This window comes from Sulfolobus acidocaldarius DSM 639, from assembly GCF_000012285.1.
Taxonomy (GTDB): Archaea; Thermoproteota; Thermoprotei_A; order Sulfolobales; family Sulfolobaceae; genus Sulfolobus; species Sulfolobus acidocaldarius.
This window is the reverse complement of sequence record NC_007181.1, coordinates 1,542,958-1,600,628: the sequence shown is the minus strand read 5'-3', so window position 1 is coordinate 1,600,628 and position 57,671 is coordinate 1,542,958. Positions and strand designations below refer to the sequence as shown.

Sequence of the window (57,671 nt, the reverse complement as noted above, 5' to 3'; positions counted from 1 at the left end):
AACGAAAATCACTAAACCTGCAGCGGTAGTTATCATCAATGGTTTTCTCCCTATCCTGTCAGCCAGATAACCGAACAGGAATATGGCTATAGTTTGAATTATGTAACCTATGACCAGTATTAGTGACACCTCTTTGGTAGGTACTCCGATAACATTCTCTAAGTAACTGGAGGCGAAAACTCCTGTTGCATAAGTCATTGTAGTTCCTCCCACTATGAAACCTAGTCCCAGAAGTATCTTTTTCCAGTGGTGTCTAAATGCTTCTGCCAAGGGTATTTTAGATATCTTACCTGTCTCTCTGACCTTCTTAAAAACAGGGGACTCTGATATCTTAAGCCTTATTATCACTCCTATAACTGCTATTAATGCTCCTATCACGAATAATATTCTCCATCCTATGGAATTGTACTCTTGAGTTGACATAAATGAGCTGAACAAGAAAATCAGTCCCGTAGCTAACAGTGGACCAGTACCTTGAGCCATTTGAGCAATACCTACATAAAAAGCTCTCTTCGATGGCTCAGCAAACTCTGCTGAAAGTGTGATACCTCCACCAAATTCTCCACCTAAAGAAACTCCCTGTAATATCCTCAACGTGGTTAAGAGTAGAGGAGCTAATATGCCTATAGAGGCATACCCGGGGAGGAGTCCTGTGAACAATGACGAGAGCCCCATTAATGTCATTGTAAGTATCAACGTATACTTTCTCCCGATCTTGTCACCAAGATGCCCAAAGATAATCGCACCAATTGGTCTTCCTGCAAATCCTGTTGCGAATACTGCAAGAGTATCCAAAAGAGATACTAATGAGTTAGTTGATGGAAAGAAAAGCTTTGCCAAGATGCCGCTAATGAATCCGAATATTAAAAAATCATAGAATTCAAATGCTATGCCAATGGACGCCGCTATGGACGCCCTTGTTTCATCTTTCATAACACTATATACTTTATTTAGGCTTATAAGAATTTTTAATATTATGGATTGTAAATAATATAAACAGACGAATATTGTGATTGCAAAATTTATAATTTATATAAACGTGTTAATTCTATGATTAAAATTTATTAAAGGGGATATATCGACTAATCATATAAAACGAGAGTCTGAGACCATGAGGTCAACTAGACTCATGGAGATCTGAAAACAGCTCAGACTTAATGATGTCGACACTCCCAAAACTAAAGGATTCTCAGCTTATTAGGAAAGTAGTGGAACTATAAGTGTGTGTTAAAATGTCGATGGATTAAATAGTTTATAAATTTAGGCAAAATTTTATAAAACATGAAGACCACGAGAAATTTATGGCTAAGATCTTATTTGTCGTAATGAATGACCCTACAAACCTAGCAGATTCAATTAAGGCAGCACATGTTCTTCATTATGCAGTGGAACTAAAAGAAAAGGGAAACGATGTCTACGTCTATTTCGACGGACTAGGTACTAAAATACCAATAACTGAAAGTCCATATAAAGGCTTAAAGCCTGCTTACGAGAAGGCGATGAAGGAGGGTTTAATTCTAGGTGCATGTGGATACTGTGCCTCTCCACCACACTTAAACATAAGGGATAAGTTACCTAACACCATAAAGCTGATAGGAGACGAAGACCACCACTATGCGTTAACAGATCTTGTGGATAAAGGATATCAAATTGTCGTATCATAATAAAGGCTAAACGTTGTTAAAAAAGGAGAAGAGAATACTCCACTAAGTATTTATTTTCTTCTTTAACTCATCAGAGATATATAGTAGATTTCTCTTTTGGACAATGGGAGAGAATTTTTCGTCCACCCTTATTTCCTTTTTGGAAAAAATACAAAACTCGCTCATAGGTGCCATGGCTAGCTGTTTTCTCCATAGATTACCTTGTATGTCTTTAATCTCCGTATAGAAAACGTCATATGAGACTCCTACGGGCTTAGATATCCATACTGCATGAGGAAAGGAAGGCGATAAAGGATCCCCGTTAATAAGCTTATAAAGTCCTCCCTTACCATTTCTAGCCATCCTAGCAATCTTGTCATGTATCTCTTTTGTTTCCTTATTACTAGTTATTGAATCATTTAAAAGATCCAGCGACTTTGAGCTTTCAATGAAGTACCAATCTTCATAAGCGTCATTATTAGACCATGGAACCTTATACACCTTTACTACCATAGAGCCTAAATAACCCTCGATTCTAACTTCACGGTTATAATATGTATGAAACTCTAATAGGGCTTTGTTATATTCATCCTCTTCGAACTCTTCTCCCTTTTCATGCCAAAATATATACGCTAACATTTGGTAATTATTCAGATATTTAAATATAAAAATGCTGTATAGTATAATGAATGTCTGTAAGTATTGAGTTCGAAACTAAGAAAGGATTACGGGAAGATTTGGAAGCCTTCGAGAGGATTCTTAATGCTCTTGAAAAGTACGAAACCATTCCTATAGTGAAATTTGGACTTTACTCCCTTGTATTTCAACTAGCAATGAACGTGTTCCTAGATGTTTCCTCCTATTGCGAAAGGTGTGGTGGAAAATGTTGCGACTATGGTTTTGGAATACCAGTGTATGAATTCGATTATAAAGAGATTGTGAACAAGTTGGGAGGAGCAAAAGGCATATCAGATAAAAGGGATAGTGTGAATTTCAGGATACTTGAAAGACCTTGCCCTTATAAAAGAGGATGGGCTTGTGGAATTCACTCCTTCAAACCATATGCATGTCTTTCCTTTCCCTTTTCAACTGAGGATGAACAAAAAGAAGTAATGGATACTTATAATGGTGAGGGTATTCCTGAGTTCAAGCTACCTGAGTACTGCATAGCAGGTAAGAAAGTGAGAGAAATAGTCAAAAAAATTATTGATGATCTTACAAAGAGACTAGGTAGACAACCCTCACCCAGAGAACTGTATGAAGAGTTGAAATCAAGGTTTAGCTACAAGCTAATAACATAATTATCTAGACTAAGATGTCTGGAAAGACGTATAAAGTTAAAGAAGTCCTTCCTTCTTTTTTCCTTTCCTTTTTCCCTCTTATATGATGAGGAAAGCCTCACCTTTAGGGTGGGGACGAAGTTAGCTTGTTTTAAATTCCATGTACGTCCACCGGATACAGGAGGACCAACCGAGCACTTCTCCACACATGGGGGAAGAGGTATCTACGCTCAACTACATCAAGGAATACTCCACATATAGAAGCAAAATGACACTACCCCTATTTCTCCAGTACACCTCTTCGTTTTAGCTCTCTCACTAACAACTCTCCTAACCTCGTTAGACCATAGTATTTATGGTGAGTCCTTGTTTCCTTCTTCGGCTTAGCTCTCCTCTCCCTGAATTTTATGACCTTGCTGTTCTTTTCCTCCATCAAACCCATCCTTTCTAATTCCTCTATCTTTGGAGTGATCTCTTCCAGGGGTTTCCTAAGCAATTTAGAGTAAGTTAATGCGTGGTCGCTGTGTAGTTCCTCAGCGTAATATAATAATTTCAGCCCTACTTCGTCATCCTTTACAATCTCCGCATAAGCATCTATTATATCCTTCTCGTCCAGTCTTCTCAATAGATGGTCTCCGTCTCGGGTTAACCTATAGTAGGTATGGTGTTTATGTACTTCTTGACTCAACTTAAATTTAGCCTCGGTGTTTTTCAGAGTCGCTCCAGTTACTCTCTCTATTAAACCTAGACTTTCGAGTTTATCCAAAACGTCTAGGACTTCGGTTAAAGGTATCTTAGTGTTTAACATTATTGACTTACCATAGTCCACATTAGCTCTTTTGAGATGTCTCAAGACTTCTAAGAGTCTCTTATCCTTCAATACTTCCTTTAGGAGATCATCCATGGAGATCCCTTAATGAATTTCGTAACAATATCATTAAACGTGGTAGGATCGTCGAGATAACATGCGTGGTTATTCCCTATCTGAACAAAGTGGGTAGTTTTGACGCTGTTCATAATTAGCTTGTAATTCTCCTCACTGGAAATTCTGTCTTTTTTGCCCCATATTAAAAGTATAGGGACTCCCTCTAAGTTGGTCAGTAATTTCTCATATTTTTTGACTCCAACTGCGCCGACCAGAATGAGTCCTTTAATGTCTTTTGGATGATAAACTGAATAGGATAATACCGCCTCCCCTCCCATTGAAGCACCTAACAAAAATGGTTTGTTTAAGGACAACGAAAAAATAAAGTCATATATAAAGTCAGAGAGCGAAGTAAACTTACCCCTTTCAGACTTACCATATCCTGGAAAGTCTACAGATATAGCCCTAAAACCAGCCTTTGCTACTGAGTCAAGTGTATTGGTCTCCTTCCAGGTATAGGCATTAAATCTTGAGCCATGAAATAAGATAACTGGATCCCCAGATCCTGATTGAATGTAGTGTATTTTACTACCATTAATCTCAATAAATTTATCGTCTATTTGATCCTTGCTCACTAGTTTTTAGTTTCATTTAACAGTTATAAAACTTTTCCAAAATAATATCAATTTAACTTTGTAAACTACCGTATGTCACCAATGTATTCCTTCAGCCAATCTATTTCCCGGTGAGGAGATACATGTTTCAGCTTTTGGCTCTCACCCTATTTCAACTCTCTAGTATGGATGTAGTAAACGAATCATCTAAAAAGATTTATAAGACTCCACGAATGGGAAGATGTGGATGAATTAACAGATTTAATGAAAAAGATCCTGATTCATATCTACAAGTATGGTCCAGACAACTCTTGGTATATGGCTAGGAGATTATTGGGAGAAAGTGGTTATACACCTAAATTTGATGAGGATGAAATTGAAATTAATTGTAAAAAATTGAAAGAAATGGGTCTCTTGACAGTATACAATGGCTCTCTAAAGAGATCTGTTACGTCTTCTGTTAAGCCTTGGTTAAAGGTGAAGGCAAAAGAGACTGGGGCTAAGCCAAAGGGTGTCTACTATGATTTAACTAAGAAGGGAAGGAAGATAGCTTCACAATTATATAAAGAATTCAGAGGTTAATACTTTTATTTTTGATTGTGTGTATGCCTAGATCTCATATTTAAATGGAGAAGAAAATCAAGGTGTATTCAGAGATATCTGGTTAGGGTATATTTTATTTAGTTAGGTGAAGTTGTTAAAGATATTCATGGTTTATAAATCATCATTTATCCAGAAATTATAATAAGTCTTAAGTATTACCCTAGACAAAATGATTATATGAGAGCTAAAAAGGAGATTAGCGATGACTCTAAACAGAAACTAACTTTTGTCGATCTCTTCTTTATTTCCTTTGGCGGACAAGCCCCTTTTATCTCATTGTTAACTTTCGGCACAGTTATGATTGCTCTTGTAGGTACAGCAGGAGTTTTCGCTATGATCATAGCTACCCTTGTGGTACTCTTTAACGGTTTAGTTGTATACTATCTCTCCAAGAGATTTAAAAGAGGAGGAGGATATTACACATATGCCGTCTACTCCCTCACAACTAGACTTGGTCTAGAAACGGGCTGGAGTTACATTTTATACGCAATATCATATGGTGGAACGCTAGTTACGGGTGGTGCTTACGTTCTGTACTATATTACAGGATGGAATCAGACGATTTTAGCATTAATAGTTTCTGTAGTAGCCTCTGCTATAGTATTATCAGGTGTTAGAGTTTCAGCTAAATATGCCATGATCATGTCACTCATTGAAATGGGGGCAATTGTAATTTTATCCATTTACTTTCTATACAGTTCTGGTTGGCACTTTTACAACCCGGTGAATTTTCCCTCTAAACTAGCTAGTGCAGTCCTCTTTGGCTTAGGCATACCTACAGGGTATGGATCCATTGCTCCTCTGGGAGAGGAGGCAGACACTAGAAAGTCTATTGGAAAAGCAGCTATACTGGTACTCATCTTTGGTGGTGGTCTAGCATCATTATTCTTCTATTCACTTGGGGCAATAAACTTCACAGGAAATTTGGTTGATTACTTATTAGCGAGTTTTAGCATAATAGGAACTGTATTTCTTTCCTTTTTAGCTCTAAATGACGGAATCTTGGGTGGAGTTTCTTACATACTAGCAAACTCACGAACTGTAAAAGCAATGTCTGAAGATCTGATATTTCCTAAGTTTTTGAGTAAATCTGTGAAGAACAGACCCCTTATATCTGAAATATTTATCGCCATAGTATTTATTACGATACTTACCTTGGCTGTTCATTACATAGGACTCTATGACACATTTGTGACCTTAGGTGCACTAGCAGGACTTGGAAATATCTTCATACACACTTCAGCTAATATATCTCTAATAAGGCTAGCGTCCAGGAGACCGAGAAAACACATTGATGAGTTAATGGTAGGTATCATAGCCACAATCATATCATTATGGGTCCTAGTCTCCTCTCTTTTCAGTGTAAACCCTTATGTCACCAACATCTTCTTAGGGTGGCTAATATTTGGATTCCTTTACGCAGAAGCATTGGATATTGTAAGGGGAAATGTGGAGGAAAAGGAAGAGAGAAGGTAAGTGATCCTGCAATTCACTGCTCTACTCTGATCAGAGTTTCAGTTATCATGGCTTCAGCCTCACATACCAACCCTTAGTTCTGCTACCAATTCTATCCTCGTTATACACTATTCCTCTCATTAACGTACATTATAGTCATTAGGTAGTCCCTTAACTCACGTGTAATTAGGAAATTCCTTCTCACGTGTTCCCTTGCATTAGTTCCCATGGTATGCCTTACCTTAGCGTTTCTAGTTAAATATATGGTATAATGCGCAGCACCCTGGGGACTGTTCACCAGGAACCCAGTAACCCCATTAATAACCTGGAGTGGTATTCCTCCAGTATTTCCACCTATCACTGGTTTATTTTTCCACATAGCTTCACTGACAGTTAACCCAAATCCTTCCTTAATAGACTTCTGCATTACTACAGTTGAAGCAGATTGGAAGGCGTTTATTTCCAGATCACTGTATGGAGGTAACATAAGTATATGGATATCCTTGTCGTCCCTAGACTCTCTTATAACCTCATTGTACACTTTTTCTCCCTCAGGGTCATCTGTAGCTGGACTTCCCACATAGGCTAACTGAAGATCTACGTGCCTCTTAGCTAACTTGTATGCCTTAATGACACCTAATGGGTCTTTGGCGTAATCAAACCTAGATATCTGGGTTACTAACGGTTTATCTTCCGATATCCCGAACTTACTCATTATCCTGAGTTTTGTCGTCTCCGAAATGTGCTTATTCTTCTCACTTAGTGGATCAATTGATGGAGGTATTATAAATTGAGGTATGTCTATGTCATCCCTGCCAAAAGATGGGACCGATATTATTGACGCATTATACTCAGACACGTATTTCTTCAGAAAATCCCACACAGGTGGATACGGGTTTGAGATATCTATGTGGCACCTCCATATCCATCTATTATTACCTTTTTTGAATTTAATTAGACCCGCGGGCTGAGGATCATGGATGAACATAACGTCATAGTCTAATGGTATCTCAGATAAATTCAACTCCTGCCATTTATCATAGATCCTGAAGTGCTCCTCGGTAATGTTACCTATACCGTTCTGCAGGGAGTTATGAAAAGACTTTGTCACGTTGAAGAACTCGTTGTCTCCCTTTATAACCCTCCAGTCAACATTAAGTCCTAGCTCCTTCATTAGAGGCACCATTCTGTTTAAAATCTCAGCTACTCCTCCTCCGGCTTTAGTAGAATTAACGTGAAGTATAGATAAGTCCTTTATTCTCTCTGCTATTTTGAACAAGGAATCGAGCTCGTGTTCACCAATAAATTTCTCATATTTCTCTATCATTTCAACAACCACCTCTCTAACGTTTTAATTATATCGCTTCTCAGTACTTCTTCATCAACATAAGTCTGTGGATCGATCTTACTTAATTCCTCTGCTACCTCACTCAACCCGAAATTAGTCTCTAACCAACTGGAGAAATCATTCCTATTAGTGTAACCTAATACTCTCCTAGTTACAAAGTGCCACACCAGAGATCTTCCAGGGATCTCAGATAAACAGTCTAGAAACTCACCCAAAGTGTTTGCAACATAATTTGTTTTATAAGTTATAACCCTACAGGAGACAAATACAAACGGCGATAGAGCAACCCTACCATTAGACCTAAGGCTTAAGACATTTATCAGATCACTTCTAATGTTATCCACTGTCCTAGGCTCTGCCCCAGGAATATCAGATACTAGCTCAGCCAATTCCTTATCTCCCAAACTTTCTGATATCCAGTGTGCAAAGTCGTTTGAGTACTCCTCAGGTATTAGATGTGAACTGAACACAGGGTGAAATATGTGATAAAATAAAGAGTAATTGTCACACTTCTTTACCCCCTCCATCAGTTCTCGTATATTATTAGCCTTAAGCTTAGAGTATATTGGAGGATAGTAGGCTGCGTAAAACTGAAACTGTATTCCTTTTCCCTTTGAGTCTAGGTCTATCATAAAGAATCATTTGTCTCCATTAATAATAAATGTTGTTTAGACATTATCACACTTTTAGATGCGTTTTGAAAGTGTTTCTAATTACCCTCATATGGACTTTTACTCTAGCTTTCACCCATAAAAACCTTGTAGTCATTCACGTCGTTATAAAGAAAAGAAGTTTTAGTTAGAGACAAAAACCATAGAACCTAAAAATTGAAAGGTCACGTAATAACTTTCGCTGTTACAGATGGACTGATCATAATAGTTCCATTAGCACTTATGGTATGAGGTATAGTTATCAATAGGGACTCTGAGGAGCCTCCGCTCAAGAATACACCACCAACAATATGGATCTTGAATACCGAACTAGGTAATATAACTGAAACATTTACAGTCCCTATACTCGCCTCTACAGACGAGACCTGGATGAATATCTCGTTATACTCACCTGGAGGTAATTTAGCTGAGGCTAAGAATGTCATGTTGTAAGTGAGCAAAACTGTCATAGTCCTATTGGAAATAGTTATCCATGCAGTACTATTAGAAGTCGAATTTGCTTTATGGATCATAATGGATGAGATTGTAAGGTATATTTTCAATGTAGAGGTCACCGGAGGGTCTTGTACGTAAATATTTAGATTACCCGAAGTGTAGTAGTTATAAACATAATAAGCTACAGCTGCAACTATGATTATAACTGCTAAAACTATGCCTAGCAATACCAGCCTATTCATCTCTACTACAATTTATATTTCATTTTTAAAAAACTTACTCTTTTTATTTAAATAAGACTAGACAAGAAATGAGAGAAATCCTGAGTTCTAACTGCCTATAGTCTAGTATAGGCTCGATTCGAGGTTTATTTAACAAAGTTTATAAACGATCCTGAAAAATCATCTATGTCATTTTGACGACTCGTATTTATATCTAAACTCTAGTAGAGGAGAGAATTTCAAATGTAATTTAGATCTCTACTGACTATTAGCAGTGGATTTACGTCACTCCTTTGTTACTTTATCGATTTCTTCACTTATTTTTCTCTTAGCGTCTTCAACAAGGCTATTGAGATTGATAACCTCATACTTAACTCTCTTTGCGACTATTGCGTCTCTAATTTTCCTTTCTCTTTCGGTTAGTGCTGAACTTTTTCCAGTCTTAATTTCAAAGAATATTATCTCGGGTTCCGATTCATCAGAAAGACCCTTAAATGCTACGAAATCTACAGGAGAACCTAAATGTCGAAAATCTTTCGGACTGATGCTGTATTTCTGAGCTATAAAGATTGGAGCAAACTCTTCACTTATCTTTCCCAATAAAGTGTTTATTGATTTTGTTACAGCATCCTTTCGTATTTCGCTCTCTTTTTGGATAGTCCACTGCTCCAACATTGCCTTATATTTCATCTCTACTGACTGTTCAATTTGAGTTCTTAACTCATTGGAATGTTGTTGAGTCCATTGAGAGAACATCTCTTGAGCCTGTCTCTTGGACTCCTCCTGAATTTTATTTATTCTCCTTGAGTAGGATATTATAATGAGGACAATTATTATCATGAGAAATATTGAGAGTATTAGACCAATTCCCATATATGTTATAGCTGACTAGACATTTATAATCATATCTATCAGAGTCAATAAATTGTTCCTCCATAAACAGATTACACGGGAAAACTCAACAAAAATCTTTTTAACTAAATATAGTAAAAATGAAATTATGAGTTGGTCTGATGAAGACACTGAGTTAGAAATGCTATTGAATCGAAAGTTAGTAAACGTTTTAAGATCTAACACGGAGAAGAATATAACCAAATTTCCAGGAGGTAAAATTCACCACTTAACGGACAAAAACTTTAACGAATTTCTCAGTAGCTTCAAGGTTTCAGTAGTGGATTTTTGGGCTGAATGGTGTCCTCCCTGTCACTTACTATCGCCAATAATTGAGGAACTGTCTAAGGATTACAAAGGAGTTGGCTTTGGTAAATTAAATGTTGACCAATACCCTGAGATAGCAACTAGTTACGGTGTAATAAGTTTACCCACAGTATTGTTATTTCATGAAGGTAAACCTGTGGATTATGTACTTGGTGCAGTACCTAGGGAAGTCATTGAGCATAAGTTAAGGAAATTTATTGGGACTTGATGAGATAATTAAATGAATTCTACCGTATTTGACTTCACTCATTTCATTTCTATGCAAATCTCACCGTCTTTATTTACCACCCTGTAAACTTCCAAGTTTAATGTGTCCTTCCATTTTCCGTAACCGTCCCTATAAGGTATGTATACAGCATTACCGGTATCTAAGTTGTATATGTAACCGTGTAAGTGACACTTTATTTGGTTCCCACCAATGAAGTCTCCATAAGCCAGATCTCCTCCCTTGTGAGGACACCACCTAGAAAAACACTTGAGCTCACCTCTAATGTTAACAATAAGTAAATCCTTTCCGTCTATTTCTATTTTCTTAGTTTCCCCTTCTTTCACGTTATTTAACCCAGTACACCTTATCATATTCTTCAGTAATTTAGAGTTAATCTTAACTAAAATATATTTCTATTTAGTATCACGGTGATGAGACGCCTCTTCAATAGTTATTTCCGACTATGTTTGAGATGACACTTCTAATTAAGAATAACTCTTAATTAGAAAGTTTTTTAAACTACTAGTCTAGTATGATATTGGGAGAGAAAAAAGATGAGTCAAAACAAAAACAATCCAAGCCAAAATGAAATTAAACCTGTTGGAGTGGAAATATTGGAAAAATCTGGTTTAGACGTCAAAAAACTGATAGACAAACTAGTAAAGGCAACAGCGGCTGAGTTCACCACTTATTACTACTATACAATACTTAGGATGCACTTGACCGGTTTAGATGGAGAGGGACTAAAGGAAATTGCAGAGGATGCCAGACTTGAGGATAGGTTACACTTTGAGTTGATGACACAGAGGATATATGAACTAGGAGGTTCACTGCCTAGAGATATTAGAGAAGTTGCTGATATATCTGCTTGTGCAGATGCATACTTGCCACAGAACTGGAAAGACCCCAAGGAGATATTGAAAGTTTTACTTGAAGCTGAGCAGTGTGCAATTAGGACATGGAAAGAAGTGTGTGATTTAACATACGGCAAAGATCCAAGGACTTATGACTTAGCACAGAGGATCCTACAGGAAGAGATTGAGCACGAAGCCTGGTTCATAGAGCTACTGTACGCCAGACCATCAGGTCACTTCAGGAGATCCTTCCCAGGCGAAGGTCCACTATCTAAGAAGTCCATAGAGTAAAAAAGAAAAGTATTTTTACTTCTTTTCACTCTTATAATTAGATATATCTTTTATCATTTTTTATAATTACAAATATTGGAAAGGGGTTAACTGATGAGCAGGAGAGAAATGATGCAACTATTCGGACCAGCATGGATAGCACTCTTAGCTGATGCTGACGCAGCCAGTATTATAGGGGGGTTTATAACTGGTCAACAATATGGTCTAGGGCTCACATGGTTCGTATTATTGTTAGCACTACCCCTATTCGTTGTTCAGGAGACTGCGGGAAGGATATCTGCAGTTACTGGAAAAGGTCTAGGAGAGATAATCAGGACTTATTACTCAAGAAAACTTGCAATAGTCGCAACCCTTCCCATATTTTCCATTGATGTCTTCACTTATATAAGCGAATACGTTGGAATAGCAATAGGTAGCTACTTAATCGGTATACCCCCTACACTTGGTCTCTTATCATTCTTCTTATTTCACCTCTTGGTGATATTAACAAGAAAATATGAGAAGACAGAGAGGGCATTAATCATAGTCTCATTCATCTTAGTCCTGTCCTCTATTATCGTGACCATACCTAAAGCTTCTAATTTAGATCTATCACCCTACTTTTCCACCTCAAATGACTTCCTTACCTATCTTGCAATAAATATAGGTGCAGTTGTCACACCTCCATGCATGCTAATCTACCAAGCCTCTGCAACCTCTGTTAAGTACAATAAACTAGATATTTCGACTAAAGACAAGCTATCCTGGGTCACTAAAGAGACAATACTGGGTGCACTGACTACGGAACTAATAATAGTTTTCGCAGAGGTTGTAGGGACAGGTCTGGGTAAAGTGGACCCAACAAATACAATTCAACTTTCCTCAGTCTTGAGCTCGTTCTCGAGCATCTTGCCATTTGTGTTTGGAGTTCTGATCATGAGTGCAGGCTTTTTAGCACTTGTCGTTGTGTCATTAAGTAGTGCCTGGGGTGTCCTTGAAGCCTTAGGTAGGGGTAGCAGTAAAGACAACAAGTATAACATGAGAGACGTGTTAACGATTTACGGATTAGAGTCCTTACCGGCTTTACTTATTGTTTACCTATCAAGCCAAAATTATGCAGAAATACTACAGTTTGCCACCACACTCTTAGCCTTAGCCCCTATTGTGTTCACCTTTACCGCATCTCTCCTAGGGATGATAATTTCTAGCAGAAGAATCATGGGTAACTATGCATACTCAAAGTTCAGGGTATTTATATACTTCCTCACTGTATCATTGATATTCATAGGAGGGGTCATTGGAGTCCTGAGCATGGTTGGACACTGAGAGGAATTAATCTCTCCTTCTGAACGCGAAGAACAGGGAAATCAAAGTTAATACCCCTCCAACGATTTCCTCTAGGCTAGGTACTTGGGAAAATAATATGAAGGCTAACAGTGTTGCCACAACAGGCTCAATCAGTTCTGCCGACGTTACTAAGCTTATTGGAACCTTATTCGCGGAGTAAATTACTGATCCATGACCTATGATAGTGGGTATAAATACGAGTCCCAGAATAGCCATGAGGGTTTCAAGGTTAAAATTTCCCATCGAGAAAAACGGTAAGACAGGCACCATAAACGCTGATGAGATAATATAGATTCTTGGGGTCACTGTGAAGAAGTCGTACTGGATCTTTGACAGGAAGTAGGTATATAGGGCAAATGATAGAGCTGAAATAACCGCCATGAGATTCCCTACGATACTGCCGAAAGGGGAATTCAGGTTCATAATTACTATGCCCAGGATAGCTAGTATCACAAACAAATCCACTCTCCTCTTAAAGATCATAGCGAATATGGGACTGGTGGAGACGAGAATAGTTGAGGCTGCTATTGTAGTTAAGAAAACACTGAAGACAAAGAGTACCATATGAAGGGATAGGAATAGTGATGGTAAGACAAGTTTTCTCAGGCTGATTGGGTTGTTATGACTATTTTTGTTGTTCCCCTGCTTTCTGATAGCCCTACCTATTAGTAGTAATACTAATCCTGCAAATAGAAATCTAAATAATGTAATGTACGGTGGAGTTATACTGCAAAACTTCACAAAGATCGCCGCTGTCCCAAAGGCAACCCCACCAAAAAACAGAAGTGCTCTCTCCCTCATATCTAACAGTTTTATACATTTCCAGTTTTAATTCTTATTATGACAATCAAAAATAGGTCTGAGGTATTCAAAATAGCTTTTTCAGCCTTCTTTGCTGACCTAGGATATCAATCAGCCGTAGCGTCTTTCCCAATAGTCTTTGTTCTCATATTTGGAGCCCCCTTTTATATGTACGGTATAGCTGAGGCACTAAACTACGGTCTGGGAACGTTAATGTCATACATTGGGGGAATAGCTGGAGATAAGTACGGAAGGAAGAGGATTGTAATTCTGGGTAATTCCCTTATCATCTTAGTCTCCCTCATGGGTTTCGCAAGGGATTACATCCAAGCTCTGCTGTTTTTCATGTTAGGATGGTGGTTTAGAAATTTCAGGTCTCCTCCAAGAAGGGCTATGATGGCTGAGGTAACAAGTCCTGATGAGCGGGCAGAGGCTTTTGGAATTCTTCACTCAATAGACATAGCTGGAGCATTACTGTCGATTACCATACTTACACTTGTGCTATATTTCCGCTTATCCTTACTATCATATCTTCCCTTTACTGCTCTTCCCCTAGTAATATCTACAATATTAGTATCTATCGTGAAAGCTGGTCATCTTCAAAATAATGGTTCCAGTAAAGCCAAGGTCACAGTGACAAACAAGAGGGTCTTTTGGGGCATTATCATTTCCACTTTCTTCTTTGGGTATAGCCAATACAGTTTTGGTTTCCCTATACTGACAACTACTGAGATCACAGGGAAGGAGTATTTGGGAATAATCTCTTACGGTATATTTCTGGCAGGTTCGTCATTGTTCGGATACTTGTTTGGTATATCGAAATTCAGGGAACTCAGAGCCCTAGCCTTTCTTGGATATCTGCTTTCAGCTTTTGTCTCATTGGGTTTTGCATTTATCTCAGGTTATGGTATAACCTCGCTTTACACACTGTCATTTCTCATGGGGATAGCTGTAGCCTCTGCAGAGACCTTTGAACCCACAGTAATATCGAAGTTGACAAACGAGCAGGCTTATGGTTCAGCTATGGGGTATTTGTCTGCAGGAAGGAGTGTAGGAATATTCTTGGGCAATACAATAATGGGATTTCTTTATCAACTTAGTTATAGCTATGCGTATGTGTTCGCCTTTTTCACGTCTCTCATAGCATTTCTAATAATATTGGTTGTCACAAGGAAGTAGAGAGTGAGTAGTATATGTACAGATGTATATCGTCTTTATCTGAAAGCTACCACGAATTGCTTCTGACTGGGTTTAAAAACACACATGCATCATTCCATGTGTTCAATAGGACTAAAGAGAGTATGTGACAAGCCTGAAGTTTAATAGGTGGTAAAAGTGAAGTTTTAGTGCTCTATAATTGATAATTTTAAATTACTAAAAACGTAAATTATATAAAAAGTTTTATATGAAGTTATTTGAATATGAAAGGTATAAATACACTTTGTTTAAAATGGGTCATTTAATTCAGCTATTCAACTAAAATATAATTACTTAATCTTATAAATAATTTTTTAAAGGGATACAAACGCTTTATCTCCTTTATTAATCATGAGGTGTTGAAGAACTACAGTTTTATAACTAGGTAATTTACTCCTAGGTATATTACAAAGAACAAGGGCAAGAACACCTCATCGATATCAACTAGTGCTTCTGCAACGAAAAGGGTAGCAAGCCCAAAGAGTAAAGCTGATAACACGAATTTTAAATGTGGAACGCGTATCTTCATTATTTGAGACCTAAGTGCAATTGTTAGGGCAATTACAATTATCACCGCTATCCCAGTTCCTAACAGAGCTGAGGAAAAGCTTTGAGGGATTAGGGCTAATATTACAAGTCCTGCTTCCAGGGCTTCAGTAGCTGAAACAACAAAGACGGTCATTATTCCCTCTTCCTTTTCCTCATGTTTCTTCTTAGAGCCCTTAAAACTCCTTCTTGCACTACGTAATAACTTATAACCGAAGTAAGCTAAGATAACTGCAGCTACTAGTAACACGTAATTTATGGGAAGTAGAACTATGTACTGACCAAGGGTGAAAACAGGGACTAGAACTATAAGTATTCCAGCAATGGCGTATAGGAATGGCTTACTGTTCTTGTATATCCCCTGAAATATGACAGCTACTGCACTTGCCTCAGACAGTTCTAAAATGCTTATACCAAGGGAAGCCAAAAGAACTGAAAAATCCATGATTAAATTTTAACTGCTCTTTGATAATAAGTCTATCGAAACTTTATATTTAATTGAAAGTGATACAACGTTTGGTTTTTGTTTCTTTCCTCACATGTAACACTAACGTAAATTTCTGTAAGGAGAAAAAATACATAGTCTAAAATTTCCAGCATAAAATAATGCTGTCCCCTAGTCAGTAGTATACTTGATTGGTGAAAGTTAAGGATGTGTGTAACTTGTTATCGTCAGATTTTTCTCGTCGTCAAGATGAATATCTCCTCTTCCGACTCCTTAATTTTTAATATATTATAATTAATTATGTTAGGTATGAAACCTCTAGGATTTATCGGGAATGGATTAACATCTGCCCTTGTTGACAATGGATCCATTGTGTGGCTCACATTCCCTAGATTCGATTCACCGTCTGTATTTGGAAAATTGTTAGACGATAATGCTGGAGAGTTCTCTATTAGACCCGTAGAGGATAAATTCAAAGTTTCTCAAAGTTATCTTGTCCCTAATGTCCTTTCGACTACTTTCAAGAGCAGTAACGGCAAGGCTGAAATCGTAGATCTTATGCCCATAGGGGAAAAGGCTATTATCAGAAAAGTAAGGACCGAAATCCCTCTATCTTTTAAGATAATCCCCATGTTTAATTACGGGCTGTATAGACCCATCATAAGACGGAAAGACGATGGTATACAGTTTCTTAATCCCGTTTCCAGAGAGTGTTTATCACTGTTAAGTGATGTACCTACTGACGAGATTAAACCACCTGGGACAACACTATACCTAGTCTATAGTTCTGACTGTGCGTATGGTCCCTTAGATAAGGGAAAACAACTGGAGAATGATCTGGAGAATTCCTTTAACCTCACCATCGATTACTGGAAAGATAAAATAAGATCAAATGATGAGGTATGGAGAACAAGTGTAGGAGTTCTCTTAGGCTTAATTTACTCCCCTTCAGGCTCAAGTATAGCTGCTGCTACAACATCATTACCTGAAGCTGTCGGTGATAGTAGAAATTGGGATTACAGATTTGTATGGGTCAGAGACTCCTCCATGATATCTGAAGCCCTATTATATTCAGGCTATGTTGTAGAGGCAAGAAGGATACTGAACTTCATGCTTGCTTTAGTTAATTTCACCGCAAAACCATTACTACACCCATTATATGCAGTGGATGGCTCTGATCCTCCCCCAGAAATCGAAATACCGTGGCTCTCAGGATACATGAACTCAAGACCGGTCAGAGTAGGTAATGCTGCAGCATCACAAATACAACTGGACATTGAGGGATTCCTGGTAGATGCAATCTATAAATACTATAAGTACACTAGTGATAGAGTGTTCGTTGAAGAGAATTGGGATAAAATAAAGTACATCGGAGACTGGGTTTCCAAGAACTGGATGTTAAAAGATGCTGGAATGTGGGAGGACAGAGGAGACCCCAAACATTACACTCACTCTAAAGTCATGATGTGGGTCGCGTTAGACAGGATAGAGAAGATTATGAATGTGAAGATTCATGAAAAGGATGAGATAAAGGAATGGGTCATGAGAAATTGCGTTAAGGACGGAAGCTTTGTGAGAAGTTCAGACTCGAATGACGTTGACGCAAACTTGTTAACCCTACCATTGTACGATTTCATAGATGTTAAAGACCCAATATTTCTTAAAACGCTGAAGAGAATTGAAGATGAGTTGTATGTGGACGGTTTCGTAAAGAGGTATTCTCAAGACTTTATGGGGGAAGCTAAGCACCCATTTGCACTTGCAACGATTTGGCTGGCTAGAGTGTATATAAGACTAGGAAGGAAAGAGAGGGCAATGGAGTTATTGGACAAGGTATTGAAACCATCTGGGACGTTGTACCTAATCGGTGAACATATTGATGTAGAGAACATGGAGTATACTGGTAATTACCCTCAGGCTTTTGTACATGCTCAGTTGTTACTAGCTCTGAAGGAAGTAAAAGGTCTAAGTACATGATGTTACAGACCCTAAGATTACCTACCAAATACCAGTTCACGAAATGAGGAAAGCCTTACAATCTGTGGCGAGAAGGAAGTCAGAAGATAAGACCTCCCTACACTCAAGGGAGATTTGAGTGAATAACCTGGGGAACCGTCATATGTTAAATAATCAGTGCTTTTTCCTTTTGAGAAAGACGCGGAGTATTTAAGATTTAAAATCATGTCCCTTTTATTTGGAAAAGCATAAATTTCTGCTTTGCCTACATAACTCATGAAAAGAGTTCTGAGAATCCCTAGGTTCATGAAAGAAGGGAAGACGAAAACTCTGGAATTATTTGTCGATTCACCTACGACTAATGATAAGGGGTTTCCTCAAGAGGCTAAGTTCCTTATAGTAATAGACGACGGAAATAACAGGGTTGCTTTTCAGTTAAATCAGTCAGAAGCAGCCTTACTTTACCATAGACTAAACTATGTGTTGAACGAGACCTCAAAGGAGTACATAGAGTTGGAGGAGAAGAATAGGAAGACGTACGAAGGAAAGAAGACTAAGCCCTCAAGACCTCAGGAAAGCGAGGATGACGTCTTCTTAGATGAAGAGGAGTGAAACAAGTTCTGAACCGCCATGACTATACTTTATTCCTCGGATCACTAAGTGTTTTTCGTTAGAGTGCAGATAGATAACGACACCCATTTTAATTTTTATGTTAAGACGTGTTAATCTATTAATATGAGCTCTGAAAGCAAGTATCAAAAAGGTCTTGAGTTAAGGAAACAGGTTGTTGGAGAGAAGTATGTCAACAGAGCACTATCAACCGCAACCGATTTCAGTAAACCATTGCAAGACCTTATTACTGAGCATGTTTGGGGAAATATATGGTCTAGACCCGTACTGGATAGGAAGACAAGAAGTTTAATAACTGTAGCCATGCTGATAGCACTGAACAGACCAAATGAACTGAGAATACATATTAAGGGTGCTCTTAGGAATGGATGTTCTAAAGAGGAGATCAGGGAACTGCTAATTCATTCTACAGTGTACTGTGGTTTTCCTGCTGCCGTGGACGCATTTAAGATCGCTGAGGAAGTAATAGAAGAGTGGGAGAAAGGAAATAGGGACTAGAACCTCTCGTACTTAAAGTGGGAAATTGGTCTTATATATTTTTTATTTCTTTTTAGGTGCTGTCCTAAATCAAGTATTATCCTGAAATACAAAAGGGGATCAACTGTAAATGACGCGTAAACTGACTTCCCTCACATCAATGGCAAGGGTTTCCTCGTTTTGTGATTGTTCTTGTCTCTACGGTCATTGGTCAACGAATCCGTATCTGGTAAGAAGTTCCTTTGTACTCGTAGCAGTTACGTACTTTGATGCCCTATCTCTCAACACCTTATCATCCGTTACTAACATGAGGTTCTTATTTATGGCAACTAGCAAATAAGAGGCATCATAGATTGTCAAATCCTCCTTCAATGCTAAATCAAATACTTCCTCTTCTGATCCACTGATGGAATTTACGGGTATTATGCTCATCACCTTTATTATCGCTCTTATGTATTTTCCCGCTAAATCCCTACTAATTACTTTTAGTTTACGATATTCCTTCCATATGGCACTTATGCACTCATATAGTGCTAAGTTTAACGTCTCTCCGTTAGTTAATGGCGAGACGATGCCCCTTTTTATAAGGTTTACGATTGAACTTGCGTCAAAGAGGTACTCGGTCAACGACTTTCCCTATCTTCACGTATTAGTCTTGCAACATCCTCATCTGATATTTGTGATTTTTCTTTCAAGTCCTTCAGTTCCTTTTCTAACTCTTGAATCGCTCTCCTTCTCACTTCCTCCTCTAAAGCCTTTCTAATTACCGGACCAGGTTTTATACCATATTTGTCCATCAATTCCTTTAACTCACGAGGTACTTTAGCAGATATAGTAACATATCCACTGCTATCCATAAAATAATTTATATGGGTAGACTTATATAAGGTTTACCCGATATAAAGGACTAATTACACTAAAGTTGGTTGTGTTTTTTATGACTCCAAGTAGAACCCAGGGTTTTACTTTAATCTCATAAGTTATTACGAGGTTACAGAAAGATGAAAATTTGAGAGAAGTCGTAAAAAAGTAGAGCATAACCCTCTGAAGCTTCAAAAATTTTTTAGTGAAGTAGAGAAGACCATAACGCAAACTAGTTATTTCCAGCAAAAATTGGTGAGAAATCTAATTCTCACGTGTTTAAGGTCTGTATATTTTTGATATTAACTATTTTTAACAGATTAATGGAGAAGAAGTCTATGCTCTGATGTATTTTTGAATACATTTTTCGCTTCTCCTAATATTTGTATTTTAGTTCCACTTTATTTTATAATTCAAAGGTGTTTTTATTGATTATACTTTTTTGATGGTATTATCATAAGAAATGAACATTTTTCAATATGACCGATGAGAAAATGAAAAATTTCTAACTAACAACCTAATATAGCCTACGTATTACTATATAGTTTACGACAATTTATATTTACTATATGGGAAAAGTTTATTTTTAATACTATTTATATATAATCGACTAAAATGTCATTTAACGGAATAGGATTTTATACCAATAAACCAGGAGAAATTCCGGTTGAAGTTATAGCTGCTTACTTTATTATAGCCTTAGTTGTAGTCTTCATTTTTGGTAAAAGGACAGGTGGATTGAAGGCGTTCAAAACTATTGACTGGGTATACATAGGAATAGGGGCTGCAGCTGCATACATTTGGCAATTCATTATAGGTGCTGTTGCAGGAGGAGCAATACCATCAGGACTTACAAATTTCATTCAAATACCGTTTTGGGGAAGGATATTCATAATATTCATTGTTGCAGGACTAGTTAGGAAAGTTGGCGTAGGAATGATATCCCTATTTTTATTTGACCTCCTATCTAGCCTCTTCCATTACGGATTCAGTGGAGAACCTATGTTCTTCATTTATGAAGCTTTAACATATGGTCTATTTATTGACCTCATGATAGCTTTTACAGGAGGAAAGATATTTGGACTAGGATTAACCAAAGGTCCGACATACGTATACGCTATATCAGCAGTGGAAGGAGCAATCCTTGGGGTTTTATGGTCTATACCTGACCCGATATTCTTCTATGGCTTCTTTGACCCATTTATTTATGGGGCTATAGTGAACTGGTCGAGGATTCTCTTTATCTTAGTAACTTCTATTCCGGGAGATGTAGTTGTTGGATTATTGGCTGGACTATCAGCAAATAGAGTAGGCAAGGCTGTACAGGTGTAAGTTAATGTACGCAGTAGAGATAAAGGGATTACAATTTTTTTACTTGGGATATCCGACACCAGCTATCACAGTTGACGAACTGTTTATCGAGAAGGGAGAGTCGGTACTCATTACAGGTAGATCAGGATCAGGTAAGTCCACACTAGTTAGTTGCATTAACGGAATTATTCCCCATATGACGAGTGGAGATCTAAAAGGGGAAGTTTACGTACTAGGGAAGAGTATAAAAGATACGCCTTTGTCTAAGCTGTCCACAGTTGTAGGCACGGTCTTACAAGACCCTGAAAGCCAAGTTGTGAATTACACTGTGGAGGAAGAAGTTGCGTTTGGACCGGAGAACCTGAATTTTCCTCCAGAACAGATTGTGGAGAGAGTAAAGGAGTCCATGGAGATAGCTGGGATATCGCATTTATGGGGAAGGGAGACCACAACGCTATCTGGAGGAGAGCTACAGAGGACAGTATTAGCCTCTGTCCTCACCATGAGACCAGAGGTGCTAATATTAGATGAGCCAACTTCAAATATAGACCCAGAAGGAACTAATCAAATTTTCTCTACACTGAAAGACCTCAGGGGGCAAAAGACACTCATCATAGTGGAACATAAGGTGGAGAGGGTACTACCATTTGTAGACAGAGTTATTCTCGTGGATAAGGGTAAGGTTTCACTTGACCTTGAAAAGGACGAAATATTAGAGGGAGCTGAGACCCTACATTCAGCAGGAGTCGAAGTACCTGAGTATTTCATTTATGCAAAAAAGTTCGGAGTCAAGTCACCGGATCTAGATACAGTGAAGAAATTGATAGTACAAAATAATGTTAAATTGGAACACCCTAAGAGGAGGACTCCTGAGAACAAGATACTAACAGCTAATCTGAGGATTAATGTTAAGGAAAAACAGATTGTAGATTTCTCTCTGGATTTGTGGGAGGGGGAACTAGTTGCCATAATGGGGAAAAATGGTGCAGGAAAGACAACTGCACTGAAAGCACTAGCTGGAATTCTAGATACGTCTGAATATAGTATAACGGGGTCAATAAAATATCAAGGGGAGGAACTAATCAATAAACCTGTCTGGTATAGGGGTAAATACATGATTTATATGCCACAGTCCTTTGACCTTATGTTAGTCACAAACCAAGTGAGAAAAGAAATCGAGTATAGTTTGAAGAAGAGAAAAGTAAAGAACTACAGGGAGATAAGTGAGAAGTACATGAGGGAGTTTGGGTTATTCGAGTATAGGGATAGGGATCCCACGTTACTAAGTATGGGTGAGAGGAGGAGGGTAGCTATGGCATCAGTTTTAGCTTCAGGCGTGAAAATTATGTTAATGGATGAACCGACCTCAGGTCAGGACTACTCAAATAAGATGAGCCTAGGTAAAGAGTTACGCCAACTTACCGACAAAGGCTACACTGTTGTGGTGGTTACACATGATTCAAAATTTGTCTATGATTTCGCTGACAGGTTAATAGTAATAAGTGATGGGAAGAAAGTTCTTGAAGGAAGACCAGAGGAAGTTTTTATAAGTTCCTCTAGATATGGAATAAACCCACCATCAGACTTCCTCCTCAGGTGGTAGGAAGATGGTGATCTATTTAAGTATGGTAAACTGGGCACCGCCTGTGCCGTCAGTTGCAGATCAGGTAATAAGCTGGCTCGTCTTTTTCTTTGGACTTATAGGACCCATAGTCATAATTTTAGGCTTAATTGGAATAAGGGGATTCATGGAAATTACCCGTTTTGAAAAGGGAGAGAGTGTCCTCTACAAAATCAGTCCATTAACCAAGCTAATCTTGGTCATCAGTACAACTATAGCTGTTTCACTAACAATATGGTGGTTTGGAGCCATATTAGCCTTAATTTACCTACTTTTGTTCTCAACTCTGAATAACCCAGGGAAGAAAATTTTATACGCTGGTTTCTTAACCTTCTCAACGTCTTTAGGCGTAGTAAGTAGTTTCTCGTTTTACACTCCCTATTACATACTGACACAAGCAATAGGTACAGACACACTCCATGTCATCTGGTACTGGCCATCTTATTTCGTTTACATGGGTTATCAACCAGGTTTAACGTTAGAGGCTTTGTACTATGGTTTTCAGGTTGCATTTAGGTTCATTGCACCCATGTTATCTGGACTATTGCTTATTATAACTACAACTCCATCTGACGTATTACGCTATCTTGAAAAGGTTAAATTTCCACTTGTATTTATATTCGCATTGACAGTTGCCATGAGAAGCATACCGAGGATATTTGATACATTAGACACTATAGTTAAGCTACAAATGATGAGGGGATTGGGTTATGGTAAGCCTAAGGCATTGAGACCGTTTTACCTTCTGTTGGGTGGTCTTTACGGGATAGTGCCCACACTCATATTTCTAATGAGGCAAGCTAAATACACAGCAATAGCTGCAGATACTAGAGGGTTCAACGCTATGCCAAAGAGAACCTACATGAAACCTATTGTCTTTACCCAACTAGATTACATAGCAATTGGTTTAACTGTATTATTGTATATTATTACTGCTATCCTACTTATCATTGGTTTAGGAAGAGGAATACCATATATCGGATTTTAAATAATACTATTATATTTTCTTTTTCTCCATTTTTTCCATTTCTTGCTATACAGGTTTTATCTAACGAGTTTTGCCTAAATATCACTCTGAGTAATACACTCTAACAAAATAGCGTTACGACGCTCCAGTAAAGTTAGAGATGAATTCCTCTTAATTTTTCTCACATTAAGGTTTTAATTATCTATTTAGATATATATAAACATGAAACTTGCCGTCCTTGGTTCAGATAAACTTGTGACAACAGCTAATGCGGTTTTATCAGAGATATTTACAGGAGTAATACCCGATGAAATAATAATACTATCTGAGGATCAGCCCTCCAAGAGTGTGGAGGGGATTAAAGAATTGGTATCATACTTTGGTGTCACACCAACCGTGAGGAATGAGATTGTAGGTGAGGGGATTGAAAAGTGGAGACAAAAAGTGTCAGAAATTGAGGTTGATATTGCTGACGTAACCCCTGGGAGAAAGTACATGGCCACGTCAGTATATGCTTACTCAAAAGCAAAACATATCAGATACGTCTATGTAAAAAATGAAAGTTCCGGATATAAAGTCTTTGGATATCTGCCATTCAACGAGATAAAAGTCTTTGACATGAGGTCGGGGGATATTATTAAGTGGGATCCCCCAAGGGTCACTAGGAGTAATGAGAAGAGTGTGTATCTAACGAACGACAGCCTTAATGCCCTGATAAATATATACTCTCTACTAGGTAAGGTAAAAATTTCCCTCAATAGGGACTCATATACGATAGAAGAATTGGTAAAATATATACATGATTCCAATGACGAGGAAATTAGCATATGTGGTTTTAGGTCTGGATTCTTGCGCTATAAAGAGGAGAAGGATCTAAAGGACAACGTCGAGAAGGGATACTTTACTGTTGCTGACACTAACGTTTATATAAGACTGGGGTTCAGGCTCGGATACTTAACTTATTCAAAGACTTATGGAAGGAGACTCCTACCATCAAAAGCTACCTATAATGAGCTTAACAATAAGGTGACATCGACTCAGAAGGACAGGAACATTTTCAAGTTTAATTTAGCTATGGCAACATTTAACAAACTCCACCCCCCTCCTATAAGTGTAGGTAATCAGGGGTCAGGAGATGTACCACTTGTGAAGGAAACTGCTACATTGAAGTCGTATTTACCTGAGAGCGTGGTGTTAGTAACAGCAGATTCAGGTGTTAACAGACTAGCAAGCTCCAGTAATATTAAAACTGTATACCTAAACACTGTGGAGAAAGCTAGATCTGGAGATATTGGTGAATTTCTGCATTGTCTAAGCTTTTATGTTGACCATAATTTCGAGATTAAGGAGATTGGTATTGAGGTAAATGATAAGCTTGCCATGAAAATAAAGAAACAAGATGCCAACAAGGTTCTTAATGAGGGATTAACTGAAGTTCAGGTGGTCTCAGAGGACCTAAACTACGCTAGTCTATTACAGACTGAAGAGAAATTAATTAGATCTTAAACATCCATACCATAAATAGGAGAGATTTTTGTGGAAATTCTAACTCACTAACGTTAGTCCTTAGAGATTTTATTAAATTTCACTATCTAATTTTAGCACACATAATACTAGTAGTCTATTACAAATGTATTTTAGGGTGGTTTACCTCACTTATGTCATGAATGTGTTTGAGATACCACTGTCCTTTGTGAAAGTGTTTTTAATTGAGACTAAAGAAGGATTGATATTAGTTGATTCAGGTACTCCTGGAAATGGTAAGAAGATAGTCACAGAGATAACTAGACTAGGTAAGAGCTTAGATGACGTAAAGTACGTGGTTTTCACCCACTCGCACGGAGACCACATTGGAAGTGCCCACGAGCTTAAAGACATTCTACCTGATGCTAAGTTTGGTATAGAAAGTAGTGGAGTTTCCTATCTGCAAGAGGGTAAAATCAGGAACCCTGTATTACACTCCTCCCTTCAGAAGTTCCTTTTCGGCTTGGCAAGACCTTTTATCGTTAGAGGGTTTAAGGGCACAAAAGTTGACCTTGAATTGAAGGATGGAAAACTTGTGGAGGGCGTTGAGATAATGAAGACACCGGGTCATACGAGTGATTCTATATCGATTTACTTACCTGAAATAGGCTCTGTGATAGTAGGTGATATGTTACAAGGTACGAAGAGAGGACTGAAATACCCTAATATATACGAGGATTTTGAGGAGCTTAAAAGGAGTGTAGAGAGGATAAAGAAACTTAAACCTAAAATGGTTTATGTATCGCATGGTGTAAGTTCATCGGAGTTTTTAGTGTGAGTGAAAAGTGTAAACTGTAAACGTTGTTTTACGTTTTATATGGGTCAACATTGATATCTTAGCAATCTACTTTAACTTTACGTAACTTATCGAAACAAGTGAAATTATTGAAATGGGAATCACTAAGCTAAGCAATGGTAGATGATATAAAGCTAATACGGAAGGAACCATGGATCCTCCAAGTATACTAGCTAGCTGATAGGAAAAGTTTGTGCCTGACACTCTATACTTGCTCTTGAACAAGTCCACAAAGAGTGAGGATTGTGGAGAATACAGAGCAGAATTAGAGACAGATAGTGTGAGCTCAGCCAGAGTTATGTTATACAGAAAGAGTGTTGCGCCAATAACGTATATGACTATTCCAGATAATATGACCCTCTTCACTCCAAATGAGTTTGCTAGATAGCCAAAGAGAGGCATTGTAAAAAGCTGGGTTATGGTAGCTATCAAAACAATTGTAGATATTTCTGATACCGAGAGTGACTCCGAAAATACATAAGACGTGAATATATAGTAGTTAGAGCTTTCACTGATTTTAACACCTATAGCCAATAATATGTTCTTCCAGTCGTCTCTAATCGCTTCCCATAACGGAATTTTAGATGTAGACGGCGATTTAGTCTCTCCTAGGTCTTTGAAGGTAAAAAGTGATATGGAGGATAGTAATATTGGAAGTAAGAGGAATAAATTCCAGTCCTCCACCTTATTTATGATTGAGAGAACTAAGATGGAGAACGTAGATAATATGATCCCTAAGGGCACTGATAACTGATTTAGACTCAATATAAATACTCTGTAATTTGAGTTCAGATAACTCTCCGCTAATATGGTACTTGCAGCTCCCCATTCTCCACCGAGACTTAAACCTTGTAAGGTTCTAGCAATGACCAGGAACAGTAAATTTGAAGGTGAAATCAGTATTAGACTAGTGGATAAGATAATCATAACTGCAGATAGAATGATTGAATGTCTTCTTCCCATCTTGTCTCCTATATACCCAAATAATATACTTCCTGACACTCTTCCTATAAAGCCCAGAGTATAGATGAGGATTCCCACATACAGGGAAAGTACAAAGAAGGATACCTGAGAAACGAGGAAGAAGGTGTACCATTCAGACACGGTTAAAAGTAAACTCCCTATAAGTATTAAGAACCTCCCATTCTTTTTATCATCCATTGTTATAAGATACTTGCGATTGTAATATTTTAAATGATACTTTTGAATTCTTATAATATAAGTTTATGTAATCTTTACTAATATGGACGGGGAAAATTACAGTGGAAAATTTGCCCTCTTTTATGACAAGAAATTGTAACTTTGCCCTTTAAACTAATTAGTCGTGCCAGAAAAAAGAATATATGAGGTGTTATATCTAAATAGTAGGTTCTATCTTTTCCTTATATCTAATGATAATTTAGCGGTATAAAAGCTAATAACAAATGGCATCATTGCAATGGATTACATTCACAATTTATTATTATCATTCCCTCGTAAACTGAGGAATTTTGTCACAAGTTTAAGTGTTTTTATTGCTCATCATTTGGCTTGGGTTGGTGGACTTTTAAGCTCCCAATAAGCTTTATCGAAGGCTTTGTTCACTATGTCAATGTATCCGTTTAATTTACTTATCTCAGTTACCTTTATCCTCACAAGGAATATGTTAGTAGCTCCATTTTTACTATAAAATGTGACATCAGGGACTAATGAGTTCTCCTTCTTAAATTCGTCCTCTAATATTCCCTTAACTCTATCTAACAGCTGATTAGCAGAAACGTCAGCGTTTACTGTTAATTGGTATGGATAAGTTAACACTCCACCATCCTCAAGTTTAGTAAACACAGTGTTCCCTAGAAAAGCTGAGTTTGGTACTTTAACAAGGTTGCCTGTGTTAGTTCTGACCTCAGTGAAAAGTATACTTACACGTTCTACTTCACCTATGATTGGTGGAGACCATATCCATGATTGTAGTATCACTGAATCACCTGGTCTAACTGTCCTGGACGATGTAACTAATATACCTGATAATACATTTGATGCAACAGTTTGAGCAGCTAGTCCTATCGCCACACCGCCAACCGCACCACCAATTGCTGCGCCGGTCAAGTTCACCCCTAAAGCTGAAAGTATGGCTAAAATCAGTAATGTATATAGAATTAAATCCACAATAAGTGATATGGACCGCAATCCTGTGTTATCTGTTCTTGATAATATATAGCCCTCAATTACGTACTTTATTATCCTTATTATAATATACCCTCCGATTCCAACTAAGGCTGCATCTACACCAAGTTCAATATCTCTTGCGTAGGGTGCTAAGGTTTGGTTTTGTGCAACAAATCCTGAAATTACTACATGTAGAATATATACTACAAAACCAACTACCAATAATATTATTATGGCTCTTATAAGGGTTTTAGCGGGGTTCATGGATACTTCATTTGTATTTAAAGGATTTATTTTTTATTCATTAGAAAATATTGTATTAATTTTCACTGTCCATGTGAACTTTGATCTAAAACTTATTCCATGTGAAAGTACTAGGAGCTTTTTTATAAAAATTTCCACATATTAAATAACTATATTAACTTTATGATCTATAAACATTGTGGAATTTACTAATAAATTCATAATAATATTTAAACAAATATTTGTATTTTTTATTAACATAATTTATAAGCAAGAAAGTTCAATTTACATTGGGAAAATAGATGAATGAGAAGTTAAATAAGTTAATGCAGTTAAGGGGTGCATTAGTAGCAGGTCATTACGCTAATGATGGGAAATTAATCGAATATGAGGGACAATTACCTAAGGAACTAGCGGAAATGGTGGCTAAAATGGTAGCTGCAAATACGTTAATGGGGACAGTAGAGGCTGAGTCGTTCAGTAAAATATCTGGAATGAAGTGGACTCCTTTTCTAGGATGGGCTGTGGCAGCTGGAGAGTACGCAGTATGTGTAATGGGAAATTATGGAGTATTTGTAAAACTCGCAGAAGCAGACTTTAATCAAATATTCAAAACACTAAGAGAAGTAGCTGGTGTGTAGTCATTTCATTTGACCGTAAGATAAAAATTTTTTACAGCTGACTATTTGAATTCTAACCCATTTTATGAAAATATTCAATAGTTATGGTAATGGATAGGTTTAATACAATAAATGAGTGTAGGATAGGGAAAAATGACATATGTCTCTAAACAAATGTAACATTTTATATTTTGCACTATCTTAACGTATAGTCACTAAGGAGCCCAGATCTGACCTAAAATTAAAAATGGTATATAAAGAAAGAAGAAGTTTTATCATAAAATTTCTAACTTTAGGACTTCTTAACAGGTACACAGTCCTCGCGTTATCATAAATTAATGTTTATTCCTCCTCCACCAATATTGATTCCTCCCTGTTGACCAGAGGGTAAATATGGTCTTAAGGCATGAGCTAGCTGCTGTACCGTTAATGTATGTAACCACACTCTACCCGGTCCTGTGATAGTGACGAAGAATAATCCCTCATGAGCAAAGAATATTGACCTAAGACCTCCAACCAGTTGTACTGAATAATTCATTCCCTCTTGGAATGCCATCAGATGAGATGCCTCAACCTGAATGGTCTCCCCTGGTGCTAGATCTTTCACATATAATCCTCCATATGCGTGGAGGAAAAGATTACCATATCCTTTAAACCTAGCAAGGAATAACCCCTCTCCACCTAATATGCCAGTAGTTAACCTAGCCATAGTTGCATCATATTCTACTGTATTCTCTGCCCCTAAGAAGGTATGGGCTTCAGCAAGTATTGAACCTTGAACCTGAACCTGAACTATTTTGCCCGGAAATATTCCAGATAACATAACTTCTCCTGGTCCATAAAACTCAGTTACAAAAAACGTACCTCCTGTCAGTGCTCTCTTCATTCCACTGAGGATACCCCCTCTCATTTTTGTCTGCAAATTGACCGTAGAGCTTTTCATTACCATATGACCAGCATCTGCATAGAAGCCTTCGCCTTGAGCTAGTTCAACTTTTAAATATTGCAGATCGTCACCTAGTATTTGATATTGTGGCATAGGGAATGATCTATCTATTCAAGATAAAAAGCTTTTCTATATTTTTATCCGACTTATGAATAAAACCTGCGATATATAATGAAACTCAAATTACACGGACTACAGTATTATTATTACTTTAAAATGATTAGAATTTTATATTTTTCATTAGCTCGATAGAATTAAAATTTATAAACTTTCAAACTAATAGTGAATTAGGCAACTATGGACTTCCTGCCAATATTTGTGATCATCGCATCAGTCATGACTGCAGTGTCAGTCTACCTTATATATCTCGTAAAAAAGGGTATAAACGGAATAGGATTCCTTCTGGTACTTTACCTAAGCGGGAGTATGCTCACAATGTTCATTTCTCTGTCTATTGCTCTATCTAACACCGCTCTAACTACGGAAATTTTAGCCTTGACAGTTAACACAGCTTACATGATTGTGGGTCTAGTGAGTATACTACTTCTTGGCGCTAGTAGACGCAAAATAGAGAGTAGAAAGTGGTACACTGTACTACTCTTTTCCCTTTTGATGACCATATCTGAGGCAGTCATGGGAGAGAGCTTTTACTCAATTTTAACCAAGAGCATAGGTAATCCGTTAATAGGGACAGAGAACTATTGGTTTTACGCAGTAATGCTAGCAGAAATGACTTTCACATTAGTCTATTCTTTTAATAGCTTAACTCGGCAGATAAGAAATTACTTACTTGTAACACTCCCCATCATGGTGGTCTCTCCTGTAATCTTACCGACCTTCTCCATATGGCTTAGTTCACTACTTATGATCGTTGCCACCATTATAATATACGACACATTGTATCGGGACAGATTAAAGAAAACTCAAGAGACGTTTACATCACTTGAGTTAATGCTTATATTCACTTTAATGATGGCTGGTATATTTACCTATTATGTAACAAGCTCTTGGTATCTTTACGATATATCCATGATCCTTGGAATGACCTGGTTTATTTACAGGGCTATACAGGGACCAAGCTCCATCAAGGGGAACTATTTGAGAGATTCGAGGTGGACTTTCGCATTCGTTCTAATGACTTTCGTAATGGAGTGGTTTATGGGAGCGGTATTAGACTTTGCTAGTAGTTACTTCTCTCCTGGAGTAGAGGGCTTTATAAGTTCTCTGCCTTTAGGTTTTGTAAATCCATTTTCTTACTTTGGTGCCGGTGCGTTATTTGACTTTCTCTCCATATTTGGTTCCGTAACTGGCTCTGTTTGGTTTCTTGTTATGATGGGTTTAGAGATGGGAACATTAGCTATATTTAGAATTAAAGAGGTAAGATTGAGAGAGAATAGAATCAGATTAGCTCTAATGGTTTCAGCCTTTGCTATCTATGCTGTATACATCCCATCATTTTCCCCATTAGCCTCAAAAATCCCTTATATCCCTTATATGTGGAGTATGGGATTGGGCACTTTAGGACCTGTCTCAACAGACTATCTGCTCTCGGGAATTGTGGGAACTTATGTGCTTTCTGCTGTTCTGTCATTTCTCTTTGGATCTAGACAGATATGTTCAGTGACTTGTACTGCCCCTACAATGTATCAAGGTACATTTTACAATTCTCTTAAGGTTTATAATAGGACTTCAAGCTTTGCAAGGAAAACCTTATCAAGCAAATTGAGACCATGGTATAAGCTCATCGCCATAGCAGTCTGGTCTTCCCTTTTAGCCTTTGCTGTAATTTCTTATTTCGATCAAAAAGGTATACTCAACATAACTATTTTTGGAAACGATCCAACTATGTTTCTCTATTCCTTCTACTTTAATTTCTTATGGTATGTAGTCTTTATATCTATTCCCTTCTCGGGTAATTATGCATGTGTAACTCAAGGTTGGTGTTCATGGGGTACTTTCAATCAATTCTTTGGTGGTCTAGGACTATTTAGGCTTAAGGTTAAGGATCCAGAATTGTGTGTGAAATGTGAGACAAAAGCTTGCAGTAAAGCATGTCCTGTGGGAAACACTGACTTACCTGGAAACTTTATTAAAAAGGGAGAGTTCAAGTCCTCACGTTGTATCGGGGTAGGAGATTGTGCTGAGGCATGTCCATATGACAATATAATGTTTTATGATGTGAGGAGTTGGCTTAAAGAGAAGATTAAAGGAGATAAGATGTAGATTTTACACATGTTTTTTCTTATTTGGAAAAGTTTTTTAATATATACGGTCAAATATAAGTAGATAAACATGGGATTATTTAAAAAGGAGAAAATCTATAAAGGAAATATTGATATCCAAAAAGTAGCAACCAAATTTTCAGATTATCTTACATCTGATAAATGGAAAGTCCAATCAAGAGTTGAGGGAAATAAAGTTGTAATTCAGGCTCAAAAAGGAGGAATACTCAGGGACATTGTTGCGGCAGACCGTGCTTTAACTTTTGTGATGGAGAAAGTACCAGAGGGTATGAAGGTAACAGTTGGAGTTGGTAAATGGATACAGAATCTAGCAGTCACTGCGATAGAGACATTACTTCTCTCGGAGCTCTTCCTGGTAGTTGACGTTCCTGAAATGTTGTGGAATTCGCACGTGGAAAATGAATTACTTAAGAAATTAGACGATATAGTAAATTCGTCCTGAGCCCTTAGAATAAACATAAATGTTATTTTTATTTCTTCTCTATCTTATTCTTCATCCTTCCTCTAAATTTACATAGGTATCTTTAATACTCACTTAAACTCCCTTTTTCCCTAGCTTTCCTAAAAGCATAATTATAGGATAGTACGCCTAATGGAACAACGATAACGTCAAATATTAGAAGTATCTCCACGATGTTTAACATGCTAGTTATCGGTGTGTTCTGTAACATACTACCTCTTAACCCCTCTAGAGCCCATGTAAGAGGTATACCGTAACTGATGTACCTGACCACGATCGGTAGAGCTGTTATAGGAAAAACAGTCCCACCTAGCAAGTTGGTGAATGTGTTAAAGAATAATGATATTGGATTTCCTTGTTTTGTTATCATTGTCACTGCTCCTGCAATCATTCCGATCCCAAGTGTTGAAATTATTAGCAGGAATAGTATGGTGATTGTGCTTATGATGTTTATATGGTAGTTCGCTCCCAAGGCATATCCTATTGTTAAGATAACTACAGCATTCACAGTGTTCAATAATAATCCCCATAACGCAGAGTAAAGTAAAAATCCTAAGGTACCGGTTCTCGATATAACATAATACTCAATTGTCCCGTATAACTGTTCATTTCTAAGTCTTTGGCTTATGGTAGATATAACGGAGGATACATAACCTTGGAAAGCCAATCCTATAGTAAAGAAGGCTACATAATTCTTTACTCCAATCTCAGCGACTAACGTGTTTCCTAAGGACGTACCAACGAAGTAATATGTGAAGACTGGTAAGACCCACCCTAGGACTGTCAAAATCGTTTGAGTCCTATAAGATACCCAAACCTTGAAACCCCTCAAATATAGAAAAGAGTATATTTTTCCACTTATTCCCATCCTCTCCACCTCCCCCCTCTCTTGACAGCCTCAAATCTAGCCGAGTCCTCCACATCGCCTATTAAATAAACATAGACGTCCTCTAATGAAGGTTCTTCCTCCTTAATCACTCTGTAGTCCCTTAATTCCTCCAATTCCCTTTCCGGTACCCTTAAAATGTAGTAATTACTCCCGGTCTCTATAATGTATTTCCCTAAAGAGGAGGGATATTCATTTACCTCAACCTCACACACCTTTCCTATATAACTCTTTAAAGATTCCCTATCTCCCTCTACTAACACTTTACCCTTCTTTAGGAGTATTGTCTTCTCAGATAGTTCCTCTATATCTTTCATATAATGAGAGGTTAACAGGATTGTCTTTTCTTTTCCTATCCTTCTCACTAGGTCTCTAAACATCCTAGCTGATAACGGGTCGAGCCCTAATGTTGGCTCGTCAAGTAATAACACAGGAGGGTCGGTTATCAAAGCTCTGGCTAGAGCCAATTTTCTCTGCATCCCTGTACTAAATTTCATATAGGGTAAATTAGCCCACTCAGAAAGACCAACTAACTCTAACATTTCCATTGCCCTTCGTCTGGCGTCTGATAATGATAGGTTTTGTAGGCTGGCGAAAAAGATCAAGTTCTCTAGGGCGGTCAGCCTATAATAGAAGAGCCTCTCACTGACCGTCATCAAGCCAATAGATTCTCTAACTTTTTTCTCCTCCTTTACTACACTATATCCATTTACCAGTGCATCTCCACTGGAAGGTATTATAAGGGTAGAGAGTATCTTAATTAGGGTAGTTTTACCAGCCCCATTAGGTCCTACCAATGCTCCAATACTCTTGTTTTCGATTTTAAAACTCACGTTGTCCAAAGCATTAATTACTCTGCCCTTAAACTTGAATGATTTCGATATATTCATTACTTCTATCATTAATTAATGAATGGACAATTTATACAATTAAACTTTTCCATGAAAATTTTTGCAAAAATATCGTCAGATCTTCATATTTTCAATTACTGAAAACTTTTCCATGAAAATTTGGTCATCTCGATAAAAATGATTAACTTGTTTTGTGGTTTAGTCTAGATTAAAAAGATGAGGTTCTAATAAAATTGGCGCTAGATAATTTATATTCTAAAACTAAATTGTCCACTTTTTTACGTTTTATTATATATGTTTAGCTAACCTCTTAGCCTCTCTAAACCCATAGAGGATGCTACTAATTCCTATTACTCCAACAACGGATATCACAAGTAAAAATCCTATATTTATTGCATCAAGGTTAGGTATTGGATTACCTGTAGATATAGCGAAATTATCAATAGCAGGCAAAACAATTATTAAGAGACCGACTATAAGAAATACTAAGCCTCCATAATATAGGACTCTTCCAGCGGTCTTTCTAGCAATAAACGATAACTGTTCTTCAGTCATTTTCTTCAGTCGCAATATGTTACCAAATATCATACCAAATATTATCTGCATCACCATTGTACCTAAACCAAAGAACAGTCCAGGTAATGGTGCATATACCACTGAAGGTAACTGGGGAGCTAATACGAAGGTAATTATAGTTGCATATGCACCGAACCCGAAGCCTGCAACCAGACCGTGCACTATTGTCATCTTAATTGGGATATCCTTTACCTTACCTGCTTCTTCTGTGTGTTGCTTACTCTTGAATAGAGCGTCAATGGGTAAGTGTATATATTTTCCCTTCAGTATATACGAACCGGCAATAGCCATTACAATACCTACAACTGCATATACTGGACCGTCCAAATTGTACTGATTGTATATTGCGGCTAACCCTAGGAATCCTATAGTAGTTAGAAATGCCCTCTGAATCGTAAAGCCTAATGAGAAGAGGAAACCTGCCTTCATTCCTCCCTTAGTGCTGTATTTACCTATAGCGTAACTAAATGTTATAGGCCATGTATGTTCGTCTGGCGTAACACCGTGTAACATTCCTAGTATTAAGGATATGAGTATTATTTCTCCGACGGAAAGATTATCTGGTGGGTTTAACAACGTATTTAGGCTAAACATTTTTACTCCTATTATTTGGGATACCCTAAAAATATTTAAAGTTATTGTTAACGCTATTGAGTTCTAGTACTCCTTTGAATATATTTATTAGAGTTAGAAGCATCTCTGTCGAAAGATTCTCTATTCAATAAACATATTTATATCTATTTTTTTATACGTCTTGTAAAGGTATAATATCTCTAGGAATATTATAATTGTTTCAACAATTTCTAGGAATAAGAAAGAGTATATGTAATCCATGAAGATTGTGTAAAATAAAATGGAAATTGTGAATGTTAAGATCAAAGTAATCATAGAATAATTAAGAGCTGTGTAACATAATTTAGCCCTTCTTGAAGCATTTTCTACCTCTTTAATATTGTTAACCTTTTGCCTTATGTCGTCTAATTCCCTTTTTATAGGATCCAGCCTTTTTATGGTTGTCTCGTATATCTCTTTCCACTGCCTTCCCTTTAGACTAGTTATGTAAGTTAAAATCTCCTCTAATAGGTCGTTGACCTCGCTATTACTCATTAGTTTAGACAAGGATATAAGAAAATCTAAAGTTCTTTTTATCATTGCTTCGCTTTCTCTTTTCTCTATTTCTTCCATATATTTTTTCATTGATAGCCTAAAGAAGCAATATGCCAATAGCGCTAATATGTACGATACAATTAGGACTACACCTAGCTGAAAAGTCCATCATCCTCTATTTATTTCCCCTTCCTTTTATCTTCCTTTACTCTATCTATGAGGTCAGTAATATCTGGTCTAATCTTATCTAACTGTTCCAACAACTCTAGGTATCTTTTGGATTTTTCTAACACATTTCTCCCCTTCGGAGCTAAGATGTATTCTCTGGTACTCGGTTCAAAATAGATAAGACCACTCTCCTCTAGTACCTTCATATATTTGTAAAATGGGCGAGAACTCAAATTAGTAACATATAACAACTTTGTCTTTTTGACACCAGATCTACACCCTTCTAATATGCTGATAACTATTTGTATTGAACTCCTTTTCTTTCTCCGCATACTGACATCTCTTTATCCCTATATTCTCGTCGTCTAACATAATAAAGTTTTGTATAACATTTAATTTAATGGCACTTGATTTTCCAATCTATTAACTGACTAATTATATAGCTTATATACTATCTCATCTACATGACGGTTGTATTGAAAAAGATTTAAATACAAATAGAATATAAAATAATTTAGAAAAAATTTTTCTCTTGATTTATACTTTATTTTCTCCATGATAAAGATATACTATGTTGTCATGAGTAATATAGTAATCATTATCGCATTTTACAGCCTTCTCGTTGTACTGTTTAATAAGTTTCAGGAAATCTTCAGCCTTTCTTATTTCTATCACTGATGCATTCATAGGTGGTTTTGAACCACTAATTGAGTTCTTATTTATTACATTCTGTATATTTAACGACATCCTGATAAATAATATTGAGAGGGCAATTATTACCAGAAACGCTGCGCCATAGAAATACGAGTAATTATAGCCTGTTTCTTCCTCAACTGAAATTTCCTTGTAAAAACTACCTGATGCAAATGAATCATTATTGTAATTAACGGAGATATTATACGTACCGTTCTGTATGGTCAATGAATCTCTAAAGTTTAATGGAACGTTACCTGATGGGTACATAATTACAGCATTTACACTTATGTTTAAACGTATAGAGTAGTAATTTATAGGAATCCTCAACTGTTTATCTATCTGGTAGAATAAGCTCTGTGCGTAAGTGAAATTGGGAGTAAATGAAAAGAAGTGCGAAGTGAGATTTCCTCTGTATATAGTCCCTAATGGTTTAGACCATAACGGGGTAACTATAGTCTCATTTACTGTGAAATTCCCTGTATAAGAGTTTGCTGTAGTGTAAAAATAACCATTAACTACAAGGCTTTTTGTCAACGAACTAAACATACTATTAGTGTTAATTTCAGTCTTATTGTTAAAAAGTATAGAATCGTTTATATAAAATGTTGTTTGATATTTAGTGTTAGCTAGATAGGAACCTACTCCAACTCTTTGAGGAAAATAAACCGTCGAGTTAGATAGAATTCCCAAGTATATTAATGCAGATGCACAGCCTAGTAACACTATTACTAAACTTATTTTTAAAAGAATTATAAACTTAATATTCCAACATCTCCTTGTGAGTAGTATATTATAACTTGAATATTTACGACACGATTCGAATTTGTGTAAAATTCCACCAAATTCGAACTATATATGGGAGGAGTGATTATGATATTTATCGAACTCCCATTACTAAATGATTTACCAATTGTAGATAGATGGTATACGTTACCTGGTATTATTATTTCAATTTCATTAATTAACTGCAAATAACTGGTATTGATCATCACTTCCACAAAGCTCATATTATTTACTTTAACGACTGACGTATAGACCAGATTCGATATAATGTTAATGTTATCGGAATTTGATATGTCAAAGGCTGGGACAAAGGAGCTCAGATACGTTAATGAGATTATGAGTAATATTACAGTAGTTACCAGGACTATTTTTATCACACTCTCACCCTAGAAATTAACAACGATATTACAATTAACACAAGAAAGGTATTAAGTATTGAGTATAGAAAAAGAGATAATATTGGGCTAACCACGTTTAGCGATAAGGGAAATAACGTCGGTATCACAAATGCCTCCACCAATAACTCATGCAATCCCTGGTTTCCCACGCTTTTTACGGTTAAGTTGATGCTCTTTTCTTGACCTGGATATAGGATAAATGAGTGTGATGGAGTAACATTATAACTTTCATTTCCATCTCCCTGCAGGTTTACTGTAACTATTTCAGGGATTTCTAGTCTGTTTGTTATATTAAATACATAAGACTTCGTTTGATTATACAATAGTACACCCAGATTTACTGAAGAGGACTGGAGTGTTCCCCCGTATAAATATCCTGGCGTTCTGGACACCAAGTAAACTACTGTAGTGTTAGAGGTCTGTGCGCTAGCCATGATCACGAAGACGGAAAACACAAAGATGGACAAGAAAAACACGACAATTTTCAGGTTAACATATTCACTGTTGTTTATTTTTCTCCTCTTTTTACTTTTATTGTTCCTCCTGTCTAAGACAGCAAAGGAAATTCCCAATAACGCCAACATCCCTACAGAGGGAATTAAGTTGAGCCTAGCGCTGTTGAGTATTTCCCCTAAGTATGGTATTACCACAGGATTATTATTTATGACTAGGAGTTTGGCGTATATGTTGGAAACTGTTACAGGAGGCATGTAGATCTGATCCACGAAGTTATCATTAATTCCCTTAGTTACGAAGGACCCATTTGGTAATACGTTAATTACCTGGTGTATTATATACGGTGGATAACCTGGTAGTACACCGTAATCTGGGTCTTTTATTACGACTATTGAGCCATTGGTTATTTTTCCTGCTACTGGTTCGGGAATTGTTATGGCAACGTCTCCAGGTTTTAGGTAAGGAAACATGCTGTAACCGTAAGTAATTGCTACGAAAGTCGGTCTACCCATTAAATTGGTAAAGGTGAGAAATATCGAGAAGATAAGAACAATTAAAGCGAATACCTTTCCTATGATCTTTAATACTTTTAATGAATAAAACGAAAAAATTATATTTGGAGACATTAAAAAACCCCTTTAATTTATATTTACATCCCTCTTATTCACCTGTTTAACTCTGATATCCGTAGAAGTTTAGTGCAGCTGAAAAACTAGAGCCTGAGGCTGGTACAGTTCCGTAGGATGGTAATAATATTAACACGTATACTACTTCTCCATTACTACTACCAGAGCCTATTGTTGCAGTTGTACTACCTATAGCAGAAGACACTGAAGATGGTAAACCATAACTTCCTAAAACTGTAAATTGAAGACCATTTATCATGACTGTTCCTGGAGTGTTCGTAGGATCAACAGATATTGAATTGTTAGGGAATGAGGTTATGGGGTCCATTGTAGAACCATGGGTTCCTAGTACTAGGATCTGGATAGGAGTGTTATTAGTCACATGTTCTAAGGACGCTGCTACATTGATCACTTGATTATTATTACCTGGGTAGTTAAACTCTACCTCAACTATTGCAAATAGATATGCTGCTGAATAGCTAGCTACAACATTGGAATGTGAGTCATAAAGGAAAGCTGCATAGTCAGCTGTACCTGGACCTATGGCTGGTAATTGTATTGATAATCCACCATTGTTAGAGATTAAGGAAAATTCTAATGGATCTATCTGAAGAAGAGCGTTCTCTGAGTTTATCCTAACTACACTACCTGTCACGGAATTGCTCACTACGAATCCTGCTACAAAAGCTTGGTATACTAGCATTGATAATAGTAGAGCTGCTACGGATATCATTGCTACGGTTTTAATGTTTAGATTCATTTGTGTTCAAACCTATTATTGTTTTTTACATATTTAAATAGACAAGGATAAAAAATTGAAATATCATATATTTTTAGCTGATACTAAATATATTACTATATCTAAACTAAAATATACCTTTGTACAAGCAGAAATATATAGGATAATAGATATTATGACATTACCCTTAGTATTGTTGTGAAAGAGTAACTGTGTGAACATTAGGTACAAATGATTAATCAACCTCTGTTAAGCTAAACCTTTTTAGGTATTTTTAGGAATGAGAGTGACTAGCTCCATATTTTATAACAATATTTTAACTTACTAAGACGAGAGAGTCTGATTCCAGAGAGGTATATAAAATCAGATTATGATGTTAGGTAGTCTCAGATGAAATATTTAGAAATTCCTATTAGACATTGAAAGATGGGAAAAATTATTTATGAATTTAGAGAATTTATCCTCTTGAGAAAAGGTTCATTTCAGTTTTAAGAGTAGAGTATTTGCCTCAATTATAAGTGTTATTTATAAAAGTTACACGAAAAACTTAATTTATCAAAATCATAATACCACCGATGAGTGAAATGCCCAAGCATAGGAGCAAAATCGAGATAATGTATACAATACTTAAAGTACTCAGGGAAAGTGAAACTGAAGTGAAGAAGACTCATTTGATGTATTTAGTGGGATTAAACTATGATGTGTTCTCCAAATACATATCCCGTATCGAGAAACTGGGTTTAGTTAGGGTAAACAAGGAAGGATACTCACTTACAGATAGTGGTAAAAGAGAGCTTGAGATGATAGAGAACTATTTAACAATAGAACGTAAACTTAAGGGATAAGTGATTATTAAAGCGCCAAAGAGAATTTAAGGGCTTAATGGAGATTCGTAAGGAGCAGACACATAAACAATAGCCAGGAAAGCCGATAAGTCGTACCAATGTATTTTGTTTTAGATTTGAAGATATTAGTACCCAATCTTGTCAGTGTTATAGTTGATTTGGGCTCATATCGTTCAATAAGTTAGATGAACAATGTAGTGATAAAAATCTTTAAGTGCTATTCTAGTACTCGGATATTATTAGTAAATGTCACCCCTATCTCGTACAAGACTGTTTAACAATCTCTTTACAGAGTCCTTATCTGATTTAGCCTTCTCCACAAGCTTGATTAATAAACCTGATAACTCTTCATCATCAAGTAAAATCGATAATGAATCCCTAATCACGTTCTCGTCCAAGTAAATCATTCTGACAGTCATTCCGCCATCTATTACAAAATTTACACCAGATATCCATGAAGCCTCATCCGAAACTAAAAATAAGACTATAGAAGATATGTCCTCAGGTATCCCAACTCTTCTAGTGAGATGTTGTTTGTGGTCTAGGTTAGTTAACCTGCTTTCCTTTGGAGGATATTGCCACCTACTAGTGTCTATCCATCCAGGACTGACGGCTATAACCCTTATATTATACTTACTTAGACTTACCGCTAGAGAGTGAGTTAAGGCTACAATTCCGCCCTTAGATGCGGAGTAAGGCTCGGTATTTGGTTCAGATTGTAACGCTCTGGTTGACGCTATATTTATAATTACCCCTCCCCTTTCTTTGTTCCTCTTCATGTAATTTATAACATACTTCGAACATAACCAAGTGCCTGTTAGGTTAGTGTCAATTATTTTTCTCCATTCCTCAAGTGTCTGCTCCTCTATACTTCTTCCGCTGAACCCGATCCCTGCATTGTTAATTAACACATCTATCCTACCGTATCTTTTGTAAACCTCATCCATCAGATTTTTCACATCAGTTTCCGATGATACGTCAGTCCTAACAAAGAGTGAATCTATATTCTCCTTGTGAAATTGCTCAAGCCTGTAAAGACCAGCTTCCTCATCAACATCAGCTATGACTACGGAATAACCTCTCTTGCCTAATGTATAACTTATAGACGCTCCTATACCTTTTGCTCCACCAGTTACAATGGCAACTTTTCCCATATTTCTCCCCCTATGTAAGGTACCTTCAATATAATCTCGTAAAGTATTAAAAACTGTGTGATCACTGAAGTTCTCAGCAGTCTATAGGAAATAAGTTTCCAACCCCCGGTTCATTTTATAATCAAACCTTAAACGTCTGCCCAATGGAGATTTAAACGGAATATATTTACAAAGTGAGGAAAGCCTCACCATTTATAACGGATAGGAAGTCAGATCAGGGAGCTACTTCAAAATCTCCAGTTTAACTTTTTCCTATCCTTACCTAGAATCTCTTCGACAAGACCGTTTTTCTAAATATATAAGCTGTAAATTTGGAAAGTAAGTGAAATTCTCATGAGGACGAACATTAAATTGCACTATACGAGGACAAGTATTTACGTGACGTAAAGTTTTTTATATACGGCTATAATAAGAAAATGATGCCTGTAATAACAGTCAGAATTGACGATGAACTAAAAGAGAAAATGGACCAATTGAGCTATATAAATTGGAGTGAAGTTATAAGGAGAAGTATAATCAGTGTAATTGAGGAGGAGAACAAAAAAAGAAAAGAGAATTTTAAGAAAAAAGACAATGATAGAATAAAAAGGGCTTCTGTTAAAGCAGAGGAATTTTACGCATATTTAGGTGGCGAGAAGTCTGAAGAAAAAATAAGGGAATGGAGAGATAAGAATTGGCAGTTGTAGACGCTTCCGTTGTCATAAAATGGTATACTAAAGAGGAGTATAGCGATGACGCAAACAGGCTTAAGAGAGCATACTCTGAAGGTCTAGTAGACCTTAAAGCGCCTTGTATTTTACCCTTTGAAGTAATTAACGGGCTGAAATATACGTATAATTTAGGAGAAGAAGAACTGGTCATAATTTCAAAGATTTTAGATGATTTTCAAATAACCTATTACAGCTTTTTCGATACAGAGGAAATTATAACCTTCTCCATGAAGTACGGTATAACAATTTATGACTCTGCCTATATAACCCTAGGAAAAACTCTTGGTGAAGAGGTTTATACTGCGGATGAGAAGCTGTTGAGGAAGGTTAGAAGTTTGCAATGGGCTAAACACATAAAAGATTTCAAAATCTGACATATGCAGAACAGCACATCACATAAAAAGATACATACTTATGCCCTCATTGTTAGTCATGTAAGACAAAAACTGTTTTGAGTGAGAATAAAGAAAGGAGGACTTTAAACTGGCAACATGACCAGGTAATAAAAGTCTTAGAGTAGGTAACGTCCCATGATAGCGAGAATGAATATTTCATTTTATTAATATTATTTTGGGCTTGAGAACTAATCCATTTATTAACATAGTTTGGTCTCGAAAGTTTTATATTTATTCTTCATACGTCTATAAACTATGGATAAGGATAGGATCGACATTTATCTACTTATGGGTTCCAGAGTTTCGAGAAGTCTTGCAGCTGGTTTCATGTCGGTCATAATAGGTATATATTACCTATACATAGGGCTAAACATTATCCAAGTAGGTATCCTGTTCGCAATAGGAGCATTTATCAATCCTCTATTCTCCCTCCTTTTCTCCGTAAACGCTGACAAATACGGAAGGAAACCGTTCCTACTACTTAGTACATCCTTCTTACCAATAAGTCTGGTAATACTTCTTTTCACGAGGTACTTTCCGCTTTTAGCATTATCTGCAGCACTGGGAGGGTTTGGAATAGCAGGTGGTTTAATAGGGGGAGGTATAGGGGCAATAGTCGCACCAATTCAAACTGCTATATTAGCGGAAAAAACTAAGAAAGAAGAGCTCACCAAGATATATTCCTTATTTACAACCATCTCCACATATAGTGGTGCCGCAGGAGCAGTATTAGCAGGTATTAATGATTACAGGATACTGTTTCTTCTGGGAATCCTACTATCCGCATTATCCTTTATATTTGTGATACCCGTTTCCGAGAAAAAATCAAGTGACTTGAAGGAAAAGCCTGTCGAGATAAATACAAATAGTAAAAATAGTAGAAATGGCGATAATAATAGAAATAGAGATATCATAAAGAAGTTTACATATACAGGACTTTTTAACGGACTATCCCAAGGATTAATAGTCCCATTTATACCTATAGTATTTGAGAAGTTCTATAATCTTCCTCAGGCTGAAATTGGCTACATTGTATCCCTTAGTGGGATAGTCTCAGCATCTTTAATTTTACTTACGCCAAAACTAAATGAAAGATTAGGTTTTGTTAGGCTAATAATCTACACAAGACTCGTATCAACGATTTTAACTTTAGTTTTTCCTTTTCTTAGATATGATTTATTAGCTGCATTAGATTACACTATATTCACGTCTTTTAGAGCTATTTCGTTACCTGCACAACAGGCATTAATGATGAGTCTAGTTTCGAGCAATAGGAGAGCTACAACCAGTGGAACAAATCAAACCGCAAGGTTACTATCATTAGCTTCATCAACCTTACTGTCAGGGTTTCTGCTAAGTCTTTCTGTCATATTTCCTTTTACTCTAGCATTCTTTACTAACTCATTTAACCTCTGGTTATACTACAAGTTCTTTTGGAATGTACCGGAGGCTAGAGAGAAGAAGAGAATTGATAGATTGAACGTAGAATAGTTAAAGAAAAAATTACTTGACTTTTTACCATTTCACCAAAATTATCCCCAATATGGATAAGTAGAGGATGTGGAGGTCGTTGTTGTAGTACTTGAAGTGGTTGATGTCGTGCTTGAAGCTGTAGTACTACTGGAAGTTGACATAGAGCTCGTCGAGGAGCTGGTTGTACTTGCACTACTGGTTAATGTGGGGAGTGTAATTATCCATGGTACCGGCTTAAAGAACGTTAAATTCACCATTACACCGTTACCAAGTATTATAGGGTCTTTAAGAATATATCCTGGTGGACCCCATGTCCACATTTGTCCGTTATTATCAGGTGTTGATACTATTGTAATGAAACTCTGTGAGGCACTATAGCTAAATGTAACATTACCGTTTATGGCGTATGCAAAAGCTATAAATGGTACTTCTCCAGATGGAGAGTTTGGTAAACCATTTGTTGAGTAGAACACTACTGAGAAGTTGTAATTAGTTAAGTTTGCTGTGGGAGTGTGAATTATAGTGCCAGGTTTTATGACTACCATTATATTCCCTGCTGTTATAACTCCTCCTTCCATTCCGTTAACCTGATATGAATATGCGTTTATGGGTGTTAAACCAAAGGCTTTAGTAACTGAAACATTAGAGGGACTTGGTGGAGTAGCTAAGGGTGTTTGACCTGTTTCGAATATCCAGAGTACAGGTTTAAAGAACTGGGTGTTTACCATTACATTATTTCCGTAAATCCACTTGTCTGGGAACTTATAGCTTCCACCTACGTAAGCTGTACCATTGAAGCTTCCTCCAAGCCAAGTCCAGCTTGTCCAAGTATTTGATCCATATACAATTGTTATTATTGGTTTAGACACCTTTGATGAATTCACGAAGGAATAAGCTGGAGATATCTTGCCGTTTAAAGCAAATGCGAAAGCGTATGAGGGTGTATAGTTAAAGAATGCTAATGGAGGTGGATAAACTCCCTGAACACTGAATAGTACCAACGAGAAATTATAAACTGATAATAATGAACCATTAGGCAACTCAGCATAGGTACCTGGTTGTACTATTGAGACGATATTACCTGCCTGGACTATTCCACCTGTAGATGCGTTTACAGTGATTGTACTTTCCTTTATCACCTTAAATATGGGCTGATTTATGTTGTAGAACAACGTGTCTTCTATCGATGGAATTGAATCTACATTCCAGTTCTCTTTAACAATTTGCCACATTCCAGCAGTTGAGTTATACATCAAGTAGGCTGTTAACGATATATGTAAGTCGTATATACCAGGAAATGTTGGCTCACCTTGGTTTACAAAACCAATTATTGGTGTCACATTAGCCGTAACTACTGCCATGGACTCGTTTGGAAGTAATGTTACTTTGATTGATGGAGGTACAGCAGTACCATTTGGTAATAGGTTTTGTGAATACTCTACAGCAAATATGAAATATTTATCCCAATTATTGAAGAAATTCTGTATATTTGTTAAACCGTTGTAAGTCCCGTTTGATAAACCTTGAGGAAGTACTCCAGAAATGTTTAGTACAGCATTGGGACTGAAGTACTGAGCAATTACATTAGGGGCAAACTCTGCACCTAGTCCATTAACTTCCGACAGAACCTCATAGGCAACTTGATTTGCCTGCATTAAATGCTGTGATGGATACCCAGAGATTACAGCCGATGGGGAGACCTCATTACCCACCCAATTCATTGAAGTTATCTCAGGCACTCCATTTATTACTTGGACCATTAAGGTTACTGATGCATTAAAAACTTGAAGGTATATGGGATCCTGTGTGGGAGCTACAAAGTATTGAACTACTGCAGATATTTGGTATGATGTATTACTCATTTGAGTTACTTTGGGTAGTTCGGTAGTGTAGAAATACACTGTCTCGTAGTCAGAGAAGAATTTAGAGAGCCATGAGGAGTTGAACGTCTGTAAATTATATGTACCAGGGAATGGTACACCAGAGATTGTCGCAGTGAAGTTTGAGGCTAGATAAGGAGTTACGTCTCCTGGAGATTCTATCGCTATACCGTCCCACACTTTAAAGACGTTGGCAAGTGCGCTACCCTCAGCATATTGTGCCGACACTTTTTGTTTCAACAAAGCAGAATACATGTTTTCCAAGGTGGTATAGTTTGACAGTAACTTTTGATAGTTGGTATAGTTTTCTTCCGCTAACTTCATAAAGTAACTGGCGTTAGCTTGAGCTTGAGATAAGGTAGAACTTAGTGATGTATAGGAATTTTGTAGAGATGTGTAGTTTGAACTTACAACACTGTACTCATAAAAACCTACTGCTGCTATAACTAATAATATAATAGCAACTATTACGAAACCTATTGTTTTTGTGTCGGGCATTTCCCTTCGATACGTGTAAGGTCTAATCTGTTTATAAAGATTTACCCAAATTTAGTTACATTAGTTTATTATGCGAGAAGAGAAAAAGAAAAAGCCGGATTAAAGCATAGATGAGCCTTCAAAACATAAAAGTCAAAGGGAAGGAATATAAGGTTGTTATAACTTTAAATAACGACAGGAATAGTTGTTTTGCAGTTGATTTCACTTAGTTTCTCTTTCGAGTTCCACGAGAACTTCTTTAAAAATTACGAACTCTCTACTTAACCTAAACTTTGCCCCATATCCGTCTCCTTCTTTTACTACTATTCTATTTTCCATTAACACCTCTAAATGATGAATTACTGTTTTGTAGTTTAGGTTCAACTTTTCAGCTATCTGATTTGCGTTCAACGAATTAAACTCTAGGAGTTTTACTATTTCTAGTCTAGTTTTACCTCCCCTTGATGAGAAGAATAGGAATTTCAATATTTTCTTTATCTGCTTTCTCTCCTTATTATTCATTCGTATTTACTACAATGTTTCCAAACTAATATAATTTCTCAATACAAATTGAAAGAGTTTTATACTTTAGCCACGTAATAGTAAAAGAGTATGATCACTGACGTTGAAACTATTGCTATTGCCATGGAAGGATATACATATACTGGGTCATGACCATAGCTCCACATACTAAATGCTACAGCGTTCACTACACTCTCAAAGAGTAGTAGTACAGATATCAATAGTAGAACCCCAGAGAGCTTTCCATGAAACTCCTTTCTCAGAGACTTAAATTCAAGGAAAATTAATATAGAGAATATTGCTGATACTATAGCAAGAGAAATGTGAATATACCATAATTCAAACATATAGGAAGGCTTTATACCATGGGTGTTAAAAAGATTTACCCAAATCATGGATATGATGAAACCATTATTCTGTCTTTATCTTGAAGTACCTGTTCTTATCACCTTGCTCAAGATATATTATTTTACTCGATTCTGAGATCATCAGGTCTAGAATGTCTTTTGATACTTGATTTGTCTTCCTCATGGATAACCGCAGAACTCCGATCATGGATTTAGGTAGATCAATAAATGTGCCCCTTAAGTAGAATGGTAATTTCCTCCATATGTATTTCTCAGCCCTTCTAAGTAGTTCTAGTTTCCTGTCAGGGATCTTTAGTTTAGAAATTCTCAGTTTACTCTTGAAATACTTGTAAAGATAAAATGTATGGTTAGCATAAACCGATAACAACTTGATAATTGCAGGGTTGACTTTGGTACGCGCAACAGGTGTTAATAGATCATAAAAGTCCCAGTTTAGAGTAAATATTGAATTATGTTCCAGTGAATTTACAAATATTCTAGTCCCTGGTAAAGGAGTATATATCGAGAATTGGACGCCATCGGCACCAACATCAGCTAGTTTCCTCGAGAATTTTATGGTAGCTATCATGTCCTTTAATGATTCGTACGGTGCACCTAACATCATACCTAGAAACACTATTACGCCGTTCTCATGGAGCACTTTTACAGCCTTCACAGAGTCGGGTATTGCAAGTCCCTTGTGCATCTTCTTTAGCGTCTCTTGGCTACCACTTTCTATACCTAAAAAAGCTACTCTTAAACCTGCATCTGATGCTAGCTTTATTAACTGAGGATTCCTAGCAGTAACATCAGCCCTAATCTGTGTTATAAAATTTATAGTTAATTTTCTGTCTATCATCTCTCTGAATAGCTTCTCCCTCTGAGACCTGTTGGGCCATACTATAAAGATATCATCAACAAAGAAGATCCAGTTATAACCAAGTTTCTTTATCTCCTCAATCTCCTTTAATATTCTAGAGTTAGACTTATTCCTCCACTTATTGCCCCAAGTGGGCGTAACGGAACAGAAATCACATGCATAAGGGCACCCTCTAGCTGTCTCCATACATGCCACATATTGATCCTCATTGAATATGTCTATCCTATAGAGTTCTTTTCTCACTAAGTCGAATGCAGGTAAGGGAAGCTTGTCTAAATCGTCTATCAAAGGTGCTGGAGGATTTCTTACAGTCTTTCCGTCCTTTTTGTGCATAATACCATTAACTTTAGAAAGATCTCTGTATCCTTCCTGTATATTTTTCCCTATCTCCATCATAGTTAAATCTCCTTCCCCTAGAACAACTATGTCGAACCCCTCTGCCAACATCTGAGAAGGTACAAATGTTGCATGATGACCGCCGGCAATTATCAATGAGTCATTGAGTTCCTGCTTTATCCCTTTTGCCAACTGGGTTGAGATATTATGTGACGCTGTGGCATGTAATGTGATTCCTACTATTTCAGGATCATAAGACTTAGCTAAGCTTATTACGTCACTAACTGAGAGGGAGTCTGCTTCCATATCTACAACCTTTATGTCCCAATTTCCTACAGCTCTAAGGTCACCCGCCAATTGAAGTAGACCTAGTGGTGTCGGCATAAAACCAAATGACTTATTATAACCACTGCCCGTAGGATTTGTTGGTCTCACCAATAGGGCTTTCATAAATTTGCGTTTTAATCTCTTAATATTAATACTTAGTTTATGAAAAGTAATATTATAAGAGTTTATAAACGAATCACTATATAGATACAGAGTCATAATGAAATAGTTTTTATATATAGAGAATGTAACATATTGAATTAATTGAAAACCCATCCCCTATATACGCTGTTAAAAAACAAGTACTCCGGAACGAGATTCAGAATAAACTTAATGAGAAAGTTAGATCATACGACAAAAGGGAAAAATCTGTATTATATTTCCACCTTTCTAAACCTCATGTATCCTAAAATTAAAGGTACAGCTATCCACAATACGCTAGAGAGGACTACTAGGGGCAGTATAACTACACCTGAGGCGTCTGAAACTAAGCCTGCACCTATAAGTTTGTCTACATAATACTCCCCAAATTGGAATATGCCTAGTGGATTAAAGTAGCCTAACACATACTGGGCTTTAACTATACCTAGGTTAGTGTATAATCCCAAAATTGCACCAATTATAGAATACCCTATCGTAAATAACAAAAATAGGAATATCGATATGCCTAAATAACCTCCGGAAGATTTAATAAATGTTGGAAATAGGTACGTCAAAGAGAAGAAAGCTACAAGACCCACAAATAGTGACAGGGAGATAGGGAGTATTGGAATTAAAGGAATTCTAGCTCCAATAATGAGTTCAATAGTAACTAATGATACCAACGAGAACACTATAGCAATAATTAGTGCGGTTAAAACCCCAGAAATATACCTGTTAATGAATACATCACGTCTAGTAACAGGTCTGGCTAAAAGGAACTTTAATGCACCTGAATCTCTGGGTTTTGCGAATATGGCATATGACAGGTATAACATCATTATAGGAAATATGAAGGAAAACGGCAAAAGTTGTGCGTATGTAGTCGTAATAACATAGTCAGTAACATAACCGTAAGGATAGAATCTAGAGAAACCAAAAGAACCAGAGGAAGACCCAGTGTTACCTGTATTAGTACTACTACTATTCAGTATCTCTACAACTATGTAACTGCCATTTGCATTTAGGTTCCCTATATCATAAGTATTAATGTAGCTATTCACCGTACCCACATACGTCAGTTTAACATAATTAGGCAATGAGGAAATATTAAGCGTCACATTTGATGGCATGGAGTTCATAAATCCTACGTATAATTTTAAGTTTGAACCATAGACATTAGATGCTACAATCAACTCCTTATTTCCTGTAACAGCATAACTAGCCACTATTGATGAAGGAGTCGAATACATTGTCTCGCTGGTTCCAACTACTAGACCGCCTCGACTTCTGGTCTCACCAGAATAGCTAGAATAACTAGAATAGGTCACTGTACCACTGGACAGCGCATAGTCTGTAGTAGTTACTGAGGATATTAAAAATGATATCAAGGTTACAGTTTTACCTCCATAAGTTACATTACATGTTATTGTCCCATTAGGAACTACTGAGGTAATAAACATACCTGAGGAATTGGTGGTAGTTTGGGAAGTTTCATTAACTGGTCTAAATCCGAGACCGTTGTTAGCTTGAGCTACCTCAGCTTCTGAGAAGACGACAACACTTGCTCCAGATATTGGTTTACCAGAATTATCAAATACATAGCCAATTATTTTATCTCCTGAGGTAGTCGCAACAACATTGATATTCCCTAAGTTATTTGTAGAGGATAAGGATGATTTTACCAAGTAACCCAGTCCTACAGCTATTAGAACAGATACGATAAGGAGGATAACTACTGAGAGTCTAATAAAAGTCCTCTTAAAATCATACCAGATTGGATTCATCCATTAAACCCAAGTAGAGATTCGAAACGCATTATTTATATTTTGCTTCGGAAATAATTTAGATGATCAAGTAAACTACAAGGTCGAAAATAGCTCTCCCTGTATTTTACTGTACATGAACTCTGACTTAGTTTATTAATATTCGCGTGAAAAAGTGAACCAACGATTATTCATTTGATTAATTTATAGCCCTTCTATACCTCACCCTTACTTGGTCAGATCTCTCCATTTGCGACTGGACAGTATAATTAGTCTAAATTTTCTATGAAACACACATAAAATGTTTTTATGAACCAATGTCATGGAGGGATTAACTTTCAGTTAACGAGAAAGACCAACGTGTACTTAGGTCTAGATATATGTTACTACGGACTTGACTTTACTTTTTGGACTCAAAATATACTTAATCTATTATATTAAACTAGTTTTATAATGAATATAATAATTCACGTCAAATAATACCAGATATGTCTGAGAAAGCGGAAATAAAAGCAGGAGAGATTATTGCCAGAATGGATAGGATTCCAATATGGGGTCTATCTTACATATTCATAGGAATACTGGGAATAGGCTTCCTCTTCACCTTTTATGACATTTTTGACATAAACGTATCATTCATACAAACAGCCGTGACCATATTTCATGTCTCAAGTCCGTCATCGCCACAGATCCCTCTTCTTCTGGGACCAGCAGTTTTATTGAATTTGATAGGTTATGTAATAGGTTCATTAGTATTATCACCTGTTTCGGATATCATAGGCAGAAGGAGAATGTTGATGATAACAATGATTATCACAGGTTTAGGTAGTCTTTATAACACATTTGTGAATGATTACCTTAACTTCGTAATGGCTAGAACCATAACAGGCATCGGTGTCGGCGCAGATCTAGCAATAGTCAATACATACATAGGAGAAGTTGCGCCCACTAACGGTAGAGCGAAATACACAAGTCTAGTGTTTTTGTTCTCAACCCTAGGTGCCACGTTGGGTATATGGTTAGGATTATTATTGACGACCCCTCCTGCTCCGTTTCCATTAGGTCTTCCATTCGCATTAGGCTTATCTGGCTTCTTTGCCGTAAATGGTTGGAGAGTAATGTATGGTATTGGTGCGCTACTCGCTTTGGTAGGACTATTATTAAGGTTCAGTTTACCTGAATCACCTAGGTGGCTGATTTCCCGTAATAGGATAAGTGAGGCAGAGAAGATTGTAAACATGATGGAGGATAAAGCTACGAAGAAACTCAAACAATTACCTTCCCTTCCGAAGGTTATAACTCCCTATTTATCTGAAATGCTCTCATATGCTGATACTTTAAAAACAATCTTCTCAAACTCCCAGTACGTAAAACGTTTTGTAATCCTATTTACAATGTGGTTGTTTGGTTACATGACAGTCTACACACTAGCAGCTGGGCTTACATCTGTTTTAGCCTCTCTTGGTTACCCACCACCAGAAGCAGGTATAATAGCTGCAATGGGGAGTATTGGGTTTATACTAGTCCCCTTGACTACTTTCGCTGTTGGAGATAGACTGGAGAGGAAAGTATGGACTGCGATCTCTGTAATCTTCACCTTCTTAGGAGGGCTTTTAATAGCACTAGCAGGCACAAATGTGGTCGTATCGTTTATAGGGTCAATAATACTATTCTATGGATTTAATCTGTGGGTACCAATATCATATGCGTGGACTGCCGAGAGTTTTCCAACAAGGGCTAGGAGTACAGGGTTTGCGTTATGCGATGGGATAGGACATGTGGGAGGAGGGATAGGGTTGATAATAATAGCCTCTTTCATAAGCTCTCTCCTGTCCTCTGGAGTGACAACTGGTTTAGCTGTTGAAGTGTTTGTGATAATAGGAGTATTTCAACTCATATCAACATTAATTGCTATATCGTCTGGACATAAGACGGCAAATAAAAGACTAGACGAGATATCTCCTTAGTAGAGTTGAATATGTTCTATAACGAATATCTAGTATTTTTCTTATTTTTCTTTCTCAAACTTTTAAATAATACATTACTGACAGGAGAAGCCAATAATGACAACTTTCCTTCACTTAATGCTATAAACCTTTAAGTAATTTATTTAGTCATGAAATTAACCTTAATTGGTAAAATATTTGATGGAGAGAGAGTTATCCCTAAGGGGACTGTAGTAGTAGAGGATGACAAGATAGTGGATGTAATTGAAGGTGAGGAGAACAGTAGGGCAAGCTCAAAAACAATCTACGCTGACTTGATAATGCCGGGGCTAATCGATGCTCATCTACACTTCTTTGGAGTGGAAGAGGATAATGTACTCTCCTGGAATATAGTAAATGAGATAGATGTAGCAATAAGGAGCACTAGAGACATGGAAACGCTTTTGAGATCAGGTTTTACTACTGTGAGGGATCTGGGAAGCAAGGTAGCGGTAAGACTTGACAGATTGCAAAGGAGAGGAGAGATAATAGGACCAAGGGTTATTGCTTCAGGATACTCATTGGCAATAACAGGCGGTAATGATGACCCTAAGGAACTTCCCCTGGACTTCGCACAGTCAATCTCGTACTCCTTTTACTGTGATTCACCGTACGAATGTAGGAAAGCAGTTAGAAAGGCAATAAGACAGGGGGCAACTGTGATAAAAGTCTACTCTTCAGGTGCATTCTCTCAGGGAGGCAGAATATTACCTGGTTTTGCTTTAGATGAATTAAAGGCTATAGTGGAGGAGTCCCATAGGGCTGGTCTATTAGTAGCTTCTCATGCATATGGAAAGGAGGCGTTAATGAACTCAATTATGGCTGGAGTAGATACAATAGAACACGGTTTAGGTTTAGATGAGGAGACTGCTCAGATGATTAAGGAAAGAGGCATATGTTATATACCGACATTAGCTACTTATCAGATACCCTTTGAATCAGTAAATCCAGAGGCTAAGATGTATAGAGAGGAAATGATAAGGAGACACTTTAATGAGGACATGAAGATAGCTGTTGAACACGGGTTAAAGATAGCCACAGGTACTGATTATGTTGGCTCCAAGAAGAGACCCCATGGTCAGAACTACATAGAGGCTGTGCTACTCTCTAGGTACATGAGCAATATAGATGCACTTAGAGCTTCGACAAGTGTAGCCAGTGAATGTTTAGGGTTAAGGAATGTGGGGTATATAAGAGCTGGTTTCAAGGCAGATCTAATTGCGGTAAGGGGAGACCCATTAGCCAGTTTAGAGGAATTATCCCCATCTCATATAATGTATGTGGTCAAGGACGGTAAAATATATAGAGGCTATGGAAACTACAGTGAGGAATAATATTTTGGTTTAGTGGAAAATTTAGTATTTAAGATTAGGATCGTCAGGATATACGCTTTATTAGAAATGATTTAGTTAACTGAGATGAATTAAGGGTTTTTAGTTTTGTGATATGTCTTCGACGATGTAGACCTAAATACGGATTGTGAGGAGAGAGGGTAATATAGTACAAAGTTGCATTTACCTTTTGTCAAAGGCTCTAAACTCCTCTCATTCTCCCCCTCACTGCAAAAGCAACCTATGTCTAAAATTGAATTAAAAATTTTAATCAGAAAATTAAAAATTTTAGTATGACAGTTTTGTTATTTGGGTTCGAACCATTTTCTGAATATAGTGAAAATCCATCTGAAATAATTGTAAGAAATTTGAACGGTAATGTAATTGAGGGGCATAAGATAATAGGAGTAATACTACCTGTTGTATACGATAAGCTTGAAGAAATGGTGACCCAGAGTATAAGACGTTACCAGCCAAACCTAATTTTAGGTATAGGATTGGCACCTGGAAGAACTAAGATCACTCCTGAGAAAATTGCTATAAATTATAAGTACTCCAGGATACCTGATAACATGGGAGTCACATATAAGGGACAAAGAATTGACATGAATGAGCCTGACGGGATATTTTCTAATTTGCCTGTAGAAGAATTAGTTGAATACCTGAAATCTAAGAACATTCCCTCAGAGATAAGCCTCAGTGCTGGATCGTATATCTGTAATATGACTATGTTCCTCGTACTCAGGGAGGCTAAAGGAATTGGCGCTAGGGGAGGGTTTATACATATACCGTGCCATGAGAAGTGTGCAATAGAGTCCAAAAGAGATATGGCGTTTATGAGCTTAGATAAAATGCAAGAGGCTATTAATCTAGCCATACAGTTCTACTTAAAAAATTGAGGTGAATGTCAGGAATTTAACAAATGTCTATCCCACTTTAACCTATTCCCACATCCTTCCTTAAGGCGAGTTTATTTATCTTTCCTGTGCTAGTCAATGGCATATTATCAACAAACACTATCTTATCAGGTAGCCACCACTTATTTATCCTGCCCTTATTCACTGCATCTCTAAGATATTCTAAAATCTCTTTTTGATCAGTCCTTTGACCTGGCTTCAGTTTCACTACTGCCATAGGTCTTTCTCCCCATTTCTGGTCTGGATATCCTAATACTGCAACCTGTTCGACTGCAGGGATCTCCGAAATGATGGACTCCAATACGCTACTGGGGATCCACTCACCACCGCTCTTTATCACGTCCTTTAATCTGTCGACTATCCTTAGACCCCCTTCCTCTGTTATTATTGCTAAATCACCTGTTTTGAACCAGCCATTCTCGTCATACGCTCTCTGAGTCTCTTCGGGATTATTGTAGTATGAACCTGGTAACCAGGGAGCCCTAACATATAACTCACCAATCTCGTTGTAACTAGCCTCAGTCCCATCTGGTTTAATAACCTTTACCTCAACAAAGGGGACTGGATGGGTAGTTGTGCGTAAATAATCTATATCATCATTGACTTGGAACTTACCTGGTATAATTGAAATGGATATTGCCAACATATCAGTGCCTCCGTAGATCGTTGAGAACTTTAACCCTGCATCGGATATGGATTTAGCAACATTATAGGGAATAGCCTGTCCACCTATAAGCGCTTTAACTCCAGGCAACTGTTCTCCTGAAGATAATATCATCTGTATCATTGTGGGGACTGCATTTATCCACGTAGCATTTTCCCTTTTGATTAGTTGTATAGCGGTTTTTGGGTCAAACTTACCGGTCAAGACGTATTTAGCTCCAAGGTAAGAGGCTATAAATGCAGAACCCCACGACCACAAGTGATAGAATGGGATAAATGGCATTATGACGTCATTAGAGGAGAGTTTTGCAGGAGAGTTGTAAAGACCAAGCTGATGGACTATACTTAATGCACCATGAATTACCTTCTCGTGTGTATACATCACAGCCTTCGGCTTACCTGTAGTACCTGAGGTAAACAGAATGGAGTAAGGGTCTCCTCCCTTAACATCATAATTTACCTTTTCCATAGCACCCTTAGAAATGAGGTCTTCATAACTTATTTGACCGTTATTACCATCTAGATAAACAACTTTAGAGGAATCAAACACCTTAGATAACGCCTCAAAGTCACGGCTTATGAACAACCATTCCACGTTGGCGAATTTAATTGTCCAGATTATTTGCTCAGGAGGTAGTCTAATGTTAACTGGGTAAATTACACAGCCTAACAGAGCTGAAGCATAGAGTAACTCCACAAATCTGTTGGTGTTCCAGTCTGCAACACCTATTGTTGTCCCCTTCTTTATGCCAAGATTATGGAGAGAATTAGCAAGCTTCACTACCCTCTCATAAACTTCCTTGTACGTATATATATTGTCACCATACACGATCTCGACATTAGGTGTCAGATCTTTCGCTCTTTTCAAGAGTTCAAAAACAGTGAAATAATTACCCATTTGTCTCAGCCTTCAACTCTACTTCGTCTATCATAAATACTACATCTCCACCTCTGAGATCCTCAATCGGGTACACTTTTCCCTCCAAGAACCGCGTAGCGTAGAGTTTGCCAACTGTCCTTAACCTACTGGATCCTAAACTCTCCCCCGCATGAAGGAGTAGAACAGTTGCAACCGCATTACCTAGGGTATTCAGTAGGTCTTTCGCATAATACTGGGCGTCCTGAATCTGCATGCCCAAAATCCCTGAAAGGGACTCATTAATACTCCTTAATGCTAGATCACCAAGGTCTCTATCCTCCTTCAACTGATTTACTAAATTCTCCATATCCTTTATAAGTGTCAAATGAGCTTTCTTTTTAACCAATGCTTCAAGCATGTCTAAAGCTTGAATATTACTTGGTCCCTCCCATATGGGTGTAATCAGAGCCTCCCTATGAAGTCGTTCTATGGGAAACTCCCTCAGAAACCCTATACCGCCATGAAGCTCCATAGCCATTTTGGTGACGTAAGCTGA

At 37.2% G+C, this 57,671-nt stretch carries 59 protein-coding genes (2 of these 59 only partly in view); 26 read left to right on the top strand and 33 right to left on the bottom strand.

The genetic code is table 11. The features are described from left to right. Positions 1 to 933: the 5' portion of an MFS transporter gene (locus SACI_RS08800; RefSeq protein ID WP_011278643.1), read on the bottom strand. 348 nt of this gene lie to the left of the window's left edge; 933 of the gene's 1,281 nt are visible here — the first part of the coding sequence; it begins with the start codon at positions 931 to 933; its stop codon lies off the left edge, out of view. A gap of 368 nt (positions 934 to 1,301) precedes the next feature. On the opposite strand from SACI_RS08800, the gene SACI_RS08795 reads away from it, so the two are divergent. Next, complete coding sequence (locus SACI_RS08795; RefSeq protein ID WP_011278642.1) at positions 1,302 to 1,664, top strand: hypothetical protein; 363 nt, start codon at positions 1,302 to 1,304, stop codon at positions 1,662 to 1,664. Between the two features lie 42 nt (positions 1,665 to 1,706). Here SACI_RS08795 and SACI_RS08790 read toward each other — a convergent pair whose 3' ends face one another. Further along, on the bottom strand, positions 1,707 to 2,282 hold the full coding sequence (locus tag SACI_RS08790) for a hypothetical protein (RefSeq protein ID WP_011278641.1): 576 nt from the start codon (positions 2,280 to 2,282) through the stop codon (positions 1,707 to 1,709). A 50-nt stretch (positions 2,283 to 2,332) separates the two neighbouring features. Between SACI_RS08790 and SACI_RS08785 the strand changes: the two genes are divergently transcribed. After that, a complete protein-coding gene (locus tag SACI_RS08785; protein ID WP_011278640.1) occupies positions 2,333 to 2,944 on the top strand; it encodes a YkgJ family cysteine cluster protein in 612 nt (203 codons plus the stop codon). A 259-nt stretch (positions 2,945 to 3,203) separates the two neighbouring features. On the opposite strand, the gene SACI_RS08780 is transcribed toward SACI_RS08785, so the two are convergent. After that, positions 3,204 to 3,827 (bottom strand): DUF2250 domain-containing protein, encoded by a 624-nt coding sequence (locus tag SACI_RS08780; protein WP_011278639.1) that lies wholly within the window; start codon positions 3,825 to 3,827, stop codon positions 3,204 to 3,206. Next, positions 3,812 to 4,423 carry an alpha/beta fold hydrolase gene (locus SACI_RS08775; protein ID WP_011278638.1) on the bottom strand — a complete coding sequence of 204 codons (612 nt, stop codon included), beginning with the start codon at positions 4,421 to 4,423 and terminating at the stop codon, positions 3,812 to 3,814. The genes SACI_RS08780 and SACI_RS08775 overlap by 16 nt, the downstream gene beginning before the upstream one ends. A gap of 243 nt (positions 4,424 to 4,666) precedes the next feature. Between SACI_RS08775 and SACI_RS08770 the strand changes: the two genes are divergently transcribed. Together SACI_RS08770 and SACI_RS08765 are read left to right on the top strand one after the other, a co-directional pair. Beyond that, a complete protein-coding gene (locus tag SACI_RS08770; protein WP_176586698.1) occupies positions 4,667 to 4,984 on the top strand; it encodes a hypothetical protein in 318 nt (105 codons plus the stop codon). Between the two features lie 198 nt (positions 4,985 to 5,182). Beyond that, complete coding sequence (locus SACI_RS08765; RefSeq protein ID WP_011278636.1) at positions 5,183 to 6,481, top strand: APC family permease; 1,299 nt, start codon at positions 5,183 to 5,185, stop codon at positions 6,479 to 6,481. Between the two features lie 100 nt (positions 6,482 to 6,581). Here the strand turns inward: SACI_RS08765 and SACI_RS08760 are convergent, their stop codons facing one another. The 4 genes from SACI_RS08760 to SACI_RS08745 all read right to left on the bottom strand — a co-directional run bounded on the left by SACI_RS08760 (position 6,582) and on the right by SACI_RS08745 (position 10,008). After that, on the bottom strand, positions 6,582 to 7,787 hold the full coding sequence (locus SACI_RS08760; protein WP_011278635.1) for a glycosyltransferase: 1,206 nt from the start codon (positions 7,785 to 7,787) through the stop codon (positions 6,582 to 6,584). Continuing rightward, entirely contained in the window at positions 7,784 to 8,440 is a 657-nt protein-coding gene (locus tag SACI_RS08755; RefSeq protein ID WP_011278634.1) for a DUF5752 family protein, read from the bottom strand. The genes SACI_RS08760 and SACI_RS08755 overlap by 4 nt, the downstream gene beginning before the upstream one ends. A 203-nt stretch (positions 8,441 to 8,643) precedes the next feature. Further along, entirely contained in the window at positions 8,644 to 9,156 is a 513-nt protein-coding gene (locus tag SACI_RS08750) for a DUF4382 domain-containing protein (RefSeq protein WP_011278633.1), read from the bottom strand. Between the two features lie 264 nt (positions 9,157 to 9,420). Further along, entirely contained in the window at positions 9,421 to 10,008 is a 588-nt protein-coding gene (locus SACI_RS08745; protein WP_011278632.1) for a Holliday junction resolvase-like protein, read from the bottom strand. A 127-nt stretch (positions 10,009 to 10,135) separates the two neighbouring features. Between SACI_RS08745 and trxA the strand changes: the two genes are divergently transcribed. Continuing rightward, positions 10,136 to 10,561 (top strand): thioredoxin, encoded by a 426-nt coding sequence (gene trxA, locus SACI_RS08740; RefSeq protein ID WP_011278631.1) that lies wholly within the window; start codon positions 10,136 to 10,138, stop codon positions 10,559 to 10,561. A 38-nt stretch (positions 10,562 to 10,599) separates the two neighbouring features. On the opposite strand, the gene SACI_RS08735 is transcribed toward trxA, so the two are convergent. Further along, a complete protein-coding gene (locus tag SACI_RS08735; RefSeq protein WP_011278630.1) occupies positions 10,600 to 10,932 on the bottom strand; it encodes a Rieske (2Fe-2S) protein in 333 nt (110 codons plus the stop codon). Between the two features lie 183 nt (positions 10,933 to 11,115). Between SACI_RS08735 and dps the strand changes: the two genes are divergently transcribed. Beyond that, complete coding sequence (gene dps / locus SACI_RS08730; protein WP_011278629.1) at positions 11,116 to 11,706, top strand: DNA protection during starvation protein; 591 nt, start codon at positions 11,116 to 11,118, stop codon at positions 11,704 to 11,706. Between the two features lie 93 nt (positions 11,707 to 11,799). Beyond that, entirely contained in the window at positions 11,800 to 13,011 is a 1,212-nt protein-coding gene (locus SACI_RS08725) for an NRAMP family divalent metal transporter (protein WP_011278628.1), read from the top strand. Between the two features lie 6 nt (positions 13,012 to 13,017). On the opposite strand, the gene SACI_RS08720 is transcribed toward SACI_RS08725, so the two are convergent. Further along, positions 13,018 to 13,833, bottom strand: a complete 816-nt coding sequence (locus SACI_RS08720) for a DMT family transporter (protein WP_011278627.1) — start codon at positions 13,831 to 13,833, stop codon at positions 13,018 to 13,020. A gap of 39 nt (positions 13,834 to 13,872) precedes the next feature. On the opposite strand from SACI_RS08720, the gene SACI_RS08715 reads away from it, so the two are divergent. Further along, positions 13,873 to 15,012 (top strand): MFS transporter, encoded by a 1,140-nt coding sequence (locus SACI_RS08715; RefSeq protein WP_011278626.1) that lies wholly within the window; start codon positions 13,873 to 13,875, stop codon positions 15,010 to 15,012. A gap of 385 nt (positions 15,013 to 15,397) precedes the next feature. Here SACI_RS08715 and SACI_RS08710 read toward each other — a convergent pair whose 3' ends face one another. Beyond that, complete coding sequence (locus tag SACI_RS08710) at positions 15,398 to 16,021, bottom strand: membrane protein (RefSeq protein WP_011278625.1); 624 nt, start codon at positions 16,019 to 16,021, stop codon at positions 15,398 to 15,400. 309 nt (positions 16,022 to 16,330) lie between these two features. On the opposite strand from SACI_RS08710, the gene treH1 reads away from it, so the two are divergent. The 3 genes from treH1 (at position 16,331) to SACI_RS08690 (ending at position 19,105) form a co-directional block, all read left to right on the top strand. After that, positions 16,331 to 17,998, top strand: a complete 1,668-nt coding sequence (gene treH1, locus SACI_RS08705; RefSeq protein ID WP_176586695.1) for an alpha,alpha-trehalase TreH1 — start codon at positions 16,331 to 16,333, stop codon at positions 17,996 to 17,998. A 255-nt stretch (positions 17,999 to 18,253) separates the two neighbouring features. Next, complete coding sequence (locus SACI_RS08695) at positions 18,254 to 18,589, top strand: hypothetical protein (RefSeq protein WP_015385678.1); 336 nt, start codon at positions 18,254 to 18,256, stop codon at positions 18,587 to 18,589. Positions 18,590 to 18,712: 123 nt separating this feature from the next. Beyond that, complete coding sequence (locus SACI_RS08690; RefSeq protein ID WP_011278622.1) at positions 18,713 to 19,105, top strand: carboxymuconolactone decarboxylase family protein; 393 nt, start codon at positions 18,713 to 18,715, stop codon at positions 19,103 to 19,105. A 183-nt stretch (positions 19,106 to 19,288) separates the two neighbouring features. On the opposite strand, the gene SACI_RS08685 is transcribed toward SACI_RS08690, so the two are convergent. Beyond that, complete coding sequence (locus SACI_RS08685; RefSeq protein WP_011278621.1) at positions 19,289 to 19,711, bottom strand: type II toxin-antitoxin system VapC family toxin; 423 nt, start codon at positions 19,709 to 19,711, stop codon at positions 19,289 to 19,291. Next, entirely contained in the window at positions 19,708 to 19,941 is a 234-nt protein-coding gene (locus SACI_RS08680) for a hypothetical protein (RefSeq protein WP_011278620.1), read from the bottom strand. The genes SACI_RS08685 and SACI_RS08680 overlap by 4 nt, the downstream gene beginning before the upstream one ends. A 619-nt stretch (positions 19,942 to 20,560) precedes the next feature. Between SACI_RS08680 and SACI_RS08675 the strand changes: the two genes are divergently transcribed. From SACI_RS08675 to SACI_RS08655, 5 genes are all read left to right on the top strand, one after another. Continuing rightward, positions 20,561 to 21,277, top strand: coding sequence for a hypothetical protein (locus SACI_RS08675; protein WP_011278619.1), 717 nt, complete (start codon positions 20,561 to 20,563; stop codon positions 21,275 to 21,277). A 4-nt stretch (positions 21,278 to 21,281) separates the two neighbouring features. Further along, positions 21,282 to 22,859, top strand: coding sequence for an ABC transporter ATP-binding protein (locus tag SACI_RS08670; RefSeq protein WP_011278618.1), 1,578 nt, complete (start codon positions 21,282 to 21,284; stop codon positions 22,857 to 22,859). Positions 22,860 to 22,863: 4 nt separating this feature from the next. Continuing rightward, positions 22,864 to 23,865, top strand: coding sequence for an energy-coupling factor transporter transmembrane component T family protein (locus SACI_RS08665; RefSeq protein WP_015385870.1), 1,002 nt, complete (start codon positions 22,864 to 22,866; stop codon positions 23,863 to 23,865). A gap of 201 nt (positions 23,866 to 24,066) precedes the next feature. After that, on the top strand, positions 24,067 to 25,350 hold the full coding sequence (locus SACI_RS08660; RefSeq protein ID WP_011278616.1) for a PIN domain-containing protein: 1,284 nt from the start codon (positions 24,067 to 24,069) through the stop codon (positions 25,348 to 25,350). 157 nt (positions 25,351 to 25,507) lie between these two features. Continuing rightward, positions 25,508 to 26,146 (top strand): MBL fold metallo-hydrolase, encoded by a 639-nt coding sequence (locus SACI_RS08655; protein ID WP_048054407.1) that lies wholly within the window; start codon positions 25,508 to 25,510, stop codon positions 26,144 to 26,146. Between the two features lie 66 nt (positions 26,147 to 26,212). On the opposite strand, the gene SACI_RS08650 is transcribed toward SACI_RS08655, so the two are convergent. Then, positions 26,213 to 27,325, bottom strand: a complete 1,113-nt coding sequence (locus SACI_RS08650; RefSeq protein ID WP_011278614.1) for an MFS transporter — start codon at positions 27,323 to 27,325, stop codon at positions 26,213 to 26,215. A gap of 360 nt (positions 27,326 to 27,685) precedes the next feature. Then, a complete protein-coding gene (locus SACI_RS08645) occupies positions 27,686 to 28,576 on the bottom strand; it encodes a mechanosensitive ion channel domain-containing protein (protein WP_011278613.1) in 891 nt (296 codons plus the stop codon). 281 nt (positions 28,577 to 28,857) lie between these two features. On the opposite strand from SACI_RS08645, the gene SACI_RS08640 reads away from it, so the two are divergent. Beyond that, positions 28,858 to 29,196, top strand: a complete 339-nt coding sequence (locus tag SACI_RS08640; RefSeq protein ID WP_011278612.1) for a DUF2173 family protein — start codon at positions 28,858 to 28,860, stop codon at positions 29,194 to 29,196. A gap of 307 nt (positions 29,197 to 29,503) precedes the next feature. Here the strand turns inward: SACI_RS08640 and SACI_RS08635 are convergent, their stop codons facing one another. Next, positions 29,504 to 30,214, bottom strand: a complete 711-nt coding sequence (locus SACI_RS08635) for a TIGR00266 family protein (protein WP_011278611.1) — start codon at positions 30,212 to 30,214, stop codon at positions 29,504 to 29,506. 204 nt (positions 30,215 to 30,418) lie between these two features. Here SACI_RS08635 and SACI_RS08630 point away from each other — a divergent pair, with 204 nt between their 5' ends. Both SACI_RS08630 and SACI_RS08625 read left to right on the top strand, forming a co-directional pair. Next, entirely contained in the window at positions 30,419 to 32,344 is a 1,926-nt protein-coding gene (locus SACI_RS08630; protein WP_011278610.1) for a 4Fe-4S binding protein, read from the top strand. Between the two features lie 69 nt (positions 32,345 to 32,413). Further along, positions 32,414 to 32,806 carry a hypothetical protein gene (locus SACI_RS08625; protein ID WP_011278609.1) on the top strand — a complete coding sequence of 131 codons (393 nt, stop codon included), beginning with the start codon at positions 32,414 to 32,416 and terminating at the stop codon, positions 32,804 to 32,806. 82 nt (positions 32,807 to 32,888) lie between these two features. Here SACI_RS08625 and SACI_RS08620 read toward each other — a convergent pair whose 3' ends face one another. The 9 genes from SACI_RS08620 to SACI_RS08580 form a co-directional block, all read right to left on the bottom strand. Then, positions 32,889 to 33,692 carry an ABC transporter permease gene (locus SACI_RS08620; RefSeq protein ID WP_015385677.1) on the bottom strand — a complete coding sequence of 268 codons (804 nt, stop codon included), beginning with the start codon at positions 33,690 to 33,692 and terminating at the stop codon, positions 32,889 to 32,891. Next, positions 33,683 to 34,612, bottom strand: a complete 930-nt coding sequence (locus tag SACI_RS08615; RefSeq protein ID WP_015385676.1) for an ABC transporter ATP-binding protein — start codon at positions 34,610 to 34,612, stop codon at positions 33,683 to 33,685. Before SACI_RS08615 ends, SACI_RS08620 begins: the two co-directional genes overlap by 10 nt. Before the next feature lie 237 nt (positions 34,613 to 34,849). Next, positions 34,850 to 35,731, bottom strand: coding sequence for a hypothetical protein (locus tag SACI_RS08610; protein WP_011278606.1), 882 nt, complete (start codon positions 35,729 to 35,731; stop codon positions 34,850 to 34,852). A 120-nt stretch (positions 35,732 to 35,851) separates the two neighbouring features. Then, a complete protein-coding gene (locus SACI_RS08605; RefSeq protein WP_230949644.1) occupies positions 35,852 to 36,334 on the bottom strand; it encodes a hypothetical protein in 483 nt (160 codons plus the stop codon). A gap of 89 nt (positions 36,335 to 36,423) precedes the next feature. Continuing rightward, positions 36,424 to 36,744: a winged helix-turn-helix domain-containing protein gene (locus SACI_RS08600; protein ID WP_015385675.1), complete on the bottom strand. Its 321-nt coding sequence runs from the start codon at positions 36,742 to 36,744 to the stop codon at positions 36,424 to 36,426. 205 nt (positions 36,745 to 36,949) lie between these two features. Then, positions 36,950 to 37,831 carry a hypothetical protein gene (locus SACI_RS08595; protein WP_011278604.1) on the bottom strand — a complete coding sequence of 294 codons (882 nt, stop codon included), beginning with the start codon at positions 37,829 to 37,831 and terminating at the stop codon, positions 36,950 to 36,952. Positions 37,832 to 37,857: 26 nt separating this feature from the next. After that, a complete protein-coding gene (locus tag SACI_RS08590) occupies positions 37,858 to 38,268 on the bottom strand; it encodes a hypothetical protein (RefSeq protein WP_015385674.1) in 411 nt (136 codons plus the stop codon). After that, positions 38,265 to 39,371, bottom strand: a complete 1,107-nt coding sequence (locus tag SACI_RS08585) for a S24/S26 family peptidase (RefSeq protein ID WP_011278603.1) — start codon at positions 39,369 to 39,371, stop codon at positions 38,265 to 38,267. Before SACI_RS08585 ends, SACI_RS08590 begins: the two co-directional genes overlap by 4 nt. A gap of 46 nt (positions 39,372 to 39,417) precedes the next feature. Next, entirely contained in the window at positions 39,418 to 40,131 is a 714-nt protein-coding gene (locus SACI_RS08580; RefSeq protein ID WP_011278602.1) for a hypothetical protein, read from the bottom strand. 554 nt (positions 40,132 to 40,685) lie between these two features. On the opposite strand from SACI_RS08580, the gene SACI_RS08575 reads away from it, so the two are divergent. After that, the gene (locus SACI_RS08575; protein WP_011278601.1) at positions 40,686 to 40,955 is read left to right on the top strand and encodes a winged helix-turn-helix domain-containing protein; all 270 of its coding nucleotides are present in this window, start codon (positions 40,686 to 40,688) and stop codon (positions 40,953 to 40,955) included. 239 nt (positions 40,956 to 41,194) lie between these two features. On the opposite strand, the gene SACI_RS08570 is transcribed toward SACI_RS08575, so the two are convergent. Next, on the bottom strand, positions 41,195 to 42,109 hold the full coding sequence (locus SACI_RS08570; protein WP_011278600.1) for an SDR family oxidoreductase: 915 nt from the start codon (positions 42,107 to 42,109) through the stop codon (positions 41,195 to 41,197). 419 nt (positions 42,110 to 42,528) lie between these two features. Between SACI_RS08570 and SACI_RS08565 the strand changes: the two genes are divergently transcribed. The 3 genes from SACI_RS08565 to SACI_RS08555 all read left to right on the top strand — a co-directional run bounded on the left by SACI_RS08565 (position 42,529) and on the right by SACI_RS08555 (position 44,705). Continuing rightward, a complete protein-coding gene (locus tag SACI_RS08565; RefSeq protein ID WP_011278599.1) occupies positions 42,529 to 42,795 on the top strand; it encodes a hypothetical protein in 267 nt (88 codons plus the stop codon). Next, the gene (locus tag SACI_RS08560) at positions 42,783 to 43,193 is read left to right on the top strand and encodes a type II toxin-antitoxin system VapC family toxin (protein ID WP_011278598.1); all 411 of its coding nucleotides are present in this window, start codon (positions 42,783 to 42,785) and stop codon (positions 43,191 to 43,193) included. The genes SACI_RS08565 and SACI_RS08560 overlap by 13 nt, the downstream gene beginning before the upstream one ends. 276 nt (positions 43,194 to 43,469) lie before the next feature. Beyond that, positions 43,470 to 44,705: an MFS transporter gene (locus tag SACI_RS08555; protein ID WP_011278597.1), complete on the top strand. Its 1,236-nt coding sequence runs from the start codon at positions 43,470 to 43,472 to the stop codon at positions 44,703 to 44,705. 41 nt (positions 44,706 to 44,746) lie between these two features. Here the strand turns inward: SACI_RS08555 and SACI_RS08550 are convergent, their stop codons facing one another. The 5 genes from SACI_RS08550 to SACI_RS08530 all read right to left on the bottom strand — a co-directional run bounded on the left by SACI_RS08550 (position 44,747) and on the right by SACI_RS08530 (position 51,381). Beyond that, positions 44,747 to 47,065, bottom strand: a complete 2,319-nt coding sequence (locus SACI_RS08550) for a hypothetical protein (protein ID WP_011278596.1) — start codon at positions 47,063 to 47,065, stop codon at positions 44,747 to 44,749. A gap of 201 nt (positions 47,066 to 47,266) precedes the next feature. Further along, on the bottom strand, positions 47,267 to 47,566 hold the full coding sequence (locus SACI_RS08545) for a winged helix-turn-helix domain-containing protein (protein WP_011278595.1): 300 nt from the start codon (positions 47,564 to 47,566) through the stop codon (positions 47,267 to 47,269). Positions 47,567 to 47,625: 59 nt separating this feature from the next. After that, positions 47,626 to 47,913 (bottom strand): hypothetical protein, encoded by a 288-nt coding sequence (locus SACI_RS08540; protein WP_011278594.1) that lies wholly within the window; start codon positions 47,911 to 47,913, stop codon positions 47,626 to 47,628. Positions 47,914 to 47,977: 64 nt separating this feature from the next. Beyond that, positions 47,978 to 49,579, bottom strand: a complete 1,602-nt coding sequence (locus SACI_RS08535; RefSeq protein ID WP_011278593.1) for a B12-binding domain-containing radical SAM protein — start codon at positions 49,577 to 49,579, stop codon at positions 47,978 to 47,980. 251 nt (positions 49,580 to 49,830) lie between these two features. Then, on the bottom strand, positions 49,831 to 51,381 hold the full coding sequence (locus tag SACI_RS08530; RefSeq protein WP_011278592.1) for an ABC transporter permease subunit: 1,551 nt from the start codon (positions 51,379 to 51,381) through the stop codon (positions 49,831 to 49,833). A gap of 467 nt (positions 51,382 to 51,848) precedes the next feature. Between SACI_RS08530 and SACI_RS08525 the strand changes: the two genes are divergently transcribed. From SACI_RS08525 to SACI_RS08515, 3 genes are all read left to right on the top strand, one after another. Further along, complete coding sequence (locus SACI_RS08525; RefSeq protein WP_011278590.1) at positions 51,849 to 53,327, top strand: MFS transporter; 1,479 nt, start codon at positions 51,849 to 51,851, stop codon at positions 53,325 to 53,327. Positions 53,328 to 53,476: 149 nt separating this feature from the next. Continuing rightward, complete coding sequence (locus SACI_RS08520; RefSeq protein ID WP_011278589.1) at positions 53,477 to 54,679, top strand: metal-dependent hydrolase family protein; 1,203 nt, start codon at positions 53,477 to 53,479, stop codon at positions 54,677 to 54,679. Between the two features lie 290 nt (positions 54,680 to 54,969). After that, on the top strand, positions 54,970 to 55,575 hold the full coding sequence (locus SACI_RS08515; protein ID WP_011278588.1) for a pyroglutamyl-peptidase I: 606 nt from the start codon (positions 54,970 to 54,972) through the stop codon (positions 55,573 to 55,575). A 37-nt stretch (positions 55,576 to 55,612) separates the two neighbouring features. Here SACI_RS08515 and SACI_RS08510 read toward each other — a convergent pair whose 3' ends face one another. Then, entirely contained in the window at positions 55,613 to 57,154 is a 1,542-nt protein-coding gene (locus SACI_RS08510; protein ID WP_011278587.1) for a long-chain fatty acid--CoA ligase, read from the bottom strand. Next, on the bottom strand, positions 57,147 to 57,671 hold the 3' portion of the coding sequence (locus tag SACI_RS08505) for an acyl-CoA dehydrogenase family protein (RefSeq protein WP_230937941.1). It continues 1,152 nt past the right edge of the window; only the last 525 of its 1,677 coding nucleotides appear in the window; its start codon lies off the right edge, out of view; it ends in the stop codon at positions 57,147 to 57,149. Before SACI_RS08505 ends, SACI_RS08510 begins: the two co-directional genes overlap by 8 nt.

What these genes read in the sequence shown, in the direction of transcription:
- SACI_RS08510 (WP_011278587.1), bottom strand. Translation starts at nt 57,154, where the DNA reads ATGGGTAATTATTTCACTGTTTTTGAACTCTTGAAAAGAGCGAAAGAT.
- SACI_RS08630 (WP_011278610.1), top strand. Translation starts at nt 30,419, where the DNA reads ATGGACTTCCTGCCAATATTTGTGATCATCGCATCAGTCATGACTGCA.
- SACI_RS08675 (WP_011278619.1), top strand. Translation starts at nt 20,561, where the DNA reads ATGTCATTTAACGGAATAGGATTTTATACCAATAAACCAGGAGAAATT.
- SACI_RS08615 (WP_015385676.1), bottom strand. Translation starts at nt 34,612, where the DNA reads ATGATAGAAGTAATGAATATATCGAAATCATTCAAGTTTAAGGGCAGA.
- SACI_RS08555 (WP_011278597.1), top strand. Translation starts at nt 43,470, where the DNA reads ATGGATAAGGATAGGATCGACATTTATCTACTTATGGGTTCCAGAGTT.
- SACI_RS08660 (WP_011278616.1), top strand. Translation starts at nt 24,067, where the DNA reads ATGAAACTTGCCGTCCTTGGTTCAGATAAACTTGTGACAACAGCTAAT.
- SACI_RS08610 (WP_011278606.1), bottom strand. Translation starts at nt 35,731, where the DNA reads ATGTTTAGCCTAAATACGTTGTTAAACCCACCAGATAATCTTTCCGTC.
- SACI_RS08640 (WP_011278612.1), top strand. Translation starts at nt 28,858, where the DNA reads ATGAATGAGAAGTTAAATAAGTTAATGCAGTTAAGGGGTGCATTAGTA.
- SACI_RS08790 (WP_011278641.1), bottom strand. Translation starts at nt 2,282, where the DNA reads ATGTTAGCGTATATATTTTGGCATGAAAAGGGAGAAGAGTTCGAAGAG.
- SACI_RS08575 (WP_011278601.1), top strand. Translation starts at nt 40,686, where the DNA reads ATGAGTGAAATGCCCAAGCATAGGAGCAAAATCGAGATAATGTATACA.
- SACI_RS08745 (WP_011278632.1), bottom strand. Translation starts at nt 10,008, where the DNA reads ATGGGAATTGGTCTAATACTCTCAATATTTCTCATGATAATAATTGTC.
- SACI_RS08750 (WP_011278633.1), bottom strand. Translation starts at nt 9,156, where the DNA reads ATGAATAGGCTGGTATTGCTAGGCATAGTTTTAGCAGTTATAATCATA.
- SACI_RS08725 (WP_011278628.1), top strand. Translation starts at nt 11,800, where the DNA reads ATGAGCAGGAGAGAAATGATGCAACTATTCGGACCAGCATGGATAGCA.
- SACI_RS08625 (WP_011278609.1), top strand. Translation starts at nt 32,414, where the DNA reads ATGGGATTATTTAAAAAGGAGAAAATCTATAAAGGAAATATTGATATC.
- SACI_RS08710 (WP_011278625.1), bottom strand. Translation starts at nt 16,021, where the DNA reads ATGGATTTTTCAGTTCTTTTGGCTTCCCTTGGTATAAGCATTTTAGAA.
- SACI_RS08585 (WP_011278603.1), bottom strand. Translation starts at nt 39,371, where the DNA reads ATGTCTCCAAATATAATTTTTTCGTTTTATTCATTAAAAGTATTAAAG.
- SACI_RS08620 (WP_015385677.1), bottom strand. Translation starts at nt 33,692, where the DNA reads ATGGGAATAAGTGGAAAAATATACTCTTTTCTATATTTGAGGGGTTTC.
- treH1 (WP_176586695.1), top strand. Translation starts at nt 16,331, where the DNA reads ATGAAACCTCTAGGATTTATCGGGAATGGATTAACATCTGCCCTTGTT.
- SACI_RS08650 (WP_011278614.1), bottom strand. Translation starts at nt 27,325, where the DNA reads ATGGATGATAAAAAGAATGGGAGGTTCTTAATACTTATAGGGAGTTTA.
- SACI_RS08565 (WP_011278599.1), top strand. Translation starts at nt 42,529, where the DNA reads ATGCCTGTAATAACAGTCAGAATTGACGATGAACTAAAAGAGAAAATG.
- SACI_RS08760 (WP_011278635.1), bottom strand. Translation starts at nt 7,787, where the DNA reads ATGATAGAGAAATATGAGAAATTTATTGGTGAACACGAGCTCGATTCC.
- SACI_RS08520 (WP_011278589.1), top strand. Translation starts at nt 53,477, where the DNA reads ATGAAATTAACCTTAATTGGTAAAATATTTGATGGAGAGAGAGTTATC.
- SACI_RS08515 (WP_011278588.1), top strand. Translation starts at nt 54,970, where the DNA reads ATGACAGTTTTGTTATTTGGGTTCGAACCATTTTCTGAATATAGTGAA.
- SACI_RS08780 (WP_011278639.1), bottom strand. Translation starts at nt 3,827, where the DNA reads ATGGATGATCTCCTAAAGGAAGTATTGAAGGATAAGAGACTCTTAGAA.
- SACI_RS08770 (WP_176586698.1), top strand. Translation starts at nt 4,667, where the DNA reads ATGAAAAAGATCCTGATTCATATCTACAAGTATGGTCCAGACAACTCT.
- SACI_RS08720 (WP_011278627.1), bottom strand. Translation starts at nt 13,833, where the DNA reads ATGAGGGAGAGAGCACTTCTGTTTTTTGGTGGGGTTGCCTTTGGGACA.
- SACI_RS08580 (WP_011278602.1), bottom strand. Translation starts at nt 40,131, where the DNA reads ATGAATCTAAACATTAAAACCGTAGCAATGATATCCGTAGCAGCTCTA.
- SACI_RS08600 (WP_015385675.1), bottom strand. Translation starts at nt 36,744, where the DNA reads ATGCGGAGAAAGAAAAGGAGTTCAATACAAATAGTTATCAGCATATTA.
- SACI_RS08690 (WP_011278622.1), top strand. Translation starts at nt 18,713, where the DNA reads ATGAGCTCTGAAAGCAAGTATCAAAAAGGTCTTGAGTTAAGGAAACAG.
- SACI_RS08715 (WP_011278626.1), top strand. Translation starts at nt 13,873, where the DNA reads ATGACAATCAAAAATAGGTCTGAGGTATTCAAAATAGCTTTTTCAGCC.
- SACI_RS08655 (WP_048054407.1), top strand. Translation starts at nt 25,508, where the DNA reads ATGAATGTGTTTGAGATACCACTGTCCTTTGTGAAAGTGTTTTTAATT.
- SACI_RS08695 (WP_015385678.1), top strand. Translation starts at nt 18,254, where the DNA reads ATGAAAAGAGTTCTGAGAATCCCTAGGTTCATGAAAGAAGGGAAGACG.
- SACI_RS08735 (WP_011278630.1), bottom strand. Translation starts at nt 10,932, where the DNA reads ATGATAAGGTGTACTGGGTTAAATAACGTGAAAGAAGGGGAAACTAAG.
- SACI_RS08665 (WP_015385870.1), top strand. Translation starts at nt 22,864, where the DNA reads ATGGTGATCTATTTAAGTATGGTAAACTGGGCACCGCCTGTGCCGTCA.
- SACI_RS08795 (WP_011278642.1), top strand. Translation starts at nt 1,302, where the DNA reads ATGGCTAAGATCTTATTTGTCGTAATGAATGACCCTACAAACCTAGCA.
- SACI_RS08540 (WP_011278594.1), bottom strand. Translation starts at nt 47,913, where the DNA reads ATGTTTGAATTATGGTATATTCACATTTCTCTTGCTATAGTATCAGCA.
- SACI_RS08645 (WP_011278613.1), bottom strand. Translation starts at nt 28,576, where the DNA reads ATGAACCCCGCTAAAACCCTTATAAGAGCCATAATAATATTATTGGTA.
- SACI_RS08680 (WP_011278620.1), bottom strand. Translation starts at nt 19,941, where the DNA reads ATGGATAGCAGTGGATATGTTACTATATCTGCTAAAGTACCTCGTGAG.
- SACI_RS08755 (WP_011278634.1), bottom strand. Translation starts at nt 8,440, where the DNA reads ATGATAGACCTAGACTCAAAGGGAAAAGGAATACAGTTTCAGTTTTAC.
- SACI_RS08765 (WP_011278636.1), top strand. Translation starts at nt 5,183, where the DNA reads ATGAGAGCTAAAAAGGAGATTAGCGATGACTCTAAACAGAAACTAACT.
- SACI_RS08570 (WP_011278600.1), bottom strand. Translation starts at nt 42,109, where the DNA reads ATGGGAAAAGTTGCCATTGTAACTGGTGGAGCAAAAGGTATAGGAGCG.
- dps (WP_011278629.1), top strand. Translation starts at nt 11,116, where the DNA reads ATGAGTCAAAACAAAAACAATCCAAGCCAAAATGAAATTAAACCTGTT.
- SACI_RS08635 (WP_011278611.1), bottom strand. Translation starts at nt 30,214, where the DNA reads ATGCCACAATATCAAATACTAGGTGACGATCTGCAATATTTAAAAGTT.
- trxA (WP_011278631.1), top strand. Translation starts at nt 10,136, where the DNA reads ATGAGTTGGTCTGATGAAGACACTGAGTTAGAAATGCTATTGAATCGA.
- SACI_RS08550 (WP_011278596.1), bottom strand. Translation starts at nt 47,065, where the DNA reads ATGCCCGACACAAAAACAATAGGTTTCGTAATAGTTGCTATTATATTA.
- SACI_RS08525 (WP_011278590.1), top strand. Translation starts at nt 51,849, where the DNA reads ATGTCTGAGAAAGCGGAAATAAAAGCAGGAGAGATTATTGCCAGAATG.
- SACI_RS08545 (WP_011278595.1), bottom strand. Translation starts at nt 47,566, where the DNA reads ATGAATAATAAGGAGAGAAAGCAGATAAAGAAAATATTGAAATTCCTA.
- SACI_RS08535 (WP_011278593.1), bottom strand. Translation starts at nt 49,579, where the DNA reads ATGAAAGCCCTATTGGTGAGACCAACAAATCCTACGGGCAGTGGTTAT.
- SACI_RS08785 (WP_011278640.1), top strand. Translation starts at nt 2,333, where the DNA reads ATGTCTGTAAGTATTGAGTTCGAAACTAAGAAAGGATTACGGGAAGAT.
- SACI_RS08530 (WP_011278592.1), bottom strand. Translation starts at nt 51,381, where the DNA reads ATGAATCCAATCTGGTATGATTTTAAGAGGACTTTTATTAGACTCTCA.
- SACI_RS08670 (WP_011278618.1), top strand. Translation starts at nt 21,282, where the DNA reads ATGTACGCAGTAGAGATAAAGGGATTACAATTTTTTTACTTGGGATAT.
- SACI_RS08605 (WP_230949644.1), bottom strand. Translation starts at nt 36,334, where the DNA reads ATGAAAAAATATATGGAAGAAATAGAGAAAAGAGAAAGCGAAGCAATG.